At 58.9% G+C, this 57,671-nt stretch carries 54 protein-coding genes and 2 tRNA genes (2 of these 56 only partly in view); 25 read left to right on the top strand and 31 right to left on the bottom strand.

Annotation, left to right across the window (positions count from 1 at the left end; translation table 11 throughout):
• On the top strand, positions 1–1,069 hold the 3' portion of the coding sequence (locus tag E0502_RS13795; protein WP_161593785.1) for a tetratricopeptide repeat protein. The gene continues 710 nt to the left of window position 1, outside the view; only the last 1,069 of its 1,779 coding nucleotides appear in the window; the start codon falls outside the window, past its left edge; its stop codon occupies positions 1,067–1,069.
• 48 nt (positions 1,070–1,117) lie between these two features.
• Positions 1,118–2,101, top strand: coding sequence for a bile acid:sodium symporter (locus E0502_RS13790; RefSeq protein ID WP_137678561.1), 984 nt, complete (start codon positions 1,118–1,120; stop codon positions 2,099–2,101).
• On the opposite strand, the gene E0502_RS13785 is transcribed toward E0502_RS13790, so the two are convergent.
• Positions 2,052–3,125 carry a DUF475 domain-containing protein gene (locus E0502_RS13785; protein WP_137678560.1) on the bottom strand — a complete coding sequence of 358 codons (1,074 nt, stop codon included), beginning with the start codon at positions 3,123–3,125 and terminating at the stop codon, positions 2,052–2,054. The genes E0502_RS13790 and E0502_RS13785 overlap by 50 nt on opposite strands.
• 68 nt (positions 3,126–3,193) lie before the next feature.
• The gene (panB, locus tag E0502_RS13780) at positions 3,194–4,063 is read right to left on the bottom strand and encodes a 3-methyl-2-oxobutanoate hydroxymethyltransferase (RefSeq protein ID WP_137678559.1); all 870 of its coding nucleotides are present in this window, start codon (positions 4,061–4,063) and stop codon (positions 3,194–3,196) included.
• Positions 4,064–4,182: 119 nt separating this feature from the next.
• On the opposite strand from panB, the gene E0502_RS13775 reads away from it, so the two are divergent.
• Both E0502_RS13775 and E0502_RS13770 read left to right on the top strand, forming a co-directional pair.
• Positions 4,183–5,610 (top strand): sodium-dependent transporter, encoded by a 1,428-nt coding sequence (locus tag E0502_RS13775; RefSeq protein ID WP_137678558.1) that lies wholly within the window; start codon positions 4,183–4,185, stop codon positions 5,608–5,610.
• A 101-nt stretch (positions 5,611–5,711) separates the two neighbouring features.
• The gene (locus E0502_RS13770; RefSeq protein ID WP_137678821.1) at positions 5,712–7,283 is read left to right on the top strand and encodes an amino acid permease; all 1,572 of its coding nucleotides are present in this window, start codon (positions 5,712–5,714) and stop codon (positions 7,281–7,283) included.
• A 76-nt stretch (positions 7,284–7,359) separates the two neighbouring features.
• Here E0502_RS13770 and E0502_RS13765 read toward each other — a convergent pair whose 3' ends face one another.
• Entirely contained in the window at positions 7,360–7,842 is a 483-nt protein-coding gene (locus E0502_RS13765) for a pyridoxamine 5'-phosphate oxidase family protein (RefSeq protein WP_137678557.1), read from the bottom strand.
• A gap of 125 nt (positions 7,843–7,967) precedes the next feature.
• On the opposite strand from E0502_RS13765, the gene E0502_RS13760 reads away from it, so the two are divergent.
• On the top strand, positions 7,968–8,753 hold the full coding sequence (locus E0502_RS13760; protein WP_192895962.1) for an ImuA family protein: 786 nt from the start codon (positions 7,968–7,970) through the stop codon (positions 8,751–8,753).
• The gene (locus tag E0502_RS13755) at positions 8,638–10,242 is read left to right on the top strand and encodes a DUF6504 family protein (RefSeq protein ID WP_137678556.1); all 1,605 of its coding nucleotides are present in this window, start codon (positions 8,638–8,640) and stop codon (positions 10,240–10,242) included. The genes E0502_RS13760 and E0502_RS13755 overlap by 116 nt, the downstream gene beginning before the upstream one ends.
• Positions 10,243–10,247: 5 nt before the next feature.
• On the opposite strand, the gene E0502_RS13750 is transcribed toward E0502_RS13755, so the two are convergent.
• Both E0502_RS13750 and E0502_RS13745 read right to left on the bottom strand, forming a co-directional pair.
• Positions 10,248–10,556 (bottom strand): hypothetical protein, encoded by a 309-nt coding sequence (locus tag E0502_RS13750; RefSeq protein WP_137678555.1) that lies wholly within the window; start codon positions 10,554–10,556, stop codon positions 10,248–10,250.
• 41 nt (positions 10,557–10,597) lie between these two features.
• Positions 10,598–11,323, bottom strand: coding sequence for a carbonic anhydrase (locus E0502_RS13745; RefSeq protein WP_137678554.1), 726 nt, complete (start codon positions 11,321–11,323; stop codon positions 10,598–10,600).
• Between the two features lie 218 nt (positions 11,324–11,541).
• On the opposite strand from E0502_RS13745, the gene E0502_RS13740 reads away from it, so the two are divergent.
• Genes E0502_RS13740 through E0502_RS13730 form a run of 3 tightly spaced genes read left to right on the top strand, consistent with a single transcriptional unit; the run spans position 11,542 to position 17,825 of the window.
• On the top strand, positions 11,542–12,786 hold the full coding sequence (locus E0502_RS13740; RefSeq protein WP_137678553.1) for a putative DNA modification/repair radical SAM protein: 1,245 nt from the start codon (positions 11,542–11,544) through the stop codon (positions 12,784–12,786).
• Between the two features lie 7 nt (positions 12,787–12,793).
• Positions 12,794–14,248 (top strand): UdgX family uracil-DNA binding protein, encoded by a 1,455-nt coding sequence (locus E0502_RS13735; protein ID WP_137678552.1) that lies wholly within the window; start codon positions 12,794–12,796, stop codon positions 14,246–14,248.
• A 1-nt stretch (position 14,249) separates the two neighbouring features.
• The gene (locus E0502_RS13730) at positions 14,250–17,825 is read left to right on the top strand and encodes an error-prone DNA polymerase (protein ID WP_137678551.1); all 3,576 of its coding nucleotides are present in this window, start codon (positions 14,250–14,252) and stop codon (positions 17,823–17,825) included.
• Between the two features lie 39 nt (positions 17,826–17,864).
• Here E0502_RS13730 and phoB read toward each other — a convergent pair whose 3' ends face one another.
• The 9 genes from phoB to recJ all read right to left on the bottom strand — a co-directional run bounded on the left by phoB (position 17,865) and on the right by recJ (position 26,199).
• Positions 17,865–18,554, bottom strand: coding sequence for a phosphate regulon transcriptional regulator PhoB (gene phoB, locus E0502_RS13725; protein ID WP_137678550.1), 690 nt, complete (start codon positions 18,552–18,554; stop codon positions 17,865–17,867).
• A gap of 68 nt (positions 18,555–18,622) precedes the next feature.
• A complete protein-coding gene (gene phoU / locus E0502_RS13720; RefSeq protein ID WP_137678549.1) occupies positions 18,623–19,294 on the bottom strand; it encodes a phosphate signaling complex protein PhoU in 672 nt (223 codons plus the stop codon).
• A complete protein-coding gene (gene pstB, locus E0502_RS13715) occupies positions 19,294–20,040 on the bottom strand; it encodes a phosphate ABC transporter ATP-binding protein PstB (protein WP_240049168.1) in 747 nt (248 codons plus the stop codon). The genes phoU and pstB overlap by 1 nt, the downstream gene beginning before the upstream one ends.
• A gap of 38 nt (positions 20,041–20,078) precedes the next feature.
• Complete coding sequence (pstA, locus tag E0502_RS13710; RefSeq protein ID WP_137678547.1) at positions 20,079–21,329, bottom strand: phosphate ABC transporter permease PstA; 1,251 nt, start codon at positions 21,327–21,329, stop codon at positions 20,079–20,081.
• Positions 21,322–22,707, bottom strand: coding sequence for a phosphate ABC transporter permease subunit PstC (pstC, locus tag E0502_RS13705; protein ID WP_137678546.1), 1,386 nt, complete (start codon positions 22,705–22,707; stop codon positions 21,322–21,324). The genes pstA and pstC overlap by 8 nt, the downstream gene beginning before the upstream one ends.
• 162 nt (positions 22,708–22,869) lie before the next feature.
• A complete protein-coding gene (locus E0502_RS13700; RefSeq protein ID WP_137678545.1) occupies positions 22,870–24,063 on the bottom strand; it encodes a sensor histidine kinase in 1,194 nt (397 codons plus the stop codon).
• 71 nt (positions 24,064–24,134) lie between these two features.
• Positions 24,135–24,209 (bottom strand) — tRNA-Glu (locus E0502_RS13695).
• 44 nt (positions 24,210–24,253) lie between these two features.
• A tRNA-Glu gene (locus E0502_RS13690) sits at positions 24,254–24,328 on the bottom strand.
• Between the two features lie 83 nt (positions 24,329–24,411).
• On the bottom strand, positions 24,412–26,199 hold the full coding sequence (gene recJ, locus E0502_RS13685) for a single-stranded-DNA-specific exonuclease RecJ (RefSeq protein ID WP_137678544.1): 1,788 nt from the start codon (positions 26,197–26,199) through the stop codon (positions 24,412–24,414).
• A gap of 81 nt (positions 26,200–26,280) precedes the next feature.
• On the opposite strand from recJ, the gene E0502_RS13680 reads away from it, so the two are divergent.
• Together E0502_RS13680 and E0502_RS13675 are read left to right on the top strand one after the other, a co-directional pair.
• Complete coding sequence (locus E0502_RS13680) at positions 26,281–26,772, top strand: flavodoxin family protein (RefSeq protein ID WP_137678543.1); 492 nt, start codon at positions 26,281–26,283, stop codon at positions 26,770–26,772.
• Between the two features lie 62 nt (positions 26,773–26,834).
• Entirely contained in the window at positions 26,835–27,641 is an 807-nt protein-coding gene (locus tag E0502_RS13675) for a hypothetical protein (protein ID WP_137678542.1), read from the top strand.
• A gap of 3 nt (positions 27,642–27,644) precedes the next feature.
• Here E0502_RS13675 and E0502_RS13670 read toward each other — a convergent pair whose 3' ends face one another.
• Both E0502_RS13670 and E0502_RS13665 read right to left on the bottom strand, forming a co-directional pair.
• On the bottom strand, positions 27,645–28,610 hold the full coding sequence (locus tag E0502_RS13670) for an NAD(P)H-dependent flavin oxidoreductase (protein WP_137678541.1): 966 nt from the start codon (positions 28,608–28,610) through the stop codon (positions 27,645–27,647).
• A 70-nt stretch (positions 28,611–28,680) separates the two neighbouring features.
• Complete coding sequence (locus tag E0502_RS13665; RefSeq protein ID WP_137678540.1) at positions 28,681–29,721, bottom strand: amidohydrolase family protein; 1,041 nt, start codon at positions 29,719–29,721, stop codon at positions 28,681–28,683.
• A 224-nt stretch (positions 29,722–29,945) separates the two neighbouring features.
• Between E0502_RS13665 and E0502_RS13660 the strand changes: the two genes are divergently transcribed.
• Positions 29,946–31,745: a vWA domain-containing protein gene (locus tag E0502_RS13660; protein WP_161593784.1), complete on the top strand. Its 1,800-nt coding sequence runs from the start codon at positions 29,946–29,948 to the stop codon at positions 31,743–31,745.
• On the opposite strand, the gene leuA is transcribed toward E0502_RS13660, so the two are convergent.
• Entirely contained in the window at positions 31,742–33,421 is a 1,680-nt protein-coding gene (gene leuA / locus E0502_RS13655; protein ID WP_137678538.1) for a 2-isopropylmalate synthase, read from the bottom strand. The genes E0502_RS13660 and leuA overlap by 4 nt on opposite strands.
• A 210-nt stretch (positions 33,422–33,631) precedes the next feature.
• Here leuA and E0502_RS13650 point away from each other — a divergent pair, with 210 nt between their 5' ends.
• Both E0502_RS13650 and E0502_RS13645 read left to right on the top strand, forming a co-directional pair.
• A complete protein-coding gene (locus tag E0502_RS13650; protein ID WP_137678537.1) occupies positions 33,632–34,069 on the top strand; it encodes a PaaI family thioesterase in 438 nt (145 codons plus the stop codon).
• A complete protein-coding gene (locus E0502_RS13645) occupies positions 34,066–35,196 on the top strand; it encodes an epoxide hydrolase family protein (protein ID WP_137678536.1) in 1,131 nt (376 codons plus the stop codon). The genes E0502_RS13650 and E0502_RS13645 overlap by 4 nt, the downstream gene beginning before the upstream one ends.
• On the opposite strand, the gene E0502_RS13640 is transcribed toward E0502_RS13645, so the two are convergent.
• The 7 genes from E0502_RS13640 to miaA all read right to left on the bottom strand — a co-directional run bounded on the left by E0502_RS13640 (position 35,193) and on the right by miaA (position 41,691).
• Entirely contained in the window at positions 35,193–36,341 is a 1,149-nt protein-coding gene (locus E0502_RS13640; RefSeq protein ID WP_137678535.1) for an alpha-hydroxy acid oxidase, read from the bottom strand. The genes E0502_RS13645 and E0502_RS13640 overlap by 4 nt on opposite strands.
• The gene (locus E0502_RS13635; protein ID WP_240049098.1) at positions 36,338–36,943 is read right to left on the bottom strand and encodes a DUF6151 family protein; all 606 of its coding nucleotides are present in this window, start codon (positions 36,941–36,943) and stop codon (positions 36,338–36,340) included. Before E0502_RS13635 ends, E0502_RS13640 begins: the two co-directional genes overlap by 4 nt.
• Before the next feature lie 30 nt (positions 36,944–36,973).
• Positions 36,974–37,993: a ketol-acid reductoisomerase gene (ilvC, locus tag E0502_RS13630; protein WP_137678534.1), complete on the bottom strand. Its 1,020-nt coding sequence runs from the start codon at positions 37,991–37,993 to the stop codon at positions 36,974–36,976.
• 99 nt (positions 37,994–38,092) lie between these two features.
• Positions 38,093–38,608 carry an acetolactate synthase small subunit gene (gene ilvN / locus E0502_RS13625; RefSeq protein ID WP_137678533.1) on the bottom strand — a complete coding sequence of 172 codons (516 nt, stop codon included), beginning with the start codon at positions 38,606–38,608 and terminating at the stop codon, positions 38,093–38,095.
• Positions 38,605–38,907, bottom strand: a complete 303-nt coding sequence (locus E0502_RS13620) for a hypothetical protein (protein ID WP_137678532.1) — start codon at positions 38,905–38,907, stop codon at positions 38,605–38,607. The genes ilvN and E0502_RS13620 overlap by 4 nt, the downstream gene beginning before the upstream one ends.
• The gene (ilvB, locus tag E0502_RS13615; RefSeq protein ID WP_137678531.1) at positions 38,907–40,652 is read right to left on the bottom strand and encodes a biosynthetic-type acetolactate synthase large subunit; all 1,746 of its coding nucleotides are present in this window, start codon (positions 40,650–40,652) and stop codon (positions 38,907–38,909) included. The genes E0502_RS13620 and ilvB overlap by 1 nt, the downstream gene beginning before the upstream one ends.
• A 91-nt stretch (positions 40,653–40,743) precedes the next feature.
• Positions 40,744–41,691, bottom strand: coding sequence for a tRNA (adenosine(37)-N6)-dimethylallyltransferase MiaA (miaA, locus tag E0502_RS13610; RefSeq protein ID WP_137678530.1), 948 nt, complete (start codon positions 41,689–41,691; stop codon positions 40,744–40,746).
• On the opposite strand from miaA, the gene serB reads away from it, so the two are divergent.
• Positions 41,684–42,568, top strand: a complete 885-nt coding sequence (gene serB / locus E0502_RS13605) for a phosphoserine phosphatase SerB (protein WP_240049097.1) — start codon at positions 41,684–41,686, stop codon at positions 42,566–42,568. The two genes, miaA and serB, sit on opposite strands and share 8 nt — an antisense overlap.
• A gap of 2 nt (positions 42,569–42,570) precedes the next feature.
• Here serB and E0502_RS13600 read toward each other — a convergent pair whose 3' ends face one another.
• Positions 42,571–43,257: a nitroreductase family protein gene (locus E0502_RS13600; protein ID WP_137678529.1), complete on the bottom strand. Its 687-nt coding sequence runs from the start codon at positions 43,255–43,257 to the stop codon at positions 42,571–42,573.
• Positions 43,258–43,376: 119 nt separating this feature from the next.
• Between E0502_RS13600 and E0502_RS13595 the strand changes: the two genes are divergently transcribed.
• Complete coding sequence (locus E0502_RS13595; RefSeq protein WP_137678528.1) at positions 43,377–44,168, top strand: Coq4 family protein; 792 nt, start codon at positions 43,377–43,379, stop codon at positions 44,166–44,168.
• Between the two features lie 3 nt (positions 44,169–44,171).
• Here the strand turns inward: E0502_RS13595 and E0502_RS13590 are convergent, their stop codons facing one another.
• The 5 genes from E0502_RS13590 to E0502_RS13570 are packed head-to-tail and all read right to left on the bottom strand — an operon-like array spanning position 44,172 to position 48,262.
• Entirely contained in the window at positions 44,172–44,579 is a 408-nt protein-coding gene (locus E0502_RS13590) for a DUF3052 family protein (RefSeq protein ID WP_137678527.1), read from the bottom strand.
• 4 nt (positions 44,580–44,583) lie between these two features.
• Complete coding sequence (locus E0502_RS13585) at positions 44,584–44,910, bottom strand: DUF6122 family protein (RefSeq protein ID WP_240049096.1); 327 nt, start codon at positions 44,908–44,910, stop codon at positions 44,584–44,586.
• Positions 44,911–44,928: 18 nt separating this feature from the next.
• On the bottom strand, positions 44,929–47,145 hold the full coding sequence (purL, locus tag E0502_RS13580) for a phosphoribosylformylglycinamidine synthase subunit PurL (protein WP_137678525.1): 2,217 nt from the start codon (positions 47,143–47,145) through the stop codon (positions 44,929–44,931).
• 10 nt (positions 47,146–47,155) lie between these two features.
• Positions 47,156–47,836, bottom strand: a complete 681-nt coding sequence (locus tag E0502_RS13575; RefSeq protein ID WP_137678524.1) for a hypothetical protein — start codon at positions 47,834–47,836, stop codon at positions 47,156–47,158.
• Between the two features lie 24 nt (positions 47,837–47,860).
• Positions 47,861–48,262 (bottom strand): DUF2177 family protein, encoded by a 402-nt coding sequence (locus tag E0502_RS13570; RefSeq protein ID WP_137678523.1) that lies wholly within the window; start codon positions 48,260–48,262, stop codon positions 47,861–47,863.
• 62 nt (positions 48,263–48,324) lie between these two features.
• Between E0502_RS13570 and E0502_RS13565 the strand changes: the two genes are divergently transcribed.
• From E0502_RS13565 to E0502_RS13525, 9 genes are all read left to right on the top strand, one after another.
• Positions 48,325–48,576, top strand: a complete 252-nt coding sequence (locus tag E0502_RS13565) for an exodeoxyribonuclease VII small subunit (protein WP_137678522.1) — start codon at positions 48,325–48,327, stop codon at positions 48,574–48,576.
• Position 48,577: 1 nt separating this feature from the next.
• A complete protein-coding gene (locus E0502_RS13560) occupies positions 48,578–49,486 on the top strand; it encodes a polyprenyl synthetase family protein (protein WP_137678521.1) in 909 nt (302 codons plus the stop codon).
• Positions 49,486–49,998 carry a pantetheine-phosphate adenylyltransferase gene (gene coaD, locus E0502_RS13555; RefSeq protein ID WP_137678520.1) on the top strand — a complete coding sequence of 171 codons (513 nt, stop codon included), beginning with the start codon at positions 49,486–49,488 and terminating at the stop codon, positions 49,996–49,998. Before E0502_RS13560 ends, coaD begins: the two co-directional genes overlap by 1 nt.
• An 89-nt stretch (positions 49,999–50,087) precedes the next feature.
• The gene (locus E0502_RS13550) at positions 50,088–50,777 is read left to right on the top strand and encodes a peptidylprolyl isomerase (protein ID WP_137678519.1); all 690 of its coding nucleotides are present in this window, start codon (positions 50,088–50,090) and stop codon (positions 50,775–50,777) included.
• Between the two features lie 52 nt (positions 50,778–50,829).
• Complete coding sequence (gene queA / locus E0502_RS13545; RefSeq protein ID WP_137678518.1) at positions 50,830–51,867, top strand: tRNA preQ1(34) S-adenosylmethionine ribosyltransferase-isomerase QueA; 1,038 nt, start codon at positions 50,830–50,832, stop codon at positions 51,865–51,867.
• A gap of 42 nt (positions 51,868–51,909) precedes the next feature.
• A complete protein-coding gene (locus tag E0502_RS13540; protein ID WP_137678517.1) occupies positions 51,910–52,857 on the top strand; it encodes an ABC transporter ATP-binding protein in 948 nt (315 codons plus the stop codon).
• Positions 52,854–53,621 (top strand): ABC transporter permease, encoded by a 768-nt coding sequence (locus tag E0502_RS13535; RefSeq protein WP_137678516.1) that lies wholly within the window; start codon positions 52,854–52,856, stop codon positions 53,619–53,621. Before E0502_RS13540 ends, E0502_RS13535 begins: the two co-directional genes overlap by 4 nt.
• Positions 53,622–53,640: 19 nt before the next feature.
• On the top strand, positions 53,641–54,765 hold the full coding sequence (tgt, locus tag E0502_RS13530; protein WP_137678515.1) for a tRNA guanosine(34) transglycosylase Tgt: 1,125 nt from the start codon (positions 53,641–53,643) through the stop codon (positions 54,763–54,765).
• A 409-nt stretch (positions 54,766–55,174) separates the two neighbouring features.
• A complete protein-coding gene (locus E0502_RS13525) occupies positions 55,175–57,037 on the top strand; it encodes an alpha/beta hydrolase family protein (protein WP_240049095.1) in 1,863 nt (620 codons plus the stop codon).
• A 57-nt stretch (positions 57,038–57,094) separates the two neighbouring features.
• Here E0502_RS13525 and rpsD read toward each other — a convergent pair whose 3' ends face one another.
• Positions 57,095–57,671 carry the 3' portion of a 30S ribosomal protein S4 gene (gene rpsD / locus E0502_RS13520; RefSeq protein ID WP_137678513.1) on the bottom strand. The gene runs 38 nt beyond the window's last position, so 577 of the gene's 615 nt are visible here — the last part of the coding sequence; the start codon falls outside the window, past its right edge; the stop codon is at positions 57,095–57,097.

Below are 57,671 nucleotides of genomic sequence, written 5' to 3'. Positions count from 1 at the left end.
TTTGCAGGCTGTCCTGGCGGCGCGCGGCGGAAACATTGATCTCGCGATTGTCTTGCTCCAGCGCAGTGGTGAGCTGGAACGCGGCGTTCCTGCAGCAATGTTGCTCTCGGCGATCATCGACCTCGAGCGCGGCAACTATGCCAGTTCGGCGCAAACATTGGAAAGACTTGCATCGATCCAACCGGACAACCGCCGGGTGAAACTGCTTTTGGCACGGGCCCTGTCGCTAGGACGAAATGACAATGAACTGCTTTATCGCTTCGACAGCGAGGCTGCCCGCGTTTCATCTTCAAGCTACTTGCAGACCTTGGTGGCGCGATCTTTTGAAGCCAATGGGAAAAGGGAGAACGCCGCTTCATTGCTCGATCGAGCCCTTACGGCTCGGTCAGCGCAATTCGGAGTGATCGCTCCCGAGACGACCTTGTCTGTGGCGCGCGGGAGGGCTGGCAATGGAAGTGCAGGCGCCATCAATTTTGTTCGCGCCGCCATAGTTGAGAAGCAGCCCTCCGATGCCCGGAGAATAGCGGATCAATTCGCACGGCGTGCCCCCGGTTCTGGCGATGCACAAGCGCTGCTGGGTGACGCTTTGCTTGCATCTCAAAGCTTGGGACCGGCGCTTGATGCATACGGCAGGGCCAGTTCAATCAGGCGGCCTTGGCCGCTGGTCAACAAGATGGCTGGTATTCTGATTGCCCAAGGGGAACGCGATCAGGCACTGGCGTTGCTCGACGGCTTCTTGCTGGGCGAAGCAGCAAATGTAGAAGCGATGACAACCCTGGCTTTGCAAAACGGTTATGCCGGAAACTGGGAGTCGTCAGCATTCTTCGCCGACTATGCGATCCTGCACGGCGCAGCGCGAGACTACCTTTTGCTCTCGATGCGGGCAAAGGCAGCAATCGCCCTCGATGAAATCGACCTCGCGGTCGAATATGCAGAAGCGGCGCATGACCTCCAACCTATGAGCCCGTTTGCGGCGAAAATTCTGCTCGATGCCTATCGCAAAGCTGAGGTCGACCAATTGCTGATCGATGTTGTGGAGACGAAAGTGCGGCTTTTTGAAACAGCGTAGCTGACCACCGCTCGACATTGATCGTCTGGCAAGCCAGTGGTGTCCGCGATGTCTCGCATCGCTTCACTCTTCGACCCGATGGTCAAGCTGCTCTTGCTGGCGATCCTGCTGGCATTTTTGGTTCCGGCGATAGATCGCACGCTGGAGATAGCGCGCGCCGTTTCCAATGGTGCGATTTTTCTGCTGTTCTTCGTCAACGGATTGCGCATTGATCGGCGGGAGATCGTGCGATCTTTTGCTCGCCTCGGGTTTTTCCTACCGCTTTTGCTGTGGGTTTTTGTTGCGATGGCGCTTGTTGGACTGGGTTTCGCCAAGCTGGCGTCGGGTGTGCTGCCACCAATGGTTGCGCTTGGATTTCTATTTCTTGGCACCTTGCCTTCGACCATTCAGTCAGCAACTTCCTATACAATCATTGCGGGGGGCAATGTCGCACTGTCGGTTGTCGGTGCCGCGCTCGTGAACATCGCGGGCGTGTTTGTCACCGTTCCGCTGTTCGCACTCCTAGGCGGAGGAGTGGTCGCAAATGTCGGCTATGAAACCATCATTCGCATAGCGTTGCTACTTGTCCTGCCGCTGCTGCTCGGGCTCTCGATCCAGAATCGAGCGCGGAACTGGATCGAATCCCGGCGCAGCAAATTGGTTTGGTTGGACCGGGTTGTCATCGCGATCGCCGTCTATGTCGCGTTTTCAGGCGCAGTCGATCAAGGGATTGCCACGCAGGTTACGGCGATAGGCTGGGCATGGCTCTTTGCGCTGGTTCTGCTTTTTCTGGCTGTGGCCAATTTCGGATCATGGATGGTCGGCGGGTTGTTGCAATTCCCGCTGGCGGACAGGATCGCATTCCTTTTTGCTGCCTCTCAAAAGAGCGTTGCTATCGGAGCACCATTGGCCGCTCTGTTATTTACGCCTGAGGTCGCCGGATTTATCATTGCACCCTTGCTGCTCTATCATCTGGTGCAGCTGATGCTCGCTGCGCCGCTGTCTACGCGCCTGGCAGATCGGTCGCTTGTTCAGAGCCATTCCTCCGATTGAAACGGATCGACCACCACAGGGAGAAGCCGATCAACACGGCGCCGATCAAACCTGTTATTGTCTCGGGTATATGGAATTTGGCTGAGAAAAGCATAATGAAGCCGAGCACGATTATGGCCCAGAAAGCGCCATGTTCCAGATAACGGTATTGCGCGAGTGTGCCTTCGCGCACGAGGTGTATCGTCATGGAACGCACAAACATCGCGCCGACAGACAGCCCCAAGGCAATCACGATCATATTGTTGGACAGGGCGAAGGCTCCGATTACGCCGTCGAAGCTGAACGATGCGTCCAGGACTTCGAGGTAAAGAAATCCACCAAAGCCGGAACGCACGATTTCGTCGGCGGCTTTCTTGCGCGCCTCACGTTGCTCGATAATTGCCCCAAGCGCGTTCACGCCGATATATGTCACCAGTCCCAGGATCGCTGCAGTAAGAAAGACGACGCTTTCCTCCGTCGTCAACAGTATCGAGACCCCGTAGACTGTTCCCAGCACCAGCCCGATTTCGACCGCCGGCACACTGGAAAACCGGCTGATGGTTCTTTCAAGTGAACCGATCCAATGGACGTTCTTGTCTGAATCGAAGAAAAATGAGAGCCCCACCATGGCCAGGAAAGCGCCACCAAAGCCGGCAATCCCGAGGTGTGCTTCCGATACGATGCGTTCGTATTCCTCTGGCTGGTTCAGCGACATTGTGACCGCTTCAATCGGTCCAAGGTCTGCGGCGATTGCGACAATGGCGATCGGGAATACGATGCGCATTCCGAACACGGCGATCAGGATGCCGATGGTCAGGAAGCGTTGCTGCCAGACCGGATCCATATCGCGCAGGACGGTCGCGTTGACCACGGCGTTGTCGAAACTCAGCGATACTTCCAGGATCGAGAGCACGAGCACGATCCAGAGCATCGACAACATACCGCCCAGAGTGCCCGTGCTGGACCACCCGTACCAGGCGGCAAGGGCAAAACAGACCGCGGTGAAAACCAGCGAGAATTTGTAGAACTTCAGTAGCGAGGCCATGTGCCGATCCAATGTTGATTGATGCCGGCTGCTACGCAGTTGATGGAGCCGGCACAAGAACGGATATGTTACTTCGGCTGATAGGTTTGTTCGGCACCGGGGAAGGTGCGTTCGCGTACCTCGCTGGCATAGGTCGCTACGGTTTGTTCGATCAGCTGTGCGATGTTCTCGTACTTCTTCACGAACCGTGGCACGCGCTCGAACATTCCCAACATGTCCTCCGTCACGAGGACTTGGCCGTCACATTTTGATGATGCGCCAATTCCTATGGTAGGGCACGCTACTGAATTCGTCGCGTCAATCGCGATTGGCTCGACAACGCCTTCGACTACGATCGCAAAGGCTCCTGCATCGTCCAATGCTTTGGCGTCTGACACGATCTTCTCTGCTTCCGTGCCGCTTCGCCCGCGCGCAGCATAACCGCCCAGCACATTTACCGCCTGCGGTGTCAGCCCGACATGCCCCATAACCGGGATGCCGCGCTGGTTAAGGAACGCCACGGTCTCTGCCATGACTTCTCCGCCTTCGAGTTTGACCGCTGCGGCACCGCTCTCCTTGAGCAGGAAACTCGCGCTTTCGAACGCCTGCTGCGGCGATTGTTCGTAGGATCCGAATGGCATGTCGACTACGACCACTGCATGGTAACTGCCACGCACGACCGCTGCGGCATGATCCGCCATCATGCGCAGTGTCACAGGGATGGTTGAAGGAAGGCCATAGATGACTTGCCCGAGCGAATCCCCGACGAGTAGGAGATCGCAATGCGCGTCGAGCAGCTGCGCCTGCCGTGCAGTGTAGGCAGTCAGCATTACGAGCGGCAGGTCGGTTGATCCATCAGACTTCCGCTGGCGGATCTTGGGCACCGTCAGGCGCTTCATTGGCGCCGGCGTAGGATTGGCGCGACTGGTCGAGGTATCGAGCTGGAAGGTCGTAGACATGGCAACGCTTCTAGCCGAGCAGGGGATTTGCGCAAATGGTCACTCGACTGTCTTGGCAAATCGTTGCAGAAGGCTTCGCTAACGCGCCGGAGGGGCGCCGCGAGAGGGAAAATTTCACGATGGTTGCTACCAGTACGACTCCGGGTGAGGGGTGGTCCTCACGTTCGGCATTTATCTTGGCTGCGATTGGTGCGGCCGTTGGTCTCGGCAATCTGTGGCGTTTCCCGACGCTTGCTGGTGAAAATGGCGGCGGTGCGTTCGTAATTTTCTATATCGGTTGTGTTTTCCTGCTGGGCTTGCCGCTTTTGTTGGCGGAGGTATTCATTGGCCGGGCGGGGCAGACTGATGCTGTCGGCTCCATCCGCAATGTAGCCAAAGCGTCCAATGTCTCGTCGCGCTGGTCGATTTTCGGCGGTCTTGGCGCATTGGCGGCTTTCCTGATCGTCTCGTTCTACTCGGTCGTTGCCGGTTGGGTGCTGTATTATGTCGGCGTGTTTGCTGCCGATTTCGGGCAGGCTGTGCTGGCGGGCGATCCGTTCCGCGGAGCGTTGCAAGGACAGTCGCAAGAGCAGATTGCCGGACGTATGGGTGATTTGTTCGCCGACCCTGTCCTGCTCCTCGCAATGCACTTCGCATTCATGGGTGCGACGTTGTTTATCGTTGCGCGCGGCATCAGCGGCGGCATCGAAAAGGCAGCAACCTGGTTGATGCCCGCTTTCTTCGTGCTTTTGATCGGTATCACCATTTATGGGGCGATCGTCGGCGATGTCAGTGAAGCGGCGGCATTCCTGTTCACGCCCGACTGGTCGAAACTGACGCCGGAAGTTATGAATTCCGCACTTGGCCAGGCACTGTTCTCGCTCTCTCTCGGGGTAGCCGGGATTATCACATATGGTTCCTATATCCGGGAAGGCACAAAGCTCGGCTCGACAGCAGCAGCGATTGCGCTTGCCGATACCGGTGTTGCGCTGCTTGCTGGCCTTATGATCTTCCCGATTGTTTTCGCAGTCGGGCTTGATCCGGCCGCAGGGCCAACCTTGGTTTTCCAGACCTTGCCATTCGCATTTGAAGCCATGCCTGCCGGTTCACTTATCGGCTTGCTGTTTTTCGTTCTCGTGCTTGTGGCGGCTATCACCAGCTCGATTTCGCTGCTTGAAGTCCCAACGGCGTGGGGCGTGGGCGAAATGGGTTGGTCGAGGAAAATGTCTGCAGGCATTTTCGGTGGCGGCGCATTTCTGATCGGGGTGTTGTGCCTGCTGGGATACAATGTTCTTTCGGACGTACGGCCGCTGGGCTTCTGGTCGATCTTCGAGAACACCGATATTCTTGACACCGTCGATGGTTTCACGGGCAAGATCATGTTGCCGCTGGGCGCATTGCTGACCTCACTGTTTATCGGATGGCGAGCCGACCGGCGCTTGCTGGAGACCACGACCGGGCTGTCAGGCGGGATGTTTACGATCTGGCGGTTCCTGCTTGCCTGGCTCTGCCCACTGGCTGTGACGGCAATCCTGATAACCGGTCTGTTCCCGGCCGTTCTTGGCTAATCGGCGTTTTTCGATTGGCGTCTTGATGACCTTGCAGTAAATTCAGCGGACCGGTCGTCAGGGCGGGAATGTCCCGCTGCGGATCTGGTGGATTCGTGCGTATGCTATTGGATCGGGTTAAGCCGCTGGATGCTATATTGGCGACAGCGCAGAAGAAGTCGTTGCATCGTTCTCTCAGCGGCCTGCAACTTATGTTATTCGGAATTGGATGCATCATCGGGACGGGTATTTTCGTTCTGACAGCTGCTGGCGCGCAAAAGGCTGGACCGGGCCTGATGCTGGCGTTCGTAGTTGCCGGAGCGGTCTGTATCGTGGCTGCGCTCTGCTATGCAGAGGTCGCAGCCATGATACCTGTCGCGGGATCGGCTTACACTTATTCCTACGCTTCGGTCGGCGAGTTTTTCGCATGGACTGTTGGGTGGGCCTTGATCCTCGAGTATGCCGTCGCGGCAAGCGCGGTTTCAGTGGGTTGGTCAGGATACTTCAGTGGGACGATCCTGAACGAGTTCTTTGGAGTACAGCTTCCACCTTGGCTAAGCGCTGGTCCCTTGGCGCTTGGTGGCGCCCCCGGAGGATTGATCAATTTGCCGGCGCTGATCATTGCATTGCTAGTGACCTGGCTGCTTATGATAGGCACGAGTGAGAGTGCAAAGGTCAACGCTGTTCTCGTTGCGATCAAGGTCGCCGCGTTGACTGCCTTTATTGCTTTGACACTAAGCAGCCCCGAATTCGATGCGAACAGGTTCAATCCGTTCTTGCCAGCCGGTGTGTTCGGCGGGGTTGGATCAGGGCTTGGAGCGGTCGGTGCAGCGGCAACAATTTTCTTCGCCTACGTTGGGTTTGACGCGGTATCCACAGCCGCCGAAGAGACAAAAGACCCGCAGCGCAATGTACCGCTAGGGCTCATTGGATCGCTGTTGGTCTGCACAGTGTTCTACATTCTTGTTGCTGCAGGCGCGATTGGCACGATTGGCGGGCAACCCATAATGGGACCTGGCGGCATACCTTTCCCGGCAGGTTCGGAAGAACTGGCCCGTCAATGTGCACTACCTCAACATGCGATGGCGCTTGTCTGCTCCGACGAGGCGCTGGCGCATGTTCTGAGGCAGATAGGTTTCTCGGGGATAGGTAACATGCTCGGCATTGCTGCCTTTCTGGCTCTCCCGTCGGTCATCCTCGTTTTGATCTTCGCTCAGACGCGGATTTTCTTCGTCATGAGCCGCGACGGATTGCTGCCTGAAAAGCTCAGCGCTGTGCATCCAAGGTGGAAGACGCCTCATATCGTTACGGCTTTGACCGGACTGGTCGTCGGTGTCGGGGCGGCATTTTTTCCGGTCGGCCTTCTCGCCGATTATGCCAATGCCGGTACGCTTTATGCGTTTTTCATGGTGGCGGTGACTGTCATGATGCTGCGTAAGACCGATCCTGACAGACTTCGCCCGTTCCGTATGGCAGGGGTGTGGATTGTGGCGCCTCTGACTTTGTTCGGGTGCGTTTTCCTGTATGTAAATCTTCCGATCGAAGCAATGCTGGTTCTCCCGGCTTGGGGCCTGATCGGCATCCTTATCTACTTCCTGTACAGTCGGAGCCGCAGTCATCTTGGGCGCGGTATCATAGAGGTGGTGGACGATGTCGCGGGTAAGGAAGCGATGATTCCGATCGATCCTGATTAGCTTCGGTCTGGAGTTTGAGATATGTAATCAGGGCCGCTCTCGTTAGAGACGCGGCCCTGATCTTGAGTTAGATTTATTACAATGCGGTTTCGGTGTGTTTGTCCTTCACATCGTCATGCACGGTCTTGCCGAGTGCCATCTTGGCGACGGTCAGCAGGCTGAAATCGCCGTTCCAGATTTCCGCATCGCCCAGGTCCATGCGCAAGAACAGGATATCGGGGTCGTCTTTCCCGCCATCGTACCAGGCTTCGACGAAATTGTTCCAGAACTGGTCGAAACGCTCCTGGCTGGTTTCGACTGACAGATTGCCGTGGAAGCGGGCGAACATCTTGTGGTCTTCGCCTTCAAATGTTGCGGTTGCGGCCCCCAGCTTGGCGAAGCTGCTGTTTTTCTGAGTGAAGAACCAGATTGCGCTGTCGGCATCCTTGTCCAGCTGCGCGCTCATAGGAACGGCTGTTGTCGGATCGCTGTCAAGCTGGAGGAAAAGAAAGGGAGAGTCGGCGAGAGCAGTCCAGAATTTGGTCTTCAACTCGTCGGCATTTCCATTGGCGTGCTTCATTGTCGGGCTCCTGTTTGGGTGTGCTTTCAAAACATTGCAGCAGCGTGTTTGTTCCGCTGGCGAGGGGAGGACAGATAGTGACAAGAGGAATTGCGAATCATCCGAAAATAGAACATATATAGAACATGAGTGATTCCTTTTGCGTTCTGGCCGGGCAATCCATGCTCTCGGCCCGCGATCTCGTTGCCTCTTCGGCAGCGCGGGCGGCGCAATGGCGCCCGGGCCTGAAAGCTGCCTCGAACAGCGAGGTTTTTGCAGCCGGGAATGATGCCAGCGGCGGATCGGCTGCGCTTGCATTGGCACTCGATGAACTTCGGCAGCTGGATCAGGGCCCTTTGGCGGAAGCGGAAGATCGCCGGGCTGTCTTGTGGGTTCAGGATCGCGCTTCGGTCCGCTTGACCGGGCGACCTTACCGTCCGGGCTTGCCGCAGGCGATACGTCACCGGGTGATCCATGTCATGGCGGAGAAGGTCGAGGATGCGCTGTTCGCGCTGGAAGAGGGGCTGCGCTGCAGGGATCTCGCCTGCGTGATCGGAGAACTTGCAGGCAATCCGCGCGCGCTCGATTTCACGGCGTCACGGCGGCTCAGCCTTGCGGCAGAAAAGCACGGGGTGCCGCTGTGGCTGGTGCGCATTGATGCGGCGCGCGACCTCTCTTCCGCACGAATGCGCTGGCAGGTGAAACCAGCTGTGTCGCATGCGCCGCAATGGAATGCACAGGCGCCGGGTCAACCCCGGTGGCATGCCGAACTTTTCCGGGCGCGAAGCCACCCTCCCGGCAACTGGATATTGAGCGATGACGGACAGACCCTCACCGCCGATCGCACCGTCAGCGCTTCAGGAAAAAGGGCAACCGCGCCGCATCCTGTCGGCATGGCTTTCGCGGCTGGCGGTCGATCGCTGGCGGGCTAGCGAAGGATGCGCGCGCGGGGAGGGAGCAGACGCGCAGCCGCTCGTGCTGATTACAGAGACGGCCCATGGTCCGCGGATAGAAGCGGTCAACGAAGCCGGGCTTGCCGCAGGTGCGCGGAGAGGCATGATGCTGGCCGACGCACGCACGCTGTGTCCGCAGATCGCGGTCTCGCCGAGCGATCCGGCAGGCGATCTCGATTTTCTCGAGCAGCTTGCTCTGTGGGCGCAGCGATGGGGGCCATGGAGCGCGCTCGACACGCCGGACGGCATACTGGTCGACGTCACTGCGGTGGCCCACCTGTTCGGCGGCGAAACGAAGCTGCTGGCGGACATGCAAACGGGTTTCACTGAGCGCGACCTGGCCGTGCGGCTCGCCATCGCACCAACGGCGGGCGCGGCATGGGCACTCTCGCATTTCGGGCCGGAACGCGCGATTCTGAATCCTGATGACGATGCCGAGGCGCGCCTCTCCGAATTGCCTATAGCGGCGCTGCGGCTCGATGACGATGTGCTGACGACGCTGCGCCGCCTGGGCCTCAAGCGTTTGGCGGAGCTCGCCACTGTCGGCCGCGACGCGCTCCACCGCCGGTTCCGCAATCGCAAGTCGCCCGCAGCCAATCCGCTCGTCCGGATGGACCAGCTGCTGGGGCGTGTGCCTGAACCGCTGTTGCCGGTCGTTCCGCAGCAGGTTCCTCTGGTGCAGCGCAGACTGGTCGAGCCGATCCGGCACCGCGATCTGCTCGATCGGGTGTTGGCCGATCTGGCAGAGGATATGGCGCGTGAACTTGAGGGGCAGGCGCATGGCGCGCGCCGCCTGGAACTGGGCCTGTGGCGGGTTGACGGCGAAGTGGCTGTGCGTGCTCTTGAACTGTCCGCCGCAACCCGCGATCCGGCGCATATCTGCCGGCTGTTTGCGGCCAAGCTCGACGATGTCGACGCCGGGTTCGGGATCGAGATGGTGCGACTGCGGGCAAGCTGGGCCGAGCCGCTGGCGCTGGCGCAAGGCGATATCGAAGCGCGTGCCGAGGTTCATGGAACTTCGCTGTCCGCTTTCATTGATCGGCTCTCGGTCCGGCTCGGCAACAAGGCGATTTCACGCCCGGTCCCTTTTCCCAGCCATATCCCGGAACGAGCACAGCGTTGGCAGCCGCCTTTGGATCCGGAGACGGCCAGTCAGGAAGAGCTGCGATTTCACGCTCGCCCGCTGAAATTGCTCGACCGAGCAGAGCGCATTGCGGTTCTGTATGCCACGCCTGACGGCTATCCGCAGCGGTTCCGCTGGAGAGGGCAGGTGCACGAGGTTGTGCGGGTCGAGGGGCCGGAGCGGATTGCGCCTGAATGGTGGCGCGAGAAGTCGACTGTACGTCTGCGCGACTATTACCGGATCGAGGACGGGGAAGGGCGGCGATACTGGATTTACCGCCATGGTCTGGTCAGTGACGGGCGCGGAGGATTGCCCGACTGGTTCCTGCAGGGATTATGCGCCTGACATGATCAGTTGCCTGCGATCGGAGAACTGAAAACGCCGACAGCCAATTCGGCCCAAATGATCGCAAGAACCACCAGAACGATCCCGGCCAGGGCAAGTTTCACCAATGGTGATTTTGCAAACCGCAAGACACAATCGACCGCCAATGCTGCCGAACCGAACAGAACCGCAGCGACCAGAAAGTCAATGAGGCCCCAACTCACTTCATCGGTGATCAGCATGGAAACGGCGGGAATGAGGAGCAGCACCGGAATGCTGCCCCATAATGCCCATCGCCAAGGTGCGCTGTGCCGCTGCTTTGAAACTCTATCCATAATCGGAAGGCATAAGTCGAAGCAGCGGCATCAGCAATAAGTCAGTGTCCCGGCGCCACCAGGAGGCGGTTGCCGAGAGGCTGAAGTGAGCGTGCCGTAGGGCCAAGCTCTTCGGTCAGCGCGGCGATCTGATCGGCACTAGCGGTCATCGTCGCTTTCGCCACGTGCCAGTTCACGCCTTCGCTGCAAGGCGGCGTAGTGAGCGAACCCATGTAGCGATAGACACTCAGATCATCGGGGATCATGGCGGCCGTGTCGACGGTCAGATCTGCACCGCTACCCTCTTCCATTGACGCGACGAGACCCTGAAGGCCTGCGTTGACTGCGCCTTCTTCGAACATGACGCCAAGCACACCAAGCTCACCAGCATCGGTCGCGTGGACGAAATGCGCAACCAGCGGATAGCGCTTGCCATTGATGGCGTGCTCAGAAGGTGTGTGGAAATGGACCTGCAGCAGGTTGAACTGCTTGCCGCCGGACATCATCCCCTGACCCGCAGGAAAATCGAGCTGCACTTTCTCTTTGGCCACAGCCAGCGTTGCGGCAGTTGCGCCATAATTGGTGGTGACAGTGACCTGACCATGCGCCTTGTGCTGAGAGAGATCGACAGGCGATTGCATGAGACCAGAATCACAAAGTGAATACTGGCTGTTCTCAAGCGACCAGCGCTCCGGCATTTCGCCGTCGCCGAAATTCCAGTCCTTGTCGGCAGCTATCGCCGGTGTCGCGAGGATCGCCAATGCGGCTACTGAAGTAACGAATTTCATTTTTCAACTCCCTGGTTAGGGAGTACATTCGAGCCTCCCTGTAAGTGAGATTGGGGGGCATTTGCCCGCACAATCACGTCCGACATCACGAGAGTATTCTCGCCAGAGGGGCCCGGTCCGTGGCGCATTTACGCGGAACGGGGGAATTGGTTCCAACTGAAATCATTTTTTTCGCCATGGCTGTAGCCACCGCTGTAAAAAGAACATATAAAGAACATATGGGTCAGATATCAACCATCGAGAAGCTTGCGATTCTTGCCGATGCCGCGAAATATGATGCGTCCTGCGCGTCATCCGGCACCGCCAAACGCAACAGCAAGGGCGGGAAAGGTATCGGTTCGACGGAAGGCATGGGTATCTGCCACGCCTACGCCCCGGACGGACGCTGCATCTCGCTGCTCAAGGTGTTGCTGACCAATCACTGTGTGTTCGACTGCCATTACTGCGTCAATCGCAAGAGCTCGAACGTGCGCCGCGCGCGGTTTTCACCGCAGGAAGTCGCAGACCTCACGATTGCATTCTATCGCCGCAATTATATCGAAGGGCTGTTCCTGTCGTCGGGCATCATCAAAAGCTCCAATTTCACGATGGAACAGATGGTCGAGGTCGCGCGCATCCTGCGCGACGAGTATGATTTTCGAGGGTACATCCACCTGAAAACAATTCCGGAGGCAGATCCGGAACTGGTCTATCAGGCAGGGCTCTATGCTGACCGGGTTTCGATCAATGTCGAGCTTCCGACCGATAGCGGGCTGACCCGCCTCGCTCCGGACAAAAGCGCGCGCCAGATCGAAGGCGCGATGGCCAAGACCAAGTCGGACATCGTCGAAGCCAAAGATGCAAAGAAGCGGTTCCGCCACGCGCCCAAGTTTGCCCCGGGCGGTCAGTCGACACAGATGATCGTTGGCGCGGATGGTGCAAACGACGCAGATATTGTCGGCAAGGCGAGCCGGCTGTATGATGGTTTCAGGCTGCGGCGCGTGTATTATTCGGCTTTCTCGCCGATCTCTGATGCCAGCGCTGTGCTGCCGCTCAAACGCCCGCCTTTGATCCGCGAACACAGGCTGTATCAATCCGACTGGTTGATGCGGTTCTATGGCTACACGTCGAGCGAAGTCATGCAGGCGACGGGCGACGACGGCATGCTGCCGCTCGACATCGATCCCAAGCTGGCCTGGGCGCTCAAGTTTCGCGACACTTTTCCGCTCGATGTCAATCGCGCTCCGCGTGAGCAATTGCTCCGTGTGCCGGGTCTTGGCGTCACGGCGGTGAACCGGATCATTGCAGCACGGCGTCACCACACTCTGAGACTCGATGATGTCGCGCGGCTTACTCAATCGATTGCCAAGGTACGCCCGTTTATCTGCACAACCGATTGGCGACCGTCTCTGTTGACGGATCGGGCGGACCTGCGCCGTCTCCTTGCGCCCAAGCAGGAGCAGCTGGAACTGTTCGCAGCATGAGGGCGTCATGACCGCGATGCAGAATGTGAAGCTGGGGGCCTATTACTCGGTCCACTTGCCGGAGCCGGACGATTTCGATTTCTGGCGTGATCGTGCACGGCAACTCATCCAGTGCGATGTTCCGCCCGACCGTGTGTCGTGGATCGAGCCCGGCGGTACATCGGACCTGTTCGCGCAGGATGGGCCTTCGCGCAGCAAACAGCGGCTGCCTGTGCCCGATGTGGATGCACGCCCGGTGCGGGCGAACCGCCGTTTCCTGAGCGTCGCGAAGAACGCGGCGCTGCATTCCGATGCCGAACGATTTGCGCTGCTTTACCGGCTGCTATGGCGCTTGCAGGCAAACCCGAAATTGATGGAGGACAAGAGCGATCTCGACGTGCGCCGGGTTGAGGAACTCGACAAGAATGTCCGGCGTGACAGCCACAAGATGCATGCCTTCGTCCGGTTCCGCCTGGTTGAAAGCGACGAAGACGAGGCGCAGGATCACTACATCGCCTGGTTCGAGCCTGAACACCATATCGTGCGCGCGAATGCCGGTTTCTTCATCCGCCGCTTCGCCAACATGAAATGGTCCATCCTGACGCCCAAAGGATGCCTCCACTGGGACACCAAGGCATTGTCCGAAAGTCCGCCGGCCGAACGATCCGATGCGCCCAGTGGTGATCCGACGGAAGACTTGTGGCGCAAATACTATGCGTCGACTTTCAATCCGGCGCGTTTGAAAGTTGGCGCAATGGTGAAGGAAATGCCCAAGAAATATTGGGCCAACTTGCCTGAGGCTTCGCTGATTCCGGAGCTGGTGGCGGGCGCCCAGAAGCGGGAGTCGCAAATGGTCAGCGATGGCGCACGCGATTTCGAAGAGCGACCCGATACACTCGCTGCTATTGCGACTGGGATCCATCATTGCCGCAAATGTCCCATCGGTCAGTTGGACAACCACGCTGTCATGGGCGAGGGACCGCATGACGCGACCTTGATGATCGTCGGCGAGCAGCCGGGCGATCAGGAGGACCAGGCAGGGCGCCCCTTTGTCGGCCCGGCAGGACAATTGCTCGACCGGCATCTGGAAGCGGCCGGGATCGATCGTACGGCTGCTTACGTCACGAATGCGGTCAAGCATTTCAAGTTCGTCCAGCGTGGCAAGCTGCGGTTGCACCAGTCGCCGACTGCCAAAGAAATCGACACCTGCCGCTGGTGGCTCGAAAGCGAACGCGCGATCGTGCAGCCCAAGCTGATCCTTGCGCTGGGCGCGAGCGCGGCGCGCGGGATGCTCGGGAAAACCGTGAGCATTTCGAAAGCACGCGGCGCGCCGCTGCCGCTTGAGGACGGGAGCGAGTTGTGGATTACCGCGCACCCTTCCTACCTCTTGCGGCTCGATGGGGATGCTGCGGTACAGCAAGCGCGCCTGTTCGCTGCCGATCTTGCCGCAGTGAAAAAGCGGTTGGAGGAGCTGGCCGCGTGATATGCCCGAAGCACCGCTCACACCCGACAAACGGCGGATCGAACTTGATCCGGACCTGATCGACGCGCCACCGCGGGCGGCTTTCGTCGAGCTCGGGCTGCTCAGTTGCTTCACATTCCTGCGCGGGGCGAGCGATGCGGTCGACCTGGTCATGACCGCCAGACAACTTGGCTACGACGCAATCGGGATCGCCGATGCCAATTCCATGGCCGGTGTTGTGCGCGTTCATAGCGAAGCAAAAACGCTTAAGTTGAAGCCGCTTATTGGGTGCCGGATAGAAACAGTCGAGGAACTTGCTCTCCTTGCCTACCCAAGGAACCGCATGGCTTATGGGCGTCTGTGCCGTTTGATCTCCGCCGGCCGGATGCAGACTCTCGACGGCGAGTGGCAGGCGAAAGGTGCATGCGAGATCAGCCTTGGGATGCTGGCGGAGCACAGCGAGGATGTTCAGCTGATCTTGCTGCCTCCGCGAGACTTGGATCATCGCTTTACGATTGAAATCGAGAGCAACATCATCCCGTTCCGTTCTTCGGAGCGGCAAGACGCGGCATTCCAGAATGACAGTCTGAATGAGGGGACGGTTAGTTTCAGCGGAGATATCTCGGAAATTCTACCGCACATGGCACGCCAGCTGCCGACGTTGCGACACCTCGCCGCCAGCTATCTCCATACAGGTGATGATGTCGCCCGTATCGACCGGCTCGATGCGCTGGCAAAGGCAAACGGCTTGTCGCTGCTGGCCACCAACGATGTGCATTATCATGCGCCGCAGCGCCGTCCGTTGCAGGATGTGATGACAGCCATACGTCACAAGACAACGGTCAGCCGGGCAGGGCACCTGTTGCATGAAAATGCCGAGCGCTATCTCAAACCGCCCGAGCAGATGCTGCGTTTGTTCGACCGTTGGCCGCATGCCATCGCGGCGGCGCGCGAAGTGGCCGACGACTGCAACTTTAGTCTTGGTGAATTGCAATATGAGTACCCTGAAGAAACCTACCCTGACGGCATGACGCCGCAGCAATTCCTTGAGAAATCGACTTATATTGGAGCAAAGGACCGTTACCCGGCCGGTATACCAGAGACTGTAAATGCAACGCTGCAGCGCGAGCTCGAATTGATCTCAAGGCTCGATCTGGCGCGTTATTTTCTCACCATCAAGGACATCGTCGACTTTGCGCGCGGGCAGCAGCCCCCGATCCTGTGCCAGGGTCGGGGTAGCGCTGCCAATTCGGCCGTTTGTTACGTGCTCGGCATCACCAATGTTGACCCGGCTAAGCATGCCTTGCTGTTCGACCGCTTCATTTCCGAAGAGCGCAAGGAACCGCCCGATATCGACGTCGATTTCGAGCATGAGAGGCGGGAGGAGGTCATTCAGTATCTTTATCGCCGGTATGGCCGCCATCGTGCGGGACTGTGCGCCACGGTCATCCATTACCGCCCGCGCATGGCCATCCGCGAGGTTGGCAAGGCGATGGGCCTGTCAGAGGATGTGACCAGCGCGCTGGCCAAGACCGTGTGGGGCGGTTGGGGCCGCGAGATCGGCGAAGCACATGTTGCCGAAACCGGTATGGATGTAACCGATCCTCATTTGCGCCGGGTTCTCAAGCTGACCGAGCAAATGATTGGAATGCCCCGTCATTTATCGCAGCATGTCGGAGGGTTCATCCTCACCGACGGTGCGCTGACGGAAACCGTGCCGATCGGCAATGGTGCGATGCCCGATCGCAGCTTTATCGAATGGGACAAGGATGACATCGAGGCGCTCGGTATACTGAAAGTCGATGTGCTGGCACTGGGTATGCTGACTTGCATCAGGAAATGCCTCGATCTGCTTGAAAATCATCATGAAAGGCGTTTGGAACTGGCCACGGTGCCGCGTGAAGATCCTGAGACCTATGCCATGCTCCGCAAGGGGGATTCGCTCGGTGTATTCCAGGTCGAAAGCCGGGCGCAGATGAATATGCTGCCCCGCCTGCGCCCTCGGGAGTTTTATGATCTTGTGATTCAGGTCGCGATTGTTCGCCCCGGACCAATTCAGGGCGATATGGTCCATCCTTATCTCAAGCGCCGTCGCGGGGCGGAGAAAGTCGCCATTCCCAAGCCAAGCCCCAGCCATGGTCCGCCAGACGAACTTTCCAGCATTCTGGAGCGCACGCTGGGTGTGCCGATCTTTCAGGAGCAAGCGATGAAAATCGCGCTCGATGCAGCGAAGTTCAGCGGTGCCGAGGCCAACCGGCTGCGCAAGGCTATGGCGACCTTCCGCAGCCGGGGTATGGTCGACGAATTGCAGGACATGATGGTCGAGCGGATGGTCCACAGGGGATATGAGCGCGATTTCGCCCAGCGTTGCTTCAACCAGATCAGGGGGTTCGGCGAATACGGCTTTCCTGAAAGCCATGCCGCGAGCTTCGCGCATCTTGTTTACGTGTCGAGTTGGCTCAAATGCCACTTCCCGGCGGCCTTCGCCTGCGGCCTGCTCAACTCGCAGCCAATGGGGTTCTATGCCCCGGCGCAGATCGTGCGCGATGCAAGGGAGCATGGAGTTGCCGTGCTCGCGGCAGACATCAATCATTCGCAATGGGATTGTACGCTGGAAATGGTGGGTGACGCCGCGACGGATTGCCGCGACGAGGGCCGGCTTGACCGACACATCGCCTTGCGTCTCGGCTTGCGACAAATTGACGGCCTGCCCGAACATATTGCCGCGAATATCGTTGCAATCCGCGAGGAAACAGGACTTTACGCTGACGTCATGGCGCTACGTGACCGCGCGGCTGTGCCACCAGCGCATGTGGAACGACTGGCCAGCGCAGATTGCTTCGGCTCGATTAATCTGTCGCGGCGTCAGGCCTTGTGGGATGCGCGCAGTCTTGTCGCCGGCCCCGATCTGCCGCTGTTCCGCCATGCCGATCAACGCGATGAAGGCGCAGAGAAGTCTGCCACGCGCTTGCCTGCAATGCCGCTGTCGGAGGAAGTGGTCACCGATTATCAGACCACCCGCCTGAGCCTGAAGGCGCACCCTATGGCATTTCTGCGCCCCGGCCTTGCCGAACGCGGCTTTGTGCGTGCCTGTGACCTGCGGGACCGCAAATTCCGGTCGATGGTGCAGGTTGCCGGCGTGGTCCTGATCCGCCAGAGACCGGGCAGTGCGAAGGGTGTATGCTTTATCACGCTGGAGGATGAGACTGGCGTGATAAATCTCGTGGTCTGGCCGGATCTCAAGGAAAAACAACGCCGTGTGGTTATGGGCTCACGCCTGATGGAAGTGCGTGGGCGCGTGGAGTATGACGATGAGGTGATCCATGTCATCGCCCAGCACATGACCGACGCCAGTCAGGAGCTTTATCGCCTGTCGGACGACATGCTCAACGCACCGCTGGCGAGGGCAGATCATGTAAGCTCTCCGCTGCCATCAGGAAAAGCAAGTCCGCGTAATGACTTAAGGGAAGGTCTTGACGATCCTTATCGTCCTGTCGAACCTTGGCAGGAACCGCCCAGCGGCAATCGGGATTGCGGATTCCGGCAGGGTCATCCGCGCGATGTCAGGATCATACCCAAATCGAGAGACTTCCATTGAGTCCCGGCCATTGGTCAGTGCTGCACCGCAAAGATGCCGTTAGACTGACTCAAGCGCGTAGCCCGCAGACCTTATTGTCCGGATTGGATCCTCTGCACCTTCGATTTCAATTGCCTTGCGCAGGCGCCTGATGTGCACATCGACCGTGCGCAATTCGATGTCACTACCGGTACCCCAAACGCCATCGAGCAATTGATTGCGGCTGAACACACGCCCCGGGCTCTCCAGAAAAAACTTGAGAAGCCGGTACTCGGTCGGGCCAAGATGCAGGGCGCGTCCATTCCGCTCGGCCTTGTGCGAAACCGGGTCCAGACGAATGCTTCCTACTGTGATCGCTTCGCCCGCGAGGGCCGGGCGGATCCGCCGCATGACGGCTGCCACCCGAGCCAGGAGTTCGCGCGGACTGAACGGCTTCGTCAGATAGTCGTCTGCCCCCGTTTCCAGACCGCGTATCCGGTCATCTTCCGCTTCACGCGCTGTTAGCATGATTATCGGAACATGCGCTGTTTCCATCGAACGGCGAAGGCGGCGGCAGACTTCGATTCCGCTGGTCCCCTCGATCATCCAGTCGAGAATAATGAGATCCGGAATATCTTCCGATGCCAGCAGCAGCGCTTCGTCGCCATCAGGCGTGACACGCACATCATAGCCTTCGTTCTCGAATCGAAATTCGAGCAATTCGGAAAGTGATGGATCATCTTCGACGAGCAGCAGTTTTGCGTTGGGCATGGCCTCAGCCTCGGTTCTTGTCGTCTCTCATCGCACCAGGTTTGTTACGGTGTCACGACAAAGACGCATCACGCCGTGTCGTCGTCGGGGGGATACGAACCGGTTGCCGCGAAATGCACCATCTCCGCCACATTGGTCGCATGGTCGCCAATCCGCTCAATATTGCGCGCCACGAAGAGCAATTGTGCAGCGCTCGAAATGATCTTCGGATTCTCGACCATATAGCTGACAACATTGCGAAAAATACTGTTGTAAAACGCGTCGACTTTCTCGTCCGTCGCGATGACCTCACGGGCGAGCACCGGATCACGCGAAGCATAGGCGGTCAGTACATCATGGACCATTTCGGCGGCAATTTCGCCCATTGCAGGGAGCAAAGTAAGCGGCTCGAATGTACCGCGCCCCTCGATCTTGCCGACACGTTTCGCGATATTCTTCGAATAATCACCGATCCGCTCGACCACGCCGGCGATCTTGAGGGCTGCAATCACTTCACGCAGATCGTCTGCCATAGGCGCACGAAGAGCAATGATCCGCACGGCAAGTTTGTCGACTTCCGATTCTAGAGCATCGATCTTCTTGTCCCGCTTTACTACGCCTTCTGCGAGTTCCTGATCTCCGCGGACCATCGCGTCGAGCGATTCCTGGATCGACAGTTCGGCGAGGCCGCCCATTTCGGCAATCAGGCCGCGCAGCCGCGTAATGTCTTCATCGAAAGCTTTGACTGTATGTTCCGACATTAGCCGTACCGCCCTGTGATGTAATCCTGCGTCCGCTGTTCGAGCGGAGTTGTAAATATGTCCGAAGTGCGCCCGTACTCTACCATTTTTCCGAGGTGGAAGAACGCCGTGCGTTGCGAAACACGCGCAGCCTGCTGCATCGAGTGAGTGACGATAACAATTGCATAGCTGCCGTTCAAATCGTCGATCAGCTCTTCGATTTTTGCCGTCGCAATCGGATCGAGGGCTGAACATGGCTCGTCCATCAGGATGACTTCAGGGTCGACGGCAATCGCGCGAGCAATGCAAAGACGTTGTTGCTGCCCGCCCGAAAGGGCCGTTCCGCTGTCTTCCAGCCGATCCTTTACCTCTTCCCACAGGCCTGCCCGCCGCAGCGAATTCTCAACCACCTCGTCGAGCTCGGTCTTGCCCTGTGCGAGTCCGTGGATTTTCGGCCCATAGGCGATGTTGTCGTAAATCGACTTCGGGAAGGGATTCGGCTTTTGAAAGACCATCCCGACACGTGCGCGCAATTGCACCACGTCCATACCCGAAGTGTAAATGTCGTCACCATCCAGGGTGATCTCGCCTTCGACCCGGGCTGAGGGAATCGTATCGTTCATGCGGTTGAGCGAACGAAGGAAGGTCGATTTCCCGCAACCGGATGGCCCGATAAACGCGGTCACATATTCGGTCGGGATATCGATCGATACGTTGTCGATGGCTTTCTTGTCGCCATAATAGACGGACACATTGCGCGCGCCCATTTTTGCGGTCGTATCTTCGAGGTTTTCGTGGACTACGGTCACCAGGTTTTCTCGAACTTGTTGCGAAGATAGATGGCGAGGCCATTCATCAGCAGGAGGAAGAGCAATAGCACAATGATAGCAGCCGAGGTCCGTTCAACGAAGCCCCTGTCGATTTCATCGGACCAAAGGAATATCTGCATCGGGAGCACCGTGGCTGGCGAAGTAAAGCCATCAGGTGGCGTTGCAACGAATGCGCGCATTCCGATCATCAGCAGAGGCGCGGTTTCGCCCAAGGCACGGGCCATCCCGATAATGGTCCCGGTCAGTATCCCCGGCAGGGCGAGGGGCAGCACATGATGGAACACGACCTGCACCGGACTAGCACCCACAGCGAGCGCGCCATCCCGAATGGAGGGAGGAACAGCCTTGATCGCGTTTCGCCCGGAGATCACAATCACCGGCAGCGTCATCAGCGCCAGTGTCATACCCCCAATCACTGGAGCTGATCGCAGGTTGGGAAAGATGAACAGGAATACGGCCAGGCCAAGCAGGCCGAAGATGATCGAGGGCACTGCGGCTAGATTGTTGATCGAAAGCTCAATCAAATCGGTCCAGCGATTTCTTGGTGCATATTCTTCCAGATAAAGTGCGGTCATCACTCCGATCGGGAAGGCAAGTGCAAGGGTGACGATCATCGTCAGCATCGATCCCTTGAGCGCGCCCCAAATTCCGACCGATTGCGGGTCGGTCGCATCGGACCGCATCAGAAAACCTTCATCGAAATTGTTCGCAATCTTGCCGGAAGCCTCAAGCTCAGCGGCCAGTGATTGCAGATCCGGCAAACCCTGCCCGGAATAGGCCGACGCCAGCCCGGGGCTGGCGGGCAACCAGAAGGTTTTTGAACTGGTTGCCAGTGTCGGATCGTTGATGATCGCAGTGGCCACTTCACGCCACGCATTGCTGTTGAGTTCGGCCGCGCCTTCAGGGCCGAGCGCCGCTTCCGCGCTCATTTGCACGATGTCCGGCAGACCCTGCGCTTCAAGGCGCTGTGCGGCGTCCTGTTGCGCCAGCAACGCCGGATCCGTCGGTAGGCCCGATTGTGTGAAATCGATCGGCACTGCGAGTTCTGTGCGCTGGAACCCGCCTACGCCATTCACAGTCATATTGATCAACAGGAAGGCGAGAATCAGGACGGAAAAAACAATCGCTCCCAGTCCGAGCAGCTTGAAGCGCCGCTCTGCGGCATAGCGTTTGCGCAATCTCGCTTCGAAAGCGGGTGTGCGGGTGGGTTGGATACGCTCACTCATAAGCTTCGCGGAACCTTCTGACGACACGCAGTGCCACGAAATTGAGCGCTAGAGTGACAAGGAAAAGAACAAAGCCGAGAGCAAATGCGCTGAGCGTCGTATGATGTTCCGTACTTGCTTCTCCGGTCAACATTGCAACGATCTGGACAGTAACGGTGGTCATCGAGTCCAGAGGATTTGCCGATAGGTTGGCCGCGGTTGAAGCGGCCATCACCACGATCATCGTTTCACCAATAGCCCGGCTGATCGCCAACATGATACCTGCAACGATGCCCGGAAGGGCTGCAGGAATCAGGACACGTTTGATCGTCTCCGACCTGGTTGCACCCATGGCGAGGCTCCCGTCACGCATCGCGGATGGGACCGCTGTGATCGAGTCATCCGCCATTGAAGAAACGAACGGTATGATCATCACGCCCATCACGAGGCCTGCTGCCAGCGCGCTTTCACTCGATGCGCTCGTAATGCCGATGGCATGGGCCACATCCCGGATCATTGGCGCGATAGTAAGCGCAGCAAAATAACCGTAAACCACGGTCGGCACGCCAGCGAGAATTTCGAGCGCTGGTTTGACCCAGCTACGCAGTTTCGGATTTGCGTATTGCGTCAGATAGATTGCGCCCATCAAACCAAGCGGGATCGCAACAATCATGGCGATGATAGCGCCGATAAATATCGTCCCCCAGAAGAGCGGAATTGCGCCGTAGCGGGTGGCATCCGGGTCGGACGCGCTGCTCATCGGATCGGGGTTCCACATAGTCCCGAAAAGAAAGTCGAGCGGACTGACCATCTCAAAAAAGCGATAGGTTTCGAAGACAAGGCTGACGACGATGCCGAGTGTCGTCAGGATGGCGACCAACGAGGCGATCAAGAGGGCAGCCATGACCGCTTTTTCCACCCGCGTCCGGGCAGTGAAATCCGGGCGCAAGCGAAGAAAGGCATATGCTCCGGCGACGAAACCGATGATCAATGCTGCCACTACGCCGACGATATTGTAGTAAGAGATAGCCGCTCGAAACGGTTCAATCAGCGGGCGCGCCGCATCGTTGAATACGCCTGATGATGCGCCTGATGCGACGGCTTGTGCTTCCCTCAGCAAATTATCCCGCTGGAATCCAAAAGCCGGCAAATCGGCCGCTGCAGAAGTCGACAAAACGGATTGCAGGACCAGGGACGGCGAAATGATCGACCAGAGAACTGCGAACAGGCTGACCGGTACGACAATCCAGAGTGCGACGTACCAGGCATGGTAAGTGGGCAGGGCGGCAAGCTGCCTGGGGCCGACCGACTTGCGGAAGGCCCATGCGCGCGAGCGGCCTGCAATCCAGCCGGCAAGCCCCAGGCCCAGAGCGAGCAGAAAGAGCGTCGCGGTGGACACTCAGCGCGCTCGCTCGATTGGCCAAACCGTGGGCCTGCTAATTTCGCTTAAGGTCATTTTCTGGTCAAAAGCCCAAGTTGCATGGCGAAGCGGGTAACGGCGAATCCGCTCGCTGCCCATAGCCGCGTAGGCTCTGCTTGTGGAAGTTTTGTGACGGGAATGTTACGAACCTTCCGCTGCTTCGGCCGGTCGGGGGAACCGAACCGTAAAGGTGGTGCCCTGGCCACGCTGGCTGACGATGTCGAGCCGGCCAGCATGGCGCTCCACAATATGTTTTACGATTGCGAGGCCGAGGCCAGTACCCCCGGACGCACGACTGCGCCCTGGATCCGTCCGATAGAACCGCCGCGTCAAATGCGGGATATGCTCGGCAGGAATGCCGTCACCCTGGTCACTCACCGATAGCCTTGGCTCACCGGATTCAGTGATATCCAGCCGGACTGACACGGGCTTGTCATGCGCTCCATATTTCAACGCGTTATCGACGAGATTGCGAACGAGTTGTTCCAGCTGTCGCGGATCGCCAAGGATCGCCGGTTCATCCGAAAATTCGAGCTGCAACCTCTGCATCCGTTCCGCGCCTGCTCCGTCACCGGCCGCCTTCTCGACCAATGGTCTCAGATTGACAGTGTCTTGTGGCCGGTCATGCTTCTCGGCCTCGACACGCGACAGCGACATCAGGTCGCTGACCAGGTTCTGCAATCGCTTGGCTTCGCTTTGAATTGTACCCAGAAATTTCTGGCGTTTCTGTGGGGTTATCGAATCTTCACTTTCAATCAGCGTCTCTACGTAACCGATAATCGATGCAAGCGGTGTGCGTAGTTCGTGACTGGCGTTGGCGACAAAGTCGGTATGCGCCCGGCTAATATCGACTTCTGACGTAAGATTGATCAGTTCGATCACCGCAAGATCGTCGTCCAATTGCTGGCGATTGAACAACCATTCGTCACGGCGCCTTGCCAACCCGCGAATGCGTGTTCGCCCGTTGGCCTGTGCGTCGATCAACTTGATCGCACCGGGCTGCCGAAAAGCAACGCGTGCATCCTGATCGAGAACATAATTGCCAAGGACTTTTCGAGCCGTCTTGTTTGCGACAATTATCCGGCTTCGTTTGGTCAACAGGATTGGCGTGCCGGAATTTTCAATCAAACGGGCAAGTCGCTGTGCGTCATAGGCCTCGACCTCGGTTACACGCTGGATTTCCGGCGGGGTCCAATGTGACAGCCAGATTGTCCCAAGCCAAACGAACAACACTGCGCATGTCAGAAGGAATTGACCGGTCGCGGCGACGAGCACCAGAGCCGTGGCTATGGCTAGACCAACTCCGGGCCAGGGGAAGGCTCCACGCGGCTGCATCGCTTTCGCCCATAGCGAGCCGTGCCCGCGTGTGCCACAGCAAAGCGAAAAGATTCCCGGGTTCGAAGAAATGGTGACCCCTACGGGAATCGAACCCGTGTTTCAGCCGTGAAAGGGCCGCGTCCTAACCGCTAGACGAAGGGGCCAAATTTGTGGCGCAAAACAACACCAGAAACAGGACCGCCACCGATGGTGACCCCTACGGGAATCGAACCCGTGTTTCAGCCGTGAAAGGGCCGCGTCCTAACCGCTAGACGAAGGGGCCATCCCGTTACCGGGTCGGTGGCGTGGCGGCGCAATTAGGGGCGCTGGCTGGCTGCGTCAAGCCTCGATACGCGGGTTTTCGCGCTAGTCGGCCCAAGCTGCGTCTTCCAAGTGAAGCTCTGCCGCCGGCCTCGCACCCCAGTCGTCGATCTTCGCACGCCCGGCAAGCCAAAGCTTTCGACCCTTGGCACCATGCAGCAACGCTTGGCCCCAATCGGTATTCGCGGCGCGAAACGCGATAGCCTTGAGCGACCCTCCGTCCTCGCCGCTTACGATCAACCGGAGATGATCGGTGCCGACAATATCGGCTTTGATGAGGCGAACCGGGCCGACCGCAACTTTGGGCCCCGGCCAGCCTATTCCGTATGGCCCAGCCAGTTCAAGCGTCTCAACCAGATCAGGCGACAGGCCGCGGGTCGTGACAGCGAGGTCGAGCTTGAGCGCTTGCGACATCTGAGCCTTGCCCACAGCTGTAGCGAGGCGGTCATCCAACCAATCGGCAAAAAGGTCCAGCTTGTCAGCCTCGACCGTGAGACCAGCGGCCATCGCGTGCCCACCACCGGCAACCAGCAGACCGACTTCCCTGGCCGCTATGATTGCTGCGCCGAGGTCTACCCCGGAGATGGAGCGGCCTGACCCTTTGCCTTCACCGGTTTGTTCATCGAGTGCTACGACAAGCGATGGCTTGCCGGTTTTTTCCTTTATGCGGCCGGCGACAATACCGATCACACCTGGGTGCCATCCTTCGCCGGATAGCACCACGACCGAACGATTGTGCTGCTGCGCGATCTGCTCCTCAGCAGCTTCCTGAACCGCAGCTTCAATCGCACGTCGTTCTTCGTTCAAGCTTGAAAGCTGCTCAGCGATCTGCCGCGCCTCTTCAGCGTCTTCTGTTGTCAGCAACCTGACACCAAGAGTCGACTCACCCACGCGGCCACCAGCATTTATCCGCGGGCCGAGAGCGAATCCGAGATCGCTGCAAGCAGGGGCCCGCTTGAGGCGGCTTGCGTCGATCAGGGCAGACATTCCGGTGTTGGCGCGCTTGCCCATAACCTTCAATCCCTGCGCGACGAAAGCACGATTCAGCCCATGCAGCTGAGCCACGTCGGCGACAGTTCCAAGTGCTACCAGATCAAGCAGCGAGAGCAGGTCCGGCTCTTCGCGATCCTTGAAATAGCTTTGGTTTCGCAAAGTCCGGACCAGGGCGATCGCAAGGAGGAAGGCGACTCCGACCGCTGCTAAGTGCCCGTGCGATGCCGCCTCGTCACCTTCGTCCAGCCGGTTCGGATTTACCAATGCTGCCGCCTTGGGGAGCTCAGGGGCGCATTTGTGATGGTCGACCACGATGACGTCGACTCCTGCGTCGTGGGCCATTTGCAAGGCTTCGAACGCCATCGCGCCGCAATCGACGGTGACGATCAGCGTCGAGCCCTGATCTGCCAGTCTCACCAGCGCTTCACCGCTTGGCCCGTAACCTTCAAGCAGCCGGTCAGGAATATAGTAGTCGGCACCAACGCCAATCATCCTCAACAGCCGTATGAGCAAAGCCGCGCTCGTTGCTCCGTCGACATCGTAATCGCCGTAAATGGTCATCCGTTCACCTGCGATGACGGCCTGTGCCAATCGCTCGGCCGCGCTATCCATATCGCGGAACAGAGAAGGGTCGGGCAAAAAGTCGCGGAGTGTCGGATTGCGGTGCCGTTCAAGATCGTCCCGGGCGACCCCACGTGCGAGTAGCAGCTGGGTTACGACGTCATCGATCCCGCTGCCGGCGCCCGAACCGAGATCCATATTGCCATGGCGCCACTGCCATGACTTGCCGGAAAGAGAGTTCGAAACGCCGAAAACCGGTGAAAGAGTGTTTGATGCCATGATGGTCAGCTACATTGGTATCGACCTCACTGCAAAGCGCCGTGATTTGACAATCGACAGTCAAGCCGTGACGAAAGTCCGATGAGCAATGCGGAGAACACGCTTCTGATCGCCTGGCATAGCCGGACAGGTGCCAGCAGAGCCATGGCGTTGGCGGCTGCGGAGGGCGCAGGTGAGATTGCCAGGCTCATTCCTGCTGCCCAAGTGACAGAAGCCGATCTGCTTGAGGCTTCAGGCTACTTGTTCATCTGTCCGGAAAATCTCGCCAGCATGTCCGGAGAGATGAAGGAAATGTTCGACCGGACATATTATGCCGTTCTCAACAGAATAGAGGGGCGCCCGTTTGCAACTGCCATAGCTGCCGGTTCCGACGGCGAAGGCGCTCAGCGCCAGATTGATCGAATCGCGCGAGGCTGGAGATTACGGCGCGTCGCAGATCATTTGATTGTCATTACAGGTGCTCAATCTGCAGCTGAAATCGCTGCTCCCAAAACATTGCCTGCGGCGCAATTGTCGCAATCTCGCGATCTCGGGCATTCGCTTTCCGAAGGGCTCAGGCTGGGTATTTTTTGAATTGGTGCAGGAAAGAATCATCCATTTCGGAACATTAGCTTTTGCGGGACTCGACCTACGCAATGATTCGCGCCAAGTGTGTAATATTGGAATGTTTGGGGAGGGGCGCGGTCATTCCAAATCTTGCGGATAGCCATGAAAGTGAAGACGGGACGGCGCTTTTTTTGCTGTTCCCGCGGGGGCAGTGCCCGACATCTGCCGCATTGACCGAAACGGTGGAGCAGTATCCAGCTCTGACGATTAGCGCGAATGCAGATCCTTCCGACGACAATGGAGCCTGGATTGCCGAACTCCTGCTGGATGGCCTGACATTCGACTTGACCTCAGTCGGTGACCAAATTCCCGAATGGAGGCGCGCTGTTGGCTTTGGTGATTGCGCAATGGTCGGTGAATTGGAGGCGCTGTGCTTGAGGCTGGGACCACATCTGTCGGGCGGCGAATCAATTCTTCACGTGGTCAGAGGCTGGATGAATTGCGGGCGGCTGCTTGGGGGGATGTTTCCATCGCTGCTTGGTTATGTATGGCCCTCGGCATCTCTGGCCATTGGCGCAAACCTGTTCGAGAGATCGGTCTTGGCCTGGGCTGACAGAGGCTTGTTCCCCGCACAGTGTCTTGTTGCGTTCGAAGTGACCGATGATGGAGCAATCAGAAGCAGAGGGCTTGCCCATTTGATTGGGCAGGAAATGCGGCTTGCTGCGACCGTGCATGACGGTCTGGAACATGGCGAGCGCCTGAGTTCGATCATCGCCGCCCATCTTGCCGTTACCGGCAAGCTTGAGTCCTCAGAGATGCTCACTGCTCATGATGGCTTCCCCTTGCAATTGACGCCCTCTGCGGACGGCCAATTGATCGAAATCATCCGCGGATAAGCGTCAGCTTTTTTCTGCCAGCTCCTGTTTCGCTGCCAGATATTCCTGCTCAAGCCGATCCACGCGATCAGCAACGGTGTCCACGGCGTCGACCATGCCGACCCCTTGGCCCGAGCCCCAAATGTCTTTCCACGCCTTGGCCTTGGTGTTGCCCCCAGAACCGAAGTTCATTTTGCTTGGATCGCTCTCAGGCAGATTTTCGGGGTCGAGGCCGGCCTTGACGATGGATCCTCGCAGATAATTGCCATGTACCCCGGTGAAGAGGTTGGAATAGACGATGTCTGCCGCTTTGCTTGCCACGATTTCATCTTTGTAATCTTGGTCTGCATTGGCTTCGACGGTCGCAATCCATGGCGATCCGATGTAGGCAAAATCCGCACCCATGGCCTGGGCTGCCAGAACCGAGCGACCGTGTGCGATCGAACCTGAAAGCGCGACGAGACCGCCGAACCAGCTGCGGATTTCCTGCATTAGCGCGAAGGGAGACTGAACTCCTGCGTGGCCGCCAGCACCAGCCGCAACTGGTATCAGGCCGGTTGCGCCCTTCTCGATGGCTTTGCGTGCGAACCGATCATTGATGACATCGTGAAGGGAGATCCCGCCCCATTTGGTGACTGCGCTGAAGATGTCTTCCCGCGCGCCGAGAGACGTGATGACCATGGGCACCTGCCACTTGGCGCAGACTTCCATGTCTTCTTCCAGCCGGTCGTTCGACCTGTGGACGATCTGGTTGACGGCATAGGGCGCTGCCGGTCGGTCGGGATTGTCGCGGTTATGCGCCGCCAGTTCCTCGGTAATCCGGTGCAGCCACTCGTCGAGCACTCCCGATGGCCGGGCATTCAGCGCTGGAAAAGACCCAATGATCCCGGCCTTGCATTGTGCGATGACCAGATCAGGCCCCGATATGATGAACAAGGGCGAGCCAATGACAGGCAAACGCATGCGGTCGAACGGGGCGGGAAGGGCCATTCACTAACTCCGTGGCAAACTGAAACGAAACGCTGCCTATTGCGCGGGACAGACCCTGTCGAGAGTGACGTTACGGAAGCAAGTTTTCGATTCGGTAGAACCGCGCCGCGTTTCCAGCATAAAGCGCAGCTTTATCGTCAGCGGAGTGATGCTGGGTGATCCGTTTGAAAGCGTTCCAGAGAACCGGATAGCTCGCACCCCACCGATCGACAGGATAATTGCTCTCGAACAAGCCGCGATCCGTTCCGAATGCATCAATGCAGGTTTCGATATAGGGCCGCCACATTGCTGCCAGCCTCTCCGAACCGACACCTTTGGCGGGGCCATCTTCCGGCATGCCGCAGAACGCCATGGCCAGGCCGCCAAGCTTGACCGAAACGTTGTCGCATTCGGCCAGTTGGTGGATCGCCTTGCGCCAGCGATCAAAGTGCTCGTGCAGGGTACCGCGGTAGCTCGCGATGTTGAGCGGTGTGCCGCAGTGATCAAGCATGATCGGCTGATCGGGGAATGCCTTGGCCAGATCGATCACATCGCCGATCTGCGGCTCAAGTACCCAGGCATCGAAAGTGAGACCAAGCTTGCCAAGATGGCTAAATCCCTCGCGAAATTTCGTATCGCGATAGAGCTCCGCCGGCGCATGGAATGGCGCCCCAAGGACCGCCGGATCGGCGTCCCACGCTCCCTGATGGCGGATACCTTTGAAGCGCCCGCTTGCCGCTATCAGTGCTTCGAGTACCGGGCGAGCTTCGTCGCCGAGCGTCAAATCGGCATGCCCGATGATCGCATGGCAAGGCCGGCCATTGCCATACAGCCCGCTTGCGCCCTGTGCAGCGACGCCATCGACAAACTCGACTTCGCCGACGACCTTCTTGTCCTCGCCGTAAACCGGGTTGTAGAACGCCCCGCATTCCATGAAGCATGTACCGATTACATTGTGGCCTGACTGCGTGTCAGCCTGCAAAGCGTCAAAGGTGTAATATGCCGCATCGACCAGCGTTTCGATGAACGCGTGCCTCGGTTGGGGGAAAACTTCGATCAGCGGCCGCAGGTCCCACAAATGGTGGTGCGGGTCGATGATCGGCAGGTCCGGTTCGAGAATCGCTTCGGTCATGTTCGTTCATCCTCTCCGCTGCTTGACTGAACAAATGGAACACATGGAACACTGTTCAAGAGAATGAAACCCTCCGCATGCAGCGCGTATGTCGCGGGATTTCGAAGGGACATTGGGTGAGGCTGCCATTACCCGATTTTACCCACATGCGTTCATGTAGGACAGCGCCCGTTTTCCTCTTCGCAATTTCAATGGCATAAGGTTGCGACGAAATGGAGGTCGCCGTGATTCGATCTGAAATCCCGAAGCGCATTTTGTCTGTAGCTGTTGTCCTCGGACTGGCCGGTAGTGCCATGCCATTGATCGCTCAGAATGCGCAGGATGATGAGGAACAGGCAGACAGCCTGGTAGTCGTTACCGGCGCACGAATCCGGCAGGGCGGGGCGCAGGACATCAAGCAGTTCCGTTCGGTTTCTCTGAACGGTGATTTCTTGCCAAAGCCCGATACGCTCACGATGGAAGGGCTGTTAGGCGAGTATGATCTTACGCTGCCTGTCCAGAGCGGCTGTGAGCAAACATTCTGCGTCTCAAGCCACGTCATGTCCGCATCCTTGCCGTTGCGAGCGGAGGATACGCATTTTGTGGGCCTGGGTTTCGCCAGCAATGTCGATGCGGACCTGCTGCAGCAGGAACCGCTGAGTCTTGTCGCAGTGGTCGATCGTTCCGGCTCAATGTCCGGCGAACCGATCGCGCGCTTGCGCGAAGGCCTCCTCGAAGCCCTGTCGAAACTGCGTGATACCGATCGCTTCGGGATGGTATCCTTTGAAACAGATACCAAGATCGAGATGCCGGTGGTTGATATCGGGCCGAACCGTGCAATCCTCGAGCGCGCAATTCGCAGCCTTGAGAGCGCGGGTTCGACCAATATGGAAGCCGGTCTCAAGCTCGGTTACGATCTGGCCTTGACGGAACGGGCAGACACTGAGCGCAAGACACGGATCATGTTGCTGACCGACGAACTGCCGAATGTGGGCAACACCGCGCCCGAGGGTTTCATGGGCATGGCAGTCGCCGGATCGCGGCAGGGCGTCGGAATGACTACGATCGGCGTCGGGATTCAGTTCGACAACGCATTGGCACTAAAGATATCGAGCGTGCGCGGCGGTAACCTGTTTTATCTTGCTGACGAAGGCGACGGGGCGGATCTGTTCGAACGCGAGTTCTTCAATATGGTCACAGAGGTGGCGCACGATGTGGCGATCACGCTGAAGCCTACTGATGGGTACAAGATCAATGCGGTGTTCGGCGTGCCCAACGAGCTGCTGACCGACTTGGGTGATGGCGCGATTTCCGTCACAATTGGATCGGCGTTCCTTTCAGAGAACGGTGGCGGCATCTTCGCCACTTTGGACCGCGATACACAGCGCAAATTCCTGCCACCTGCGCAACGCGAGGCTGGCGAACCACTAGTGACAGCTTCGATCACTTACACCGACGGCATCTCCGGGGCGAAAGGCAGTGATAGAAGCGTCGCGGCGCCAACGGATCGTGCGGTTCCCCGGCAGCTGGCAATGGCGCATGCGCTGGTCGACGAATATCTGACCCTGCACGATGCGCTCGGCGCCTATCATACCCGAAACGACCGGACGTATGCTTACCGGCAGATCAATGCGCTCAACCAGCGACTTTCGGTAAGCGGACTGGAAGAGCTTCAGAAAGAGCGTGAGCTGGTATCCGGCCTGTCGCGCCGCTCGGCGGTGCTGGCCGGGGTATCAGGGGAAATACCAAAAGACCTGAAGCCGATGGCTGTGGTCGGCAAGTGGGAGGTCGCATCGCAGCGCGGTCTGCGCGATCTCGCGCGCGGCGATATCGTCGAAATCACTTCCGACAATGAGCTCATCACCTACCGCCAGCGAGGCAGTCAGGCCGGTACGCAGATCGAGCAGACATTCCAGATCAACGAGAACCAGTTACTGATCGATTACACCGACCTGGTGTTCCAATATCAGATCAAGGGCGACCGTTTGCGTATGAACACGCGGGGCAATGAGCAACGGCTCGTGCTCAGGCGGAAAGGCAGCTAGCGGGAAACCGCCGAATTGACCGCGCTCAGAACGGCGCGGACACCTGCTGTTGCGACGTCTTCGTCGATCCCGCAGCCCCAGATGGTTTGCCCGTCCGGTGTGCGGCATTCGAGGTAGGCAGCGGCGTTGGCATCGCGCCCGGACCCCAGAGCGTGTTCCGAATAATCGCAGATCTCCAGGCTCAACCCGAAGCTTTCCTCGATCGTTGTCAGGACGGAAGAAATCAAACCATTGCCGCGTCCGCTGACCCGCTGTTCCTTGCCTTCAACGGCGATGGTGCCGGTCAAGATGCGGGTGCCGTCGGCAGCGCGACTTTCATCATAGTCGATCAGCTGGAAATGCTTTTTCTCGGTCTGGACATGATAGGCCCTGCGGAATGCGTCCCAGATATCCGTTGCGCCCAGTTCGCGGCCGAGTTCGTCGGCCATCCGCTGGACATGTTTTGAGAAATCGGCCTGCATCTTCTTGGGAAGTTTAAGCCCCTGATCCTGTTCCAGCACCCAGGCAAAACCGCCTTTGCCGCTCTGCGAGTTGACCCGGATCACAGCTTCGTAATTGCGGCCCAGATCGGCCGGGTCTATCGGCAGGTAAGGCACCCGCCAGTGCTCGTCATTCTGCTTCTCTTGAGCGTCGAAACCCTTTTTGATCGCATCCTGATGGCTACCGGAAAACGCCGTGTAGACCAGTTCGCCGCCGTAGGGATGACGCTGGTGCACAGGGATCTGATTGCAATATTCGACCGTTTCGATGACCCGGTCGATATCCGAAAAATCGAGCCCGGGATCGACGCCCTGCGTGTACATATTGAGGGCCATCGTCACGAGACAGCAATTCCCGGTGCGCTCGCCATTGCCGAACAGGCAGCCCTCGACACGGTCCGCGCCTGCCATCAGGCCCAGTTCCGCCGCTGCTACACCTGTACCGCGGTCGTTGTGAGTGTGCAGACTGATAACGGCAGCGTCCCGGTTGGGCAGGTTGCGGCAGAAATATTCGATCTGATCGGCGTAGATATTGGGTGATGCCGCCTCCACGGTGGCGGGAAGATTGAGGATGATGGGGCGTTCCGGGGTGGGCCGAAGGATTTCCATCACCGCTTCGCAAACAGAAATGCTGAAGTCGAGTTCAGCGGTCGAGAATGTCTCTGGTGAGTACTGGAAATGCCAATCGGTATCCGGACGCGCGGCCGCTTCGTCACGCATCACTTGTGCCCCGGCAACCGCGATTGCCCGAACCTCGTCCTTGCTCATGCGGAAGACGATATCGCGCCATGCGGGACTGACCGCATTGTACAGATGGACGATTGCCGCGCGCGCACCGTTCAGGCTTTCGAAGCTAGTCCGGATCAGATCTGCGCGGCTCTGCGTCAGAACCTGCACAGTCACATCGTCAGGAATACTGCCGGACTGGACAAGGCCATGGATGAAGTCAAACTCGGTCGCCCCGGCGCTGGGGAAGCCGACTTCGATTTCCTTAACTCCGATTTCGACGAGTAGATCGAAGAAGCGGTTTTTCTTCACCGCGTCCATCGGATCGATGATCGACTGGTTGCCATCGCGCAGATCGGTGGAAAGCCAGCGCGGCGGGACGGTGATCGCGCGGCTCGGCCATTGACGGTCGGGCAAATCGATCTGCGGGAAGGGGCGGTATTTCTGGCTCGGTTGCGAAAGCATGGGCATGATGTCGGGGCTTTGCTTGATGACTGATGGATCGGCTGAATGTCCCTTGAGCGCCCCGCGCGCCGCAAGAGCACGCGTCAGGTCACGCCCAAGGGCGGGTAAGTCGTAGAATGATCGATCCGTTGCGCGTCATGGGCTGCACATATGCCGATAATTGCGCGGGAAGCAAGGCGCTTGAAAAGGAAATGGTGTGCGGGCAACGTCCACATCATGACAGAAACGAACCTGGACGACCCGCTCTATCGCCATATGGGGCTGAAACGCATCGTGGCGATGGCGCCCGAGGGCAAGGCGACACTCGAATACGAGGCGCGGCCCGAGATGTGCCATTCGGGCGGTGTGGTGCAGGGCGGCTTCATCACCGGATGGATCGACGCCGCCATGGCGCATGCGGCGATCGCCAAGCATGGCACAGGCATTACGCCGATGTCGCTGGAACTGAAGGTCAGCTTCTTCGCGCCGACGAGGCCGGGCCTCGTAATCGCGGAGGGCTGGGTCGAGCGCGATGGCCGCCGAACCGCTTTTTACGAAGGGCATCTGAAGGCACCGGATGGTACGGTCCTGGCGAAGGCGACGAGCACGATCCTGCTCGCTGATTCTGCGCGGGTGCAGAAGGCATCGGACGCAGCCTTTGAGAAATCCTCATGAGCGCGGAAATTCGCCCTTTTACCCTAGCGGTGTCGGACGACGAGCTGACCTACCTCGCCAAGCGCCTCGACCAGGCGCGTCTGCCGGAAGCTGAACCTGTCGCCGATTGGACGCAGGGCACCAAACTGGACGTGTTGAAAGAGCTGCTTGCATACTGGCGGCTCGACTATGACTGGCGGCGATGTGAGCGGCGATTGAACGAAATCGGCCAATTCGTGACCGAGATCGACAAGCTCGATATCCATTTCCTGCACCGCCGTTCGCCCCGCGAAGATGCGTTACCGCTTATCATCACTCATGGCTGGCCCGGATCGGTTGTCGAGTTTCTCGGTGTCATCGATGAACTCGCCGATCCGACTGGTCCCGACGCGCAGGCATTCCACGTCGTAGCACCGTCGCTTCCGGGCTACGGGTTTTCCGGCAAACCGACCGAAACGGGCTGGGGCGTCGAGAGGATAGGCAAGGCATGGGCCACGCTGATGCAGCGACTCGGCTATGATCGGTGGGTGGCGCAGGGCGGGGACTGGGGTTCAGCTGTCACGACGATGATCGGTGCGCAGGCCCCCGCGGGGTGCGTCGGCATCCACGTAAACATGCCGATCGGTCGCCCAGGGCCCGATGATCTGGCCACGCCCGGACCAGACGAAGTGAAAGCTCTCAAAGCGCTCCAGTTCTACCAGGATTGGGATTCCGGCTATTCCAAGCAGCAGAGCACCCGTCCGCAAACCATCGGATACGGTCTGGTAGATTCGCCCGTGGCATTGGCCGCCTGGATACTCGAAAAAATGTTCGCATGGACGGACAACGACGGGTCGCCGTTCGACGCGCTATCGATGGACGCCATCCTCGACAACATCATGCTCTACTGGTTGCCCGCGACAGGAGCGTCAGCCGCGCGGCTATACTGGGAAAGCTTCGCAAAGTTCGGAGAAGGCGAGGTCGCGCTGCCAACCGGGGTGAGCGCCTATCCGAAGGAAATCATTCCCGCACCGCGCAAATGGGCGGAGCGGCGCTATAGCAATATCGTGCACTGGAACGACATGCACGAAGGCGGGCACTTCGCGGCGTGGGAACAGCCCGATCTTTTCGTGAGCGAATTGCGCGCCTGTTTTGCAAGGATGGTCTAGCGCCAGCGCAAGCGGTCCGCAGTGAGTTGATCGACCGAAGTCACCCCCATGAGCCGCATTCCACGCTCGATCTCGTCTTTCAGAATACCGATCGCGCGCTCCACTCCGTCCTGTCCGGCTGCTGCGAGAGCATAGAGGTACAATCTGCCGCCGCTCGCCGCCGTTGCCCCCGCACACAGGCTCTTAAGCGCATGCGTCCCGCGCCGCACACCTCCGTCGCAGATGATCTCGATCTCGCCGCCGACCGCATCGACTATTTCACGCAGCTGATCGAAAGGGGCCCGGCTGCCGTCGAGTTGCCGCCCACCATGGTTCGAAACCATGATCGCATCGGCGCCAATATCGACCGCGCGGCGCGCATCGCCTGCGCTCATTACACCCTTGAGGCAAAAAGTGCCGCCCCAGTCCTGGCGGATGCGCGCAGCGGTATCCCAGTCCATGCCCGTGTCGAGCATGGTGTTGAAATAATCCTGAATGCTGACGGCCTTGCCTGACCCTTCCTGCACATGCCCGTCGAGATTGGGCAGGCGGAACTTGGGCCCGAAGACATAGTCGAGCGTCCAGCGCGGGCGCGTGGCATAGCTGAGCAGCGCGCTGGGGCTGAAGCGTGGCGGGGTGGTGAAGCCAGAACGCAGACACCGCTCTCGCTTGCCGGACACGATGGTGTCGACGGTGAGCGCCAATGCATCGAACCCGCTGGCCTGACAGCGTTCGATCATGCTGGTGTTGAGACCCCGGTCCTTGTGGACATAGAGCTGGAAGAGCTTGGGGCCGCTGGATAGCGCGGCGATTTCCTCGATCGAATGCGTGGCAAGGCTGGAGATGCCGAACCATACACCGAATCTTTCGGCTGCCAGTGCCACGGCTCGCTCGCCATCGCGATGGAACGCCCGTTGCAGGGCTGTCGGGCTCAGCATCAGCGGTAGCGCGCTTTTGCGGCGCATGATCATGCAGGACGTGTCGATGGTGGCCACGCCCGCGAGGACATTCGGTACCAGGTCGACATCATCGAAGGCGCTGGTGTTGCGCGCCTTGGTAATCTCGTCATCCGCCGCGCCGTCGATATAATCGAGCACAGGCCAGGGCAGTCGCCGCCTGGCCAGCTTGCGGAAGTCGTCGATATTGTGGCAATCGCTCAGCTTCATAAACGCCCCAACGCACGTTGCTCCGCATCTGTCAGCCGGTGCGGGACGACGATCGGATCCAGAGTTTCAGCGTCGAACAGTTCGCTGCGTCGCCGGTCTCCCGAGACGATGTCCTTTAGCATACGCGGCATGAAACGTAGCATCAGCCGGTTCATGGACAGCGGCTTCAATTCACTGGTGTCGCCTGTGCCTTGGTCGAGAAACAGGTGGCCGAGCGGCCCGCCCAGCTTCTCTTGCGAGGTTACATCGCAATTCGCCAGCACTGTGGTTACATATGGAATACGCGCGTTCTTGTAGGTGTTGAAAAGCGGCGTGCTGCAACATTTCGCGTACCAGCGCAGCGTCGGTCCTTCAGTCATATGCAGCCCGGCAAGAAGATCCTTGCCACTGTGTATGCGCAAGCGTGCGCAGCGCGACTGGTAAAGCGCGGTGCCGCCATTCGGATCGAGAACACGTTCCTCCTGCCGAAAGTGGCGCACGAGATCACGGCAGTCAGCGCAATGGCAGACCACGTAATCGCCCTCAGCCGCTGTCGCCTGCTCTATGACACCGGAAACCGACCCACAGGCGCAGGCGAATTTCATGTCGGCAGGCGCGCTCACGAGAATTCTCCCATGAGCGCTTCCTACTGATCAGTTCTTTGCCTTGTCCACCAGCTTGTTGGCGCTGATCCACGGCATCATGGCGCGCAGTTCTGCCCCGGTCTTTTCGATCGGATGCGCCTCGGCGGCCTTCCGGCTTGCCTTGAGTTCAGGTTGCCCGGCGCGGTTGTCGAGCACGAAATCCTTCACGAACCGGCCCGACTGGATGTCGGCAAGCACTCGCTTCATCTCGGCTTTGGTTTCATCGGTGATGATGCGCGGGCCGGTTTTGATGTCCCCATACTCAGCGGTGTTCGAAATCGAATAGCGCATGTTGGCGATGCCGCCTTCATACAGCAGGTCGACGATCAGCTTGGTTTCGTGAAGACACTCGAAATAGGCCATTTCAGGAGCGTAACCCGCTTCTGTCAGAGTTTCGAAACCGGCCTGGATCAGGTGCGTGATGCCGCCGCACAGAACGGCTTGTTCGCCGAACAGATCGGTCTCGCACTCTTCCTTGAAATTGGTTTCGATGATGCCGGACCGACCGCCGCCGACGCCGCTTGCATAGGCGAGCGCAATGTCATGCGCATTGCCGCTGGCATCCTGATCGATGGCAATGAGGCACGGAACGCCGCCGCCGCGCTGATACTCGCTGCGGACCGTATGACCCGGGCCCTTCGGTGCGATCATTATCACGTCGATATCGTCAGGCGCTTCGATCAGGCCAAAGTGGATGTTGAGACCATGGGCAAAGGCGAGGGCGCTGCCCGGCTTCATGTTGCCCTTGAGATCGTTTTCCCAGATGCCGGCCTGATGTTCATCCGGCGCAAGGATCATCAGGATGTCGGCCCATTCAGCCGCTTCCTTGTTGCTCAGTACCTTGAACCCCGCATCTTGCGCCTTCTTCCCCGTGGCCGACCCGTCCCGCAGCGCGATGGCGACGTCCTCAACCCCGCTGTCACGCAGGTTCTGGGCATGGGCATGGCCCTGGCTGCCATAACCAAGCACGGCAATCTTCTTGCTGGTGATCAGACCGAGATCGGCATCGGCGTCGTAATAAACTTTCATTTCAATCCTCACGTCATCCCGACATTTGCCGGGGGCTGGTGCAGCAGAGTGGCACCGGGTTGCAAGCGATCCCGGCTTGGGCCGGGATGACGAATTCTATCAGGCTCCTTCCGCCCCGCGCATCATCCCCACGATGCCGGTGCGGCCGACCTCGACCAGTCCGAGTTCGCGCATCAGCGCGATGAAACTGTCCACCTTGTCCGGCGGACCGGTGATTTCGAAGATGAAGCTGGACGTGGTGGTGTCGACCGGATGCGCTCGAAATATGTCCGCAAGGCGCAGCGCCTCGACACGTTTCTCGCCGATACCGGCCACTTTCACCAGCGCCAGTTCCCGTTCGACATGCGGGCCTGCTTCGCTCAGGTCGATAACCTTGTGGACCGGAACCAGTCGTTCAAGCTGTGCATGGATCTGGTCGATCACTTCCGGTGGGCCGTTGGTCACGATCGTAACCCGGCTGATCGCGTGATCCTCCGTGATGTCGGCCACCGTTAGGCTGTCGATATTGTATCCGCGTGCGGTGAACAGACCGGTGATCTTCGCGAGGATACCGGGTTCATTGTCCACGGTAACGGCCAGGACATGCCGCTCGGACTGGGCTTGCGTGATTTTCATGTTGAACGCCCCTTCCAGACCGGATCAAACATCCGACCCTCTCCGTCATTTTCGGCCAAGAAGAGTCGACCCCGTCGTATTGCTTCAAAATTATCAGTCTGATCGCTTAGATCGAGGATTGGATCGATCAAGAGAGTCCAAGTCCCATCTGAATTTTTCTGCGCTACGTCCATTCCGAGGAATTTCTGCGCATTTTCTTCGCACCAAGTGAGAACCTCTTCAGCAGCCAGACGCGGAAACCAAGTACGGCGTTCTGCACATTCTGCGATTGCCTTTGGGAGGGTGGCTTTTGCTCCCATCACACCAGAGCCTTGGCTTCGTCGTCCATCGTGCCTTCGACCTCGTCGCCATAGAGCAGCATGTCTGTGTGCGCCGCGCCGCTCGGGATCATCGGATAGCAATTGGCGTCCTTCGACACGAGGCAATCGACCATCACCGGCCCGTCATGGTCCAGCATCGCCTGAATACCTGCGTCCAGACCGGCTTCGTCCTCGATCCGAATGCCTTTCCAGCCATAGGCCTCTGCCAGCCTGACGAAATCGGGCAGGCTGTCGCTGTATGAATTGGAGTAGCGGCTTTCGTAGGTCAGTTCCTGCCATTGGCGGACCATGCCCATATATTCGTTGTTGAGGATGAACACCTTGACCGGCAAGCGATACTGGCTCGCGGTGCCAAGTTCCTGAATGTTCATCTGGATAGAGGCTTCGCCTGCGATATCGATCACCAGATCATCCGGATGGCCCAGCTGCGCACCGATCGCCGCGGGCAGGCCGTAGCCCATCGTGCCGAGGCCGCCGCTGGTCAGCCATTTGTTCGGATCGCGAAAGCCGAAGTACTGCGCCGCCCACATCTGGTGCTGGCCGACTTCGGTGCTGATGATCGGGTTGCGATCCTTGGTCAGCGCGTAGAGTCGTTCCACCGCCTTTTGCGGCATGAGCACATCGTTTCGTTCCGGATAAGCGAGGGATTCGCGGGCGCGCCAACCCATGATCCGTGCCTGCCATTCGCTGATGTCATGGGCCGTGCGGCTGCCCCACGCATCGATCAGCTGTTTCAGGACCGTTCCGCAATCGCCGACGATACCGAGATCGACCGGTACAATCTTGTTGATGCTGGCCCGATCGATGTCGATGTGAATCTTCTTTGCCTCGGGTGCGAAGGCATCGAGCCGTCCGGTCACCCGGTCATCAAATCGAGCGCCGACAGCCACGATCAGGTCGGACTTGTTCATCGCCATATTGGCTTCGTACGTACCGTGCATGCCCAACATGCCGAGCCAGTCGGGATGGTCGGACGGGAACGAGCCCAGCCCCATCAGCGTGCTGGTAAGGGGCGCGCCGGTCAGACGCTGCAATTCGCGCAGCAAGCGGCTAGCTTCAGGACCGGAGTTGATCACTCCGCCGCCAGTGTAAAAAACCGGACGTTCGGCAGCGGCGATCATCTCGATTGCCTGGCTGATCTTGCCGGACTTGCCTTCGGTTCGCGGCTGATAGCGATGCGAAGCCATTTCCCGGGTCGACGCCCTGGCCGGGTCAGCCACCGCAATCTGCACATCCTTGGGAATATCGACGAGCACCGGGCCGGGCCTGCCGCTTGTCGCGATCCGGAACGCTTCGGCAATCGTCGCGGCGAGATCGTCAGGATCTTTCACCAGGTAGTTATGCTTGGTGCAGTGACGCGTGATGCCGACGGTGTCGGCTTCCTGAAACGCGTCGGTCCCGATCAGAGCGGTCGGAACCTGCCCGGTGATCACCACCAAAGGAATGGAATCGAGGTGCGCATCAGCGATGCCGGTCACAGCATTGGTGGCGCCAGGGCCGGAGGTGACGAGAACGACACCCGGCTTGCCAGTTGAACGGGCATAGCCTTCTGCCGCATGCGCTGCGCCGGCTTCATGTCGAACCAGAATGTGACGGATCCGGTCATCGCCGAAAAGCTCGTCATAGATCGGGAGGACTGCACCACCCGGATAACCGAAAACGAACTCTACGCCATGTTCAACAAGGCTTTCGACCAGAATTGATGCGCCGCTGCGCTCTGACACGTCTTCCTCCAAAAATATGGCCCGGCGCAGGGGACATGCGCCGGGCCTTCGTACCCAGTGGCCTTAGCAGTCATAAGTAATGCGTCAAGAGCTAAAAACGCAATAAAGTTCCAAATAAACTACGCAAATCGACATTTTGAGACTCGGCGCGATGCCAGCTTGCAGGCGGCTGATTGCGAAACCAGGTATACTGCCGCTTGGCATATTGCCTAGTCGCCAACTGTCCAGATTGGATCATTTCATCGCGCGATACTTCACCTTCCAGCCATGCGCCGATCTCTCGCACCCCAATGGCTCTCATCACCGGAAGGGCGGGATCCAGCTCGCGAGACCGCAGCAACTCGACCTCCGCAATTGCGCCGTCAACGAGCATCGTCTCGAACCTTCTGTTGCAACGATCGAACAGCCATTCGCGCTCAGGTAGCAACACGGCTGCATGGAGCGAAACATGCCCACCGATGCCGCCCGATTTGTGCTGCTGCCACTCGGCCAGCGTTTTCCCGCTCGACCGGAAGACTTCAAGCGCGCGCGCAGTCCTTGCAACATCCGCTGGCGCAAGGCGACTGGCGGCATTCGGGTCTTCTAGTTCGAGTGCTGCACGTGCCTCATCCTGGGAGAGGCCGCGCACTGCCGCACGAACCTCGGGGTCAATCTCCGGAACCGGCGCAATACCTTCAAGCAGCGTCCGCATATAGAGGCCGGTGCCGCCGCACAGGATCGGGATCGTCCCTTGCGAGTGGGCGGCGACAATCTGGTCTCTCGCCTTTTGCGACCAATCCGCTGCGGAACAGGCGGTGGCGCCGTCCCATGCGCCATATAGCCGATGCGGGTGCTGCTCCATTTCCGCAGCACTCGGCGCGGCAGACAGAACCGGAATATCGCGATAGACCTGCACGCTGTCGGCATTGATGATGACAACTTTGCGCCCGGCGGCACAAAGCGCATCTGCCAAATCGAGCGCTAATCCGCTCTTGCCGCTCGCCGTTGGCCCTGCAATGAGCGCGACCGGCTGTTTCACAGGAGAATTTGTAGTGCTCATCGCCCGGTTGATAGCAGACCCGCGAGGACTTGAAACGCGTGTCGAACAGACTGTCAGGTTGATCGAGGCTGCCGGTATGCGCATTGCCAAGGTCCAGATGCTCGAATTCAGCGGCGAGGTGCTGCAATTCGCTCTGCCAGAAGGGGAACCTGACCAGCTTCGCAAAATCCTCGATGAGGTATTTGCGCCGTGCGACATGCTTATCAGCACGCGCGAAATATCCGTACCACAAGTCTTCGTTTCCGACATGGACTCAACCATGATCGGCCAGGAATGCATTGACGAATTGGCCGATTACGCGGGGCTAAAGGATCGTGTTGCCGAGATTACCGAGCGGGCGATGCAGGGAGAGCTCGATTTTGAGAGCGCATTGCGCGAACGGGTGGGCTTGCTGGCCGGACTAAGTGAAGATGCCATCGCCGAATGTCTGGACCAGCGCATTACGCCGATGACAGGGGCAGCAGTGCTTGTGGGTACCCTGCGCAATCACGGGTGCCGCACCATACTTGTCACCGGTGGTTTCCACCATTTCGCCGATCCGGTCGGAAAGATGCTGGCATTCGAACGGGTGGTCGGCAACAGGTTGGAAGTCACGGGCGGAAAGCTGACCGGCGGGCTTGTCAGTCCGATTACTGACAGCCGGGTGAAGCAGCAGGTTCTTGAAGAGGAAGTGTCGGCATTCACGGATGGCGCAGTTTCGCTTGCATCGGGCGATGGCGCGAATGACATTCCGATGCTTGAGGCCGCCGATTTCGGCTTTGCCTACCATGCCAAGCCGAAAGCACGCGCGGCGGCTAACGGCGTGATCGAACAGGGCGACCTGACTGCGATCCTGAAACTGCTCGAGATCCCGTCAAGCGAGTGGACTTCGTCTTAGCGTCAGAGCCAGCTGGAAATCTGCGAGAGCGGTTTTTTGATTGTTGCGTGAGCTGGAACCGTCGCATCGTCTGCCGGCAAGCCTGCAACGACAATCATCAGCGGTTTTTCATGTTCCGGCCGGCCGCACAAATTGCGCAGGAAGCCCATGGGCGACGGAGTATGGGTGAGGGTGGCGACCCCTGCTTCATGGAGTGCTGAAAGCAGCATGCCGCAAGCAATCCCGACGCTCTCGTTCACATAGTAGTTTTGCGTTCGCCCGTCTTCGGCAATCCCGCCCTTGCGCTGTGCGAACACCACGATCAGCCACGGTGCCGTCTCTAGAAAAGGCTTTTCGGCATCGGTCCCGATCGGAGCGAGCGCTTCAAGCCATTCCTTGCTGGCTTTGGGCTTTTCCTCACCCTCGCCATAAAACTGGCGTTCCTCCTGTTCTGCCGCCTCGCGGATTGCTCTTTTCTTCTCGGGCGTAGCCACCACGGCGAAATGCCACGGCTGATGGTTTGCTCCATTGGGGGCAGTCCCCGCTGCGAGGATGGCAGCTTCAATCACTTCGCGCGGCACCGATTGATCCGAGAAATGGCGGCAGGTATGCCGCGACTGCATACGCTCTCGATAAGCGTTGGCGCCAGCTATTCGCTCCTCATTAGTCAGGTCGGGAAGTGTGTAGGGCTGGGAGTCGCTTTGAGTCATGCGGTGCATATCGCGTCAATTCCGACAGCTGAAAACCCCCTGCATGCACGCTACTTATTGACATTGCTGTAAGTAGGTTGCAGTTTGCAATGGTTGACTGCTTGAAAATGGAACCTGCCATGTCATTGCTTGATCGACCATTGGTCCACCGCAACCGCAAGGTGACCGGCTTTCGTCCGGTCAAGGCGCTGCGGCATTTCGGCAAGCTGGTGCAGGACAAGGAAGACACGGCGCAAGTCTTTCACATCATCGAAGCATTGAAGGGCAAGAAGAGCCTCCGTCAAATGGAAGCCTTCCTCGGGACTGACGAGGCGCAGCATCTGATGCAGCGCGATGAGGACCTCGTCAGCTCCCTCGACAATCACCAGCGCTGGGCCGATTGTGCTCCGAATTCGCTTGCCCGGAAATATATCGAATTCATGGAGCGGGAAGGGCTGTCTGCCGCCGGGCTGGTGGAAGAAAGCCACAGGTTCAAGCCGAAGTCGGAGCGTTTCGAAGACCTCTACGAGTGGTACATCGAACGCCTGCGGGACACGCATGATCTTTTTCACGTGCTGACCGGTTATGGGCGTGACCCATTGGGTGAGGTCTGCCTGCTCGGCTTCAGCTACGAGCAAAACCACAGCCCCGGCGTGATCTTCATCGCCTATATGGGCGCGCGTCAGATCAAGAAAGAAAGCGGTCTATCGGGACCGGTGGCCGCGGCGCTCGCTGAAGGCAGGCGACTGGGACGAGAAGCGAAAAAGCTGGCTCATCAAGACCTGCTCTCGATGTTGCCGGATGATATCGGTGAAGTTCGTGAACGCCTCAATGTCGGCAGGCCGGATGCCTATCGCAATTGCCTGCGGATATTCGAGACCTTGCCCGATCGTGAGGGAGACTGGAAACCGACTTCGCAGCAAGCAGCCTGATCGCTAGCGCAATTCTTTCCTGATCACGAGTTTCAGACCGGACCAGACATCGTCGACTGCGCAAACCTTCGTATCGACCAGTCCCATCGGCAGGCACACTTCCCGTATCGTGTCTTCATTGATGTCGGTTGCAACTTTCGCCGCTTTTTTCGGCCAGCTGACCCAGATATGACCATCCTTGGCGATCTGGTTGCGCAGCGCTGTCAGCAGGGTCTCGAGTTCGGCACGTTCCGTGGTGAAAATATGTGCAGCGTCGATCCCTTCAGCCGGCTCCAAGACCGGGCAAAGTTCAAGCGCATATTCCCCGATCTCGTCCTGCACACTTTCAGGCATGGCATGGAACCACACACGCTGCCCGTCTCGCAATGAAAGCTTTTTCGCCAATGGTGTGCCGGAATAGCCGCTTGCCATGAATTCACGCTCCCATCAGCTGCATGCGGCAATCGCCCCAATCAACAACCAGATGCCATAGCGCACCGACGGCAAAAGCGCGAACCCACCATTTCGGAACAAGCAATAGCGCGGCATATATCATCGCGGCATAGAGGGTGTGCAGTGGATGGAACCCGATACTGCATCGGCCGGGGTCAAAAATCAGGTTGGCAAGCAGGTGGTCGAGATCGATCAGGTTCGCAGCCAGGATGATCAAGCCCGCCTGCTTCCACCTTTCACGCCAGACAAGCCACGCAATCGCAAAGGGCGCGGCCAGGTGCCCGCCATAGTGCAAGGACAGCTGGAGCACGCCCACCAGCCTGTGTAGTCAGACTTCCATCCAGTCGCGGAAGAAACTTTCATGCGCTTCCCGCATGGCCGCAAACGTGACGATGCTATCGCCGATCTTGAGGGCATCGCCGCCGACTTGGCCGATTTTTTCGAACGGCACTTCGTTCCGGTCGAGGTCGGCTTCGTTGCGATAGGTGACGATATAGCGCGCCTGACTTTCGCTGAAGGCAAACTCGCTGGTCATTGCATCGACAGTCGCACCCATGCCGCCTGACAGGGCCATTTCCGCAAGTGCCACGGCGACACCGCCGTCGGAGATGTCATGCACGGCGGTCACCTTGCCCTCAGCGATCAGCTGGCGGATGATCTCTCCATTCAGCCGCTCGTCGGCCAGCTCCACCTTGGGCGGCTCTCCGGCTTCGAGACCATGGATTTCGCGCAGCCAGACCGATTGACCAAGCTCGGGATAATTGGGTCCGATGATGGCGATCAGATCGCCCTCCGATTTGAAGCCCATGGTGGCCATCGTGCCGTAGTCTTCGATGATGCCAACGCCGCCGATTGCCGGTGTCGGCAAAATTGCCGACCCGCCTCCGGTCGCCTTGCTCTCATTATAGAGGCTGACATTGCCGCTTACGATCGGGAAGTCGAGCGCCCGGCAGGCCTCGCCCATGCCTTCGAGCGCATGGACGAACTGGCTCATGATTTCGGGACGCTGCGGATTGGCGAAATTGAGGCAATTTGTCACAGACAGTGGACGCGCGCCCACGGCGCATAGATTGCGATACGCTTCGGCGATCGCCTGTTTGCCGCCTTCGTATGGATCGGCATAAACATAACGCGGCGTGCAGTCGGTGGTGATTGCCAGCGCTTTCTTCGTGCCGTGCACGCGCACGACACCGGCATCGCCGCCTGTTTGCAACGTGTCCGCGCCAACCTGGCTGTCATATTGTTCGGCGATCCAGCGGCGCGAGGCGAGGGCGGGGTTGGCCATCAGCTTGAGCAGATCCGCTCCGATGTCGCCCCCTTGTGGCGCTGCATCCAGTGGTGGCACATTTGCCCATGCCCGATACTCCTCTTTCGAAAGGTAAGGGCGGTCGTATTCGGGGGCATCCGCAGCGAGCGGGCCGAGCGGGATGTCGCACACAACTTCGCCATCGAATTCGAGCACCATGTGCCGCGTATCGGTGACTTCGCCGATGACTGCGAAATCGAGCTCCCACTTCCGAAAAATCGCTTCGGCCATCGGCTCCTTGCCGGGCTTCAAAACCATGAGCATCCGCTCCTGGCTCTCGCTCAACATCATTTCATACGGCGTCATGCCTTCCTCGCGGCACGGCACCATATTCATGTCGAGCCGGATCCCAGCCTTGCCGTTGGTCGCCATCTCGACACTGGAGGATGTCAGCCCGGCCGCGCCCATATCCTGGATCGCGACTATGGCATCGGTGGCCATGAGTTCGAGACAGGCTTCGATCAGAAGTTTCTCCGTGAAGGGGTCACCGACCTGCACGGTCGGGCGTTTGGCCTCCGCGTCCTCGCCGAAGTCGGCGCTGGCCATGGTTGCGCCGTGGATCCCGTCGCGTCCGGTTTTCGATCCGACATAGACAATCGGATTGCCGACCCCCGTGGCCGCCGAATAGAATATCTTGTCCGCGTCAGCGACACCCACCGTCATCGCGTTGACGAGGATGTTGCCGTCATATGCGGGGTGGAAATTGGTCTCACCGCAAACGGTCGGTACGCCGACACAATTGCCATAGCCGCCGATGCCTGCGACGACCCCCTTCACAAGGTGTTGCATCTTCGGGTGATCGGGCCGCCCGAACCTGAGCGCATTGGCATTCGCCACCGGGCGCGCGCCCATGGTGAATACATCGCGCAGGATGCCGCCGACACCCGTTGCAGCGCCCTGATAGGGCTCGATGTAGCTTGGGTGGTTGTGGCTCTCCATCTTGAAGATAGCCGCCAGCTTCTGGCCGTCAGGACCGTCCCCGATGTCGATCACGCCGGCATTTTCACCCGGGCCGCAGATGACCCACGGGGCTTCCGTCGGCAGCTTCTTGAGATGCAGCCGGCTCGACTTGTACGAGCAGTGCTCGGACCACATTACCGAGAAAATGCCCAGTTCGACGAGGTTCGGCTCACGCCCTAGGGCGCTGAGCACACGCTCGTATTCCTCAGGACTGAGGCCGTGCTGTTCGACGACTTCCGGAGTGATGGGCGGGGTGATCGATTCTGCGGTAGCTGCCATGCGCGCGCATTTAGCGATAGGCGCTCGGAACCGCTAGCCCTACCTGGCTCTTATGCCACCTTGTATCACCCACCCATTTCGCAAGCAGGGTGATAATCGTGAATGCGACGAGGCCGGTAATGAAGAATATCGTCGGGTTCGGAGACGGCGCTGGGCCGAACCAGCTGAAAGCCTGCATAGCCAGCAACACGAAAAGCAAGACGAATGCCGGCCCCATCGGGCCTTTTGTTCGCCGCATGTAATATGTGAAGCTGCCAATCACGAGCACCAGCTCGAGCGGGATAACAATCCAGGGATAGTCCCACAGTCCAAGGCCGAATTTGTTCTCACCACCTGCCAGAGTCAGGTCCGGCGCGTGGACGAGCCAATCGAGCACCCAATGCGACAGGACTACCAGGCCGGCCAGTATTGCCGCCCCCGCATTTCGTCTTCCGACCATAATGATGAAGGCAAAGACCAATGCCCATACCAGGGTGCCGACGAGGCTGTGGGTAAACGGCATGTGGTACAAGTCGAGCGGACTCAGCGCGGTAAAGCCTGGCTCGATCCGGACCTTTTCAAGACCGACAAGACCAAAGGCCATGAAACCCCAGTCCACCAGTTGCGCGCCGATAAACAGCGTGGAAAGTTTCGGCGCATCCTTGCTGACCGCTGCTGCGGCCAACGCCGGTGCCCAATGCCCGATAAACATGCGTCTGACCCCCTGTTTTCTTTCTTACGACGCGAATTTCAGCGTTAGCCAGCAAGCGACCCCGCTGGCAACCGCCGTGGCAAAGGCTCCCCATGCGATATCGGCAAGGCTGATGTGCGTTGACCACACTTTCATCACCGCCTGGCTGGTCAGATCGAATGTCGCATAACATAGCGCGCCCAGCAGAGCTCCGTTGAGGATCGCGGTGGAGACCTGTCCGCTCAGTATTCCAGGACGGATCGCGAACCACACCATACCGGCGATGTAGATCAGATAGAATGCGATCGCTGCGCCAACGCGAAAATTCTCCGCCATGATTTCGCCAATGACCGGTCGATAAAGATTCGGTCCGGCCCAGCGCAGCCAGATTGAATCGAGCACGCCAAACGCCACTGCAGCGCCGACATAGGCGATAATCCACTTCATCGTATTCTCCCTGTTGTCACATTGCTTGACCTCGCAGAAGCGCGCGGTCAATGCTCTACGCCATGGCACAGCAAAATCCCGACCTATCAGAACTGACATTCGAACAGGCCCTTGGGGCGCTGGAAGACGTAGTGCGGCGGCTCGAAAGCGGGGATGTCCCGCTCGACGAATCGATCGACCTCTATGAACGCGGCGAGACGCTGCGCAAGCATTGCCAGGAACGGCTCAATTCGGCGCAAGCACGGATCGAGAAGATCGTGCAAGGGGCCGGAGGGACTGCTGCAGGAACCGAAGCGCTTGATGCGGACGGGTAAGATGAGCGTGACTGATTTGCCGGACTCGCTCCTCAAAACCGGGCTCCAGCGCATCCAGCGTGAAGTTGACGCGACGTTCGACGCTTTTCTGCCTGTCCCTGACGATTCCAGAGCACGCCTGGTCGAAGCGATGCGTTATGCCGCGATGGGCGGCGGCAAGCGCGTTCGCCCGCTGCTCGTCACCGCCACTGCGGACATGTTCGGCGTGGACCGAGACGCGGCGGTGCGGACTGGGTGCGCCGTCGAAGCGATCCATGTCTATTCGCTGATCCATGACGATTTGCCCTGTATGGATGACGACGATCTGCGGCATGGCAAGCCGACACTACACCGGGAATTCGACGAAGCGACTGCGGTGCTGGCCGGGGACTCGCTTCACGCTCTCGCGTTCGAGATCCTGTCTGAGACAGCAACCTGCTCCGATCCGTTTACGCGGGCCGAACTGATTGCAACGCTTGCGGCAGCAAGCGGCAAGGATGGCATGGCAGGCGGCCAGATGATGGACATCGAATCCGAAGGTGAAGACTACGATCTTCACACCATTACGCGCCTGCAGCAATTGAAGACCGGTGCGCTGCTGGCGGCATCTGTCGAGATGGGTGCAATACTCGGCAAGATTGCGCCCGAGGGGCGCACGCATCTGCGCGCCTACGCCCGCGACATCGGCCTCGCGTTCCAGATCGCCGACGATCTGCTCGATGTCGAAGGGGATGCCGAGAAAGCCGGCAAGGCGCTGCGCAAGGATGAAGAACAAGGCAAACAGACCTTTGTCACCTTGATGGGTGTTGAGCCCGCGCGCAAGCAGGCGCGCGCGCTCGTGGATCAAGCGATAGGGCACCTTGCAGGGCACGGCACCGAGGCCGATTTGCTCAGGGCACTGGCGCGATTCATTGTGGAAAGGGATCGGTAATGGCCGAACGTATTGGTATCTACCCCGGCACATTCGACCCGGTCACACTTGGCCATGCCGATATCATCCGGCGCGGAGCAAAACTGGTTGATCGTTTGATTATCGGGGTGACCACCAATCCATCCAAGAACCCGATGTTCGGCACTGAAGAACGGCTGTCGATGGTTGAACGCGAGGTCGCGGCGCTGGGAATCGGCAATGTGGAGGTGGTTGGATTTAACGCGCTTCTGGTCAAATTCGCACAAAAGCAGGGTGCCAGCGTTCTAATTCGCGGGCTGCGTGCCGTCGCGGACTTCGAGTATGAGTACCAGATGGCCGGGATGAACCAGCAGCTCGACGACAATATCGAAACGGTATTCCTGATGGCAGATGTTTCCCTCCAGCCGATTGCCTCCAAACTGGTGAAAGAGATCGCTCTGTTTGGCGGGGATATCACCCCCTTCACCAGCGCGGCGGTGTGCGAAGATGTTATCGCACGGGTCGAACAGCTGGGGCGTTTGGGCGACTATTAGGTCAGCCAGGTCTGCAGATCATTCATTGTGCCGACAGCCCGTGCTGGCTAAACGGCGCGCATAGATTTTCAAGTTTTGACGGGATTTCCATGATTAGACGCCTGTTTGCCACTGCCGCGATTGCCTCGCTGGCGATTGCCCCGGTTCAGCTCGCCGCACAGGAAAGCGAAGACGCTGCTGCACCGGCGGAGGAACAACGCACTTTCGGCAAGATCAATTACAATATGCAAGAGGAACGCGAAAACATCCTCGTGCTGGACCTGTCGAACGGTCAGCGCGTGGCAATCCGCCTGATGCCAAGCTGGGCGCCAAACCATGTCGAGCGGATCAAGACCCTTACGCGTCAGGGGTTTTACGACGGCATTATCTTTCACCGCGTGATCGAAGGGTTCATGGCGCAAACCGGTGATCCGACCGGCACCGGGCAGGGCGGCTCACCACTTCCCGATCTGGCAGAGGAATTCAATCCGATGCCACATATTCGCGGGACCGTTTCCATGGCGCGGGCGCAATCGGAAGACAGCGCCAACAGCCAGTTCTTCATCACCTTCATGCCGCGCTTTGGCCTGGACAAGAATTACACCAATTTCGGCCGCGTGATTTCCGGCATGGCTGCGGTCGATGCGATCAATCGCGGCGAGCCACCGGCGAATCCTACCCGGATTTTGCAGGCCTCGATTGCGTCTGATAACAAGCCGGTGCCTGTCGCCGCGCCGCGTTCGGCGGATGTGGACGAGCCGGTCACGCTCGACATGCTCAACGCGCCGAGCGGCAACTAAGGCCGCAATCGCACATCTTCCCACCGTGGATACGGTGGACTAGGGCGCGCGGATGAAAGTTGACTTGTTCGATTTCGAGCTGCCGCCGGAGCGGATTGCGCTTCGGCCGGTTGTCCCGCGCGATTCCGCGCGGATGTTGCTCGTCGATGGCGGCACACCCTTCGATGATCGTCAGGTCAGGGATCTGCCAGACCTTCTGAGACGGGGCGATGTGCTGGTGTTCAACGACACGCGCGTTATTCCCGCGCAACTTGAGGGGCGGCGCGGCGAAGCGAAGATTGGCGCCACTCTGCACAAACGGATCGACCTGCGACGCTGGCAGGCGTTCATTCGCAATGCCAAACGACTGCGCGAAGGCAACCGGATCGCGTTCGCAGCCAATGTATCCGCCATTGCCGAAGCCCGGCATGCCGATGGCAGCTTCACCCTCGCATTCGAAGGTGACGAACCGGTCGAAGTGCTGCTCGAGCGGGCAGGCCGGATGCCGCTGCCGCCCTATATTGCCGGAAAGCGCCCGACCGACGAACGGGACAAATCGGATTACCAGACAATTTTTGCGGAGAAAGATGGCGCTGTTGCAGCGCCAACTGCCTCGCTACATTTCACGCAGGACTTGCTCGATCGGCTCGATGCAGCGGGCATCCGGCGCGAAACTCTGACCTTGCATGTCGGCGCCGGCACTTTTCTGCCGGTCAAGGCGGATGACACGCAGGATCATGTCATGCACGCCGAATGGGGGCGGATTGAGCCTGACTGCGCTGCGCGGCTCAATCAGGCGCGCCGTGACGGCAATCGCATCATCGCCGTTGGAACTACCAGTCTGCGGTTGCTGGAAAGTGCTGCGGATGATGACCGGCAGATCCATCCGTTCGATGGCGACACCGACATATTCATCACACCCGGATACCGCTTCAAAGGGATTGATGGGCTGATGACCAATTTTCATCTTCCCAAGTCAACACTGTTCATGCTGGTCAGCGCGCTGATGGGACGCCAGCGTATGCAGCATGTCTATGCGCACGCGATCGCGCTGGAGTACCGGTTTTACAGCTACGGTGATTCCAGCCTGCTCTTGCCTGAGGCGAGTTAGCGCTTGGCAACCAAGGGCAACTGCGCGATGAACCTTTCTCCTATGCAGCCAATCCTTGAAATATCCGGCCTGACGAAACGCTACGCCGGCGGTCTCGTTGCGCTCGACAATGTCGATCTTGCGATCAATCGCGGCGAACTGTTCGCTTTGCTTGGCCCGAACGGAGCGGGAAAAACGACGCTGATCGGCGCTGTCTGCGGTTTGGTCCGCCCGACCAGCGGGACGATTCGCGCATTCGGGCACGATCTTGCCAAGGATTGGCGCACAGCGCGTGCCCGCATCGGGCTGGTGCCGCAGGAACTCGCTACCGACATGTTCGAACCGGTCGAACGCGCTGTGGCCTATTCGCGCGAACTCTTCGGTTTGGCCCCGGATAAAGCCAGAATAGAAGAAATCCTCCGGTCCCTGAGCCTGTGGGACAAACGCAAGGAACGGATCATGGCGCTGTCTGGCGGCATGAAGCGCCGCTTGCTGATCGCGAAAGCGTTGGCGCACGAGCCGGACCTGCTGTTCCTCGATGAGCCGACGGCCGGTGTCGATGTCGAACTGCGGCGCGATATGTGGAAACTGATCGGTGCGATGCGCGAGCGCGGCGTCACGATCATTTTGACCACGCACTATATTGAAGAGGCAGAGGAGATGGCCGACCGGGTCGGCATTATCCGCAACGGCCGGATACTAATGGTCGATGACAAGGCCGAGATGATGAAGCGCCTTGGCCGTACCGAAGCGGTCATCTCGCTCGCCAGTCCCTTGTCAAACATTCCGGCCTCGCTGGAACATTTTGCGATCCATCTGGAGAACGCCGGCAGTTCAATCTGCTATCGCGGCGGCGATGGCACCGGCAAGGGCCGGTCGGAAGTAGCGGACCTGACCAAAGCGCTGATCGCTGCAGGGATCGATTACACCGGGATCGACATTCGCGAATCCTCGCTTGAGGATATTTTTGTCGATCTCGTCGAAGAGCGCGAGACGGAGGGCGTCCAATGACCTTCAACGCACGCAGTGCCTGGGCGATCTACAAGCGCGAACTGATGCGTTTTCTGCGCACGGCGTTCCAGTCTGTGCTGTCTCCCGTGCTTACGACCTCGCTCTATTTCATCGTTTTCGGCGCTGCGATCGGCAGCAGGATGCCCGACCTTGGCGGAGTGTCCTATGCAGCCTTCATCATTCCCGGGCTGCTGATGCTGACCCTTTTGGGCGAGACGACCTCGAACTCAAGCTTCGGCATTTACATGCCGCGTTTCACCGGGACCATCTACGAGCTACTCTCTGCGCCGGTCGGGGTTGCGGAAACCCTGGTCGGCTTTGTCGGCGCGGCGGCGACAAAGAGCCTGATCCTTGCCGGCATCATATTGGCAACGGCGATGCTGTTCGTCGACTACACGATCGCGCACCCTTTCTGGGCTATTCTTTACATCATGCTGGTGGCGTCCAGCTTCAGCCTGTTCGGGTTCATCCTCGGTATCTGGGCCGACAATTTCGAGAAGCTCGGGATTATTCCGATGCTGTTCCTGACGCCGCTAACCTTTTTGGGCGGCACGTTCTATTCGATCGACATGCTGCCCAAGCCGTGGGACACGATCGCGCTGGCCAACCCGATAGTCTATCTCGTCAATGGCTTGCGCTGGACGTTTTACGGCACATCGGATGTGTCGATCGGCGTATCGCTGGGACTGACTCTGGGCTTCCTCGCAATCTGCGTCGCGATCATCGCGATTATCTTCAAGACAGGCTGGCGACTGCGCAGTTGACGGGCTAGGGGCTGCGCCGATGGAACCCCGCTTCGAATTCTCTATAGACGCAACCGATGGCAAGGCGCGTACCGGTGCGATCCGTATGCAGCGCGGCGAGATCCGCACCCCTGCATTCATGCCGGTTGGCACCGCTGCCACAGTCAAGGCGATGAAGCCCGGGAGCGTGCGCGCGTCGGGCGCGGATATCATCCTCGGCAACACCTACCACCTGATGCTGCGTCCCGGGGCGGAGCGGGTTGCCAAGCTTGGTGGATTGCACAAGTTCATGAACTGGCCGCGCCCAATCCTGACCGATAGCGGCGGCTATCAGGTGATGAGCCTGAGCGATCTGCGCAAGCTGACCGAACAGGGTGTCGAATTCCGCAGCCATATCGACGGTTCGAAGCATATGCTTACACCGGAACGGTCGATGGAAATTCAACGGCTGCTCGGCTCCGACATTGTCATGGCATTCGATGAATGTCCGCGTGCCGACCAGCAGCGGGACGAAATCGCCAAGAGCATGGAACTCTCGATGCGTTGGGCCAAGCGCAGTCGCGACGGTTTCGACAGCGGCGAAAATCACGCCGTGCGCTCGGCGTTGTTTGGTATCCAGCAGGGCGCACTCGATGAAGAACTGCGTGGGATCAGCGCGGGCAAGCTGACCGAGATCGGCTTTGACGGCTACGCCATCGGCGGGCTGGCAGTGGGCGAGGGGCAGGAAGCGATGTTCGCTACGCTCGATTTCGCACCCGGCCAGTTACCGCAGGACAAGCCGCGCTATCTGATGGGCGTCGGCAAGCCGGATGATCTGGTCGGTGCGGTCGAACGCGGGGTCGATATGTTCGATTGTGTCCTGCCAAGCCGCTCTGGCCGCAACGGACAGGCCTTTACCTGGAACGGGCCGCTCAATCTGCGCAATGCCCGCTTTGCCGAGGATCAGGAGCCGCTCGATCCACGGTGCATATGTCCGACCTGCGGGTCCTACAGCCGGGCCTATCTGCACCATCTCGTCAAGTCGGGTGAAATCCTCGGCGCGATGCTGATGACTGAGCACAACATCGGCTTCTACCAGCAATTGATGCAGGCGATGCGCGATGCGATCGGCAAAGGTGGCTTCGCTCGCTTCGCAGCGGAATTCCGGCACGACTATCTAGGCTGATTTGTTGGAATGAGGTGACAGGTGTCAACCTGTTGGATTCTCCAAACCATTGAAATAGCTGACCTTGGGCGATCCAACAGGGCGACACTTGCAGCCGCAAAGTGGATCGTCAGAAAGAGGCGAGCGGCCAGTTTGCGCAAAACAATTCATAGCGGCCCCACAGCGTGTAGGAAAACCCTTTCGAACGGTCGATGAAACACCCCTGATTCAGCAAGTATTTGTGCTCTTCTCTTTTCAAATCGGCATGTTACCCTAGTTCCTGGACTGAAATTACCTTGGGGTCGTATCCATGCGCTTTCTCGCATCAGCTTCACTTGCTGTTTTGGCAACTCTTGCAGCAACACCAGTTTCGGCGGAAGAACTGGCAGAAACTGCCGCCCGATTTGGCGCCCGCCAATCTGTTTCCGATGTGTCGATTTCACCCTCTGGCAACCAGTTGCTCTACGTTTCGCCCGGGTCGAGCTCGGATGAGACGATCTATGTCGTCGATCTCAATTCCGATGCTCCGCCTAAGGCGATTGTCACCATGAACGAGGCAAAGGCTCGCCTGAACGGCTGCGACTGGGCCACTGATGAACGCATCGTATGCGACTTATACGGGATGCAGGAAATCGGCAGCACGCTGCTTTATTTCACGCGCCCGACTGCAATGAAGTCCGACGGGACGGATGTCACCCGATTGATGCCTGACACAAGCCGCGCACTCGGTATCGCGCAGCGTGGTGGTGACGTGATCGCGCTGGAAGTCGATGGTGAAGACGGCGCGATCCTGATGACGCGGCAGTACATTAAGGAAACATCCAACAACACACGTCTGGCCAACAATAAAGAAGGCCTTGGGGTTGATCTCGTCAATGTAACTACAGGCCGGCGAAAAGCGGTTGAAGACGCTAACCGTCTGGCGGATAATTATATTGCAGACGAGACCGGGCGGATTCGGATCATGCAGGTCAGCGACCGGTCGGCAGGCGGCTACGATGGCAACGACGTGCGCTATCTCTTCCGCACGAAAGGCAGCGACGACTGGGAAGACCTTTCAGTGCTTGATGCGCGCGGCGATCGGGCGAAGGGATTTTACCCGGTCGCAGTCGATAGCGCCAAGGATGTCGCTTACGGGTTCGAGCGGGTAAACGGTTTCAACGCGCTGTTTACAGTGTCTCTCGATGGCACTGGTAAGCAGAAACTCGTCATGGCGCGCGATGATGTCGATGTTGACGGTCTGGAACGGATCGGCCGGAACGGCCGGGTTGTCGGCGCAACCTATGCGACTGAAAAACGAACCGTGGAATACTTCGACCCGGAACTCGACCGCATCGCCAAGGGGCTGGCTCGCGCATTGCCTGACGCTCCTCTGGTCTCAATCGTCGATACGGACCTGTCGGAGAACCGCCTCGTTCTGATTGCATCGTCGGATACCGATCCCGGTACCTTTTATCTCTACGAAAAGGATACGCGCCAGCTGTCCGAACTGCTCCCGGCTCGCGATCCGCTTGTCGGACGCGAAATGGGCAAGATGACGCCGGTCACCTACACTGCGCGCGATGGCACTGATATTCCGGGATATCTGACCTTGCCGCCGGGCAGCGAGGGCAAGAACCTGCCGACAGTGGTTTTGCCGCATGGCGGACCGGGTTCGCGTGACGTGTGGGGCTTCGACTGGCTGGTCCAGTTTCTCGCCGCGCGGGGTTACGCGGTGATGCAGCCCAATTTCCGCGGTTCGTCAGGATATGGCGATGCGTGGTTCGGCAAGAATGGCTTCCAGGCTTGGGAAACCGCGGTCGGCGATGTGAACGATGCCGGGAAATGGCTCGTCGCAGAAGGCATTGCGGATCCGTCCAAGATGGCAATCGCCGGATGGTCCTACGGTGGATATGCCGCGCTGCAATCGCAAGTCGCCGATCCGGACCTGTTCAAGGCCGTGGTTGCCATTGCGCCGGTGACCGACCTGAACTTGCTGGTCGAGGAAAACCGCCGCTACACGAGCTACATCAATGTCCAGCGCTTCGTCGGCACTGGCCCGCATGTGTCGAGCGGATCGCCTGCGCGCCATGCTGACGCCTTCGCGGCACCGGTTTTGCTCGTGCACGGGACATACGATCTCAACGTCGGCTCGGCACATTCGAAGTTGATGGAAGACCGCCTGGAAGGTGCCGGGAAATCGGTTGATTATCTGGAGTTCGAGGGTCTGGATCATTACCTCGTGCACAGCCAGGCACGCGGGATCATGCTGAAACGCATGGGCGAGTTTCTCGACACATCGCTCGGTCGATAGAACGAGAAAGGGCGGCCCCGCGGGACCGCCCTTTGCTTGTTTGGTTCAGGCTAAACCTTAGCGCGAGTAGAACTCGACAACCAGGTTCGGTTCCATGGTGACCGGGTAGGGCACTTCATCGAGCTTCGGCACGCGGGTGAAGCTCACCTTGTCGTTGCCGTCTGGTGCGACGTAGTCGGGAATGTCACGCTCTGGCAGGCTCTGCGCTTCGATGATCAGGGCCATTTCCTTGGCCTTGTCACCGAGCGAAATCACATCACCGACATCGATGCGGCGGCTGGCCACGTTGCACTTCACGCCGTTCACGCGAATGTGGCCGTGCGAAACGATCTGGCGCGCGGCAAAGACTGTCGGCGCGAACTTGGCGCGGTAGACCACCATATCGAGGCGGCGCTCAAGCAAACCGATCAGGTTCTGACCGGTGTCACCCTTCATGCGGCTCGCGTCTTTATAGGTGCCCTTGAACTGCTTCTCGGTAACGTCGCCGTAATAGCCCTTGAGCTTCTGCTTGGCGCGAAGCTGCAGACCAAAGTCGGAGACCTTGCTCTTGCGGCGCTGTCCGTGCTGGCCGGGGCCATATGAACGCTTGTTGACCGGGGAATTCGGACGACCCCAGATGTTTTCACCCATCCGG

Origin of the sequence: Parerythrobacter lutipelagi (genome assembly GCF_005434975.1) — a bacterium.
Classification (GTDB): Bacteria; Pseudomonadota; Alphaproteobacteria; order Sphingomonadales; family Sphingomonadaceae; genus Parerythrobacter_A; species Parerythrobacter_A lutipelagi.
This window is presented reverse-complemented; position numbering and strand designations above follow the sequence as displayed.

Coding starts and splice junctions, on each gene's coding strand:
- E0502_RS13675 (WP_137678542.1), top strand. CDS start 26,835: ATGATTCGCGCCAAGTGTGTAATATTGGAATGTTTGGGGAGGGGCGCG.
- E0502_RS13740 (WP_137678553.1), top strand. CDS start 11,542: ATGGGTCAGATATCAACCATCGAGAAGCTTGCGATTCTTGCCGATGCC.
- recJ (WP_137678544.1), bottom strand. CDS start 26,199: ATGGCATCAAACACTCTTTCACCGGTTTTCGGCGTTTCGAACTCTCTT.
- E0502_RS13745 (WP_137678554.1), bottom strand. CDS start 11,323: ATGAAATTCGTTACTTCAGTAGCCGCATTGGCGATCCTCGCGACACCG.
- E0502_RS13650 (WP_137678537.1), top strand. CDS start 33,632: ATGACAGAAACGAACCTGGACGACCCGCTCTATCGCCATATGGGGCTG.
- E0502_RS13755 (WP_137678556.1), top strand. CDS start 8,638: ATGACGGACAGACCCTCACCGCCGATCGCACCGTCAGCGCTTCAGGAA.
- E0502_RS13790 (WP_137678561.1), top strand. CDS start 1,118: ATGTCTCGCATCGCTTCACTCTTCGACCCGATGGTCAAGCTGCTCTTG.
- E0502_RS13645 (WP_137678536.1), top strand. CDS start 34,066: ATGAGCGCGGAAATTCGCCCTTTTACCCTAGCGGTGTCGGACGACGAG.
- E0502_RS13540 (WP_137678517.1), top strand. CDS start 51,910: ATGCAGCCAATCCTTGAAATATCCGGCCTGACGAAACGCTACGCCGGC.
- pstB (WP_240049168.1), bottom strand. CDS start 20,040: ATGGGCGCGCGCAATGTGTCCGTCTATTATGGCGACAAGAAAGCCATC.
- E0502_RS13595 (WP_137678528.1), top strand. CDS start 43,377: ATGTCATTGCTTGATCGACCATTGGTCCACCGCAACCGCAAGGTGACC.
- E0502_RS13575 (WP_137678524.1), bottom strand. CDS start 47,836: ATGTTTATCGGGCATTGGGCACCGGCGTTGGCCGCAGCAGCGGTCAGC.
- coaD (WP_137678520.1), top strand. CDS start 49,486: ATGGCCGAACGTATTGGTATCTACCCCGGCACATTCGACCCGGTCACA.
- ilvN (WP_137678533.1), bottom strand. CDS start 38,608: ATGAAAATCACGCAAGCCCAGTCCGAGCGGCATGTCCTGGCCGTTACC.
- ilvC (WP_137678534.1), bottom strand. CDS start 37,993: ATGAAAGTTTATTACGACGCCGATGCCGATCTCGGTCTGATCACCAGC.
- leuA (WP_137678538.1), bottom strand. CDS start 33,421: ATGCCCATGCTTTCGCAACCGAGCCAGAAATACCGCCCCTTCCCGCAG.
- E0502_RS13680 (WP_137678543.1), top strand. CDS start 26,281: ATGAGCAATGCGGAGAACACGCTTCTGATCGCCTGGCATAGCCGGACA.
- tgt (WP_137678515.1), top strand. CDS start 53,641: ATGGAACCCCGCTTCGAATTCTCTATAGACGCAACCGATGGCAAGGCG.
- E0502_RS13670 (WP_137678541.1), bottom strand. CDS start 28,610: ATGGCCCTTCCCGCCCCGTTCGACCGCATGCGTTTGCCTGTCATTGGC.
- E0502_RS13760 (WP_192895962.1), top strand. CDS start 7,968: ATGAGTGATTCCTTTTGCGTTCTGGCCGGGCAATCCATGCTCTCGGCC.
- E0502_RS13640 (WP_137678535.1), bottom strand. CDS start 36,341: ATGAAGCTGAGCGATTGCCACAATATCGACGACTTCCGCAAGCTGGCC.
- E0502_RS13785 (WP_137678560.1), bottom strand. CDS start 3,125: ATGGCCTCGCTACTGAAGTTCTACAAATTCTCGCTGGTTTTCACCGCG.
- E0502_RS13600 (WP_137678529.1), bottom strand. CDS start 43,257: ATGACTCAAAGCGACTCCCAGCCCTACACACTTCCCGACCTGACTAAT.
- queA (WP_137678518.1), top strand. CDS start 50,830: ATGAAAGTTGACTTGTTCGATTTCGAGCTGCCGCCGGAGCGGATTGCG.
- phoU (WP_137678549.1), bottom strand. CDS start 19,294: ATGTCGGAACATACAGTCAAAGCTTTCGATGAAGACATTACGCGGCTG.
- E0502_RS13570 (WP_137678523.1), bottom strand. CDS start 48,262: ATGAAGTGGATTATCGCCTATGTCGGCGCTGCAGTGGCGTTTGGCGTG.
- E0502_RS13770 (WP_137678821.1), top strand. CDS start 5,712: ATGCTATTGGATCGGGTTAAGCCGCTGGATGCTATATTGGCGACAGCG.
- E0502_RS13590 (WP_137678527.1), bottom strand. CDS start 44,579: ATGGCAAGCGGCTATTCCGGCACACCATTGGCGAAAAAGCTTTCATTG.
- purL (WP_137678525.1), bottom strand. CDS start 47,145: ATGGCAGCTACCGCAGAATCGATCACCCCGCCCATCACTCCGGAAGTC.
- E0502_RS13765 (WP_137678557.1), bottom strand. CDS start 7,842: ATGAAGCACGCCAATGGAAATGCCGACGAGTTGAAGACCAAATTCTGG.
- pstA (WP_137678547.1), bottom strand. CDS start 21,329: ATGAGTGAGCGTATCCAACCCACCCGCACACCCGCTTTCGAAGCGAGA.
- phoB (WP_137678550.1), bottom strand. CDS start 18,554: ATGCCCAACGCAAAACTGCTGCTCGTCGAAGATGATCCATCACTTTCC.
- E0502_RS13730 (WP_137678551.1), top strand. CDS start 14,250: ATGCCCGAAGCACCGCTCACACCCGACAAACGGCGGATCGAACTTGAT.
- E0502_RS13620 (WP_137678532.1), bottom strand. CDS start 38,907: ATGGGAGCAAAAGCCACCCTCCCAAAGGCAATCGCAGAATGTGCAGAA.
- E0502_RS13565 (WP_137678522.1), top strand. CDS start 48,325: ATGGCACAGCAAAATCCCGACCTATCAGAACTGACATTCGAACAGGCC.
- E0502_RS13550 (WP_137678519.1), top strand. CDS start 50,088: ATGATTAGACGCCTGTTTGCCACTGCCGCGATTGCCTCGCTGGCGATT.
- E0502_RS13750 (WP_137678555.1), bottom strand. CDS start 10,556: ATGGATAGAGTTTCAAAGCAGCGGCACAGCGCACCTTGGCGATGGGCA.
- E0502_RS13700 (WP_137678545.1), bottom strand. CDS start 24,063: ATGCAGCCGCGTGGAGCCTTCCCCTGGCCCGGAGTTGGTCTAGCCATA.
- panB (WP_137678559.1), bottom strand. CDS start 4,063: ATGTCTACGACCTTCCAGCTCGATACCTCGACCAGTCGCGCCAATCCT.
- E0502_RS13665 (WP_137678540.1), bottom strand. CDS start 29,721: ATGACCGAAGCGATTCTCGAACCGGACCTGCCGATCATCGACCCGCAC.
- E0502_RS13735 (WP_137678552.1), top strand. CDS start 12,794: ATGACCGCGATGCAGAATGTGAAGCTGGGGGCCTATTACTCGGTCCAC.
- E0502_RS13560 (WP_137678521.1), top strand. CDS start 48,578: ATGAGCGTGACTGATTTGCCGGACTCGCTCCTCAAAACCGGGCTCCAG.
- E0502_RS13535 (WP_137678516.1), top strand. CDS start 52,854: ATGACCTTCAACGCACGCAGTGCCTGGGCGATCTACAAGCGCGAACTG.
- miaA (WP_137678530.1), bottom strand. CDS start 41,691: ATGAGCACTACAAATTCTCCTGTGAAACAGCCGGTCGCGCTCATTGCA.
- E0502_RS13775 (WP_137678558.1), top strand. CDS start 4,183: ATGGTTGCTACCAGTACGACTCCGGGTGAGGGGTGGTCCTCACGTTCG.